The 57,671-nt window shown below is 39.4% G+C and carries 59 protein-coding genes, 1 tRNA gene and 3 riboswitches (2 of these 63 running past the window's edge); of the genes, 33 read left to right on the forward strand and 27 right to left on the reverse strand.

Annotation, left to right across the window (positions count from 1 at the left end; genetic code table 11):
- The 8 genes from AC6UD4_RS01150 to AC6UD4_RS01185 all read right to left on the reverse strand — a co-directional run.
- Positions 1–180 carry the beginning of an ABC transporter permease gene (locus tag AC6UD4_RS01150; RefSeq protein WP_500693468.1) on the reverse strand. 702 nt of this gene lie to the left of the window's left edge, so the window shows 180 of its 882 coding nt (coding positions 1–180); its start codon is at positions 178–180; its stop codon lies off the left edge, out of view.
- Positions 180–1,388, reverse strand: a complete 1,209-nt coding sequence (locus AC6UD4_RS01155) for a quaternary amine ABC transporter ATP-binding protein (protein ID WP_500693469.1) — start codon at positions 1,386–1,388, stop codon at positions 180–182. Before AC6UD4_RS01155 ends, AC6UD4_RS01150 begins: the two co-directional genes overlap by 1 nt.
- 205 nt (positions 1,389–1,593) lie before the next feature.
- A complete protein-coding gene (locus AC6UD4_RS01160) occupies positions 1,594–2,298 on the reverse strand; it encodes a VIT1/CCC1 transporter family protein (RefSeq protein WP_500693470.1) in 705 nt (234 codons plus the stop codon).
- Between the two features lie 11 nt (positions 2,299–2,309).
- Positions 2,310–2,999, reverse strand: a complete 690-nt coding sequence (locus AC6UD4_RS01165) for a VIT1/CCC1 transporter family protein (RefSeq protein ID WP_500693471.1) — start codon at positions 2,997–2,999, stop codon at positions 2,310–2,312.
- 158 nt (positions 3,000–3,157) lie between these two features.
- Positions 3,158–3,682 (reverse strand): Fur family transcriptional regulator, encoded by a 525-nt coding sequence (locus AC6UD4_RS01170; RefSeq protein ID WP_500693472.1) that lies wholly within the window; start codon positions 3,680–3,682, stop codon positions 3,158–3,160.
- Positions 3,683–3,766: 84 nt separating this feature from the next.
- Complete coding sequence (locus tag AC6UD4_RS01175) at positions 3,767–4,264, reverse strand: GNAT family N-acetyltransferase (RefSeq protein ID WP_500693473.1); 498 nt, start codon at positions 4,262–4,264, stop codon at positions 3,767–3,769.
- Positions 4,251–6,629, reverse strand: a complete 2,379-nt coding sequence (locus tag AC6UD4_RS01180; protein WP_500693608.1) for a helicase C-terminal domain-containing protein — start codon at positions 6,627–6,629, stop codon at positions 4,251–4,253. Before AC6UD4_RS01180 ends, AC6UD4_RS01175 begins: the two co-directional genes overlap by 14 nt.
- Before the next feature lie 47 nt (positions 6,630–6,676).
- A complete protein-coding gene (locus tag AC6UD4_RS01185; protein ID WP_500693474.1) occupies positions 6,677–7,021 on the reverse strand; it encodes a hypothetical protein in 345 nt (114 codons plus the stop codon).
- Between the two features lie 165 nt (positions 7,022–7,186).
- On the opposite strand from AC6UD4_RS01185, the gene AC6UD4_RS01190 reads away from it, so the two are divergent.
- Positions 7,187–8,344: a hypothetical protein gene (locus tag AC6UD4_RS01190; protein WP_500693475.1), complete on the forward strand. Its 1,158-nt coding sequence runs from the start codon at positions 7,187–7,189 to the stop codon at positions 8,342–8,344.
- A 32-nt stretch (positions 8,345–8,376) separates the two neighbouring features.
- Here AC6UD4_RS01190 and AC6UD4_RS01195 read toward each other — a convergent pair whose 3' ends face one another.
- The 3 genes from AC6UD4_RS01195 to AC6UD4_RS01205 all read right to left on the reverse strand — a co-directional run bounded on the left by AC6UD4_RS01195 (position 8,377) and on the right by AC6UD4_RS01205 (position 10,643).
- Entirely contained in the window at positions 8,377–8,574 is a 198-nt protein-coding gene (locus AC6UD4_RS01195; RefSeq protein WP_500693476.1) for an LBP_cg2779 family protein, read from the reverse strand.
- A 70-nt stretch (positions 8,575–8,644) separates the two neighbouring features.
- Positions 8,645–9,289, reverse strand: coding sequence for an energy-coupling factor transporter transmembrane component T family protein (locus AC6UD4_RS01200; protein ID WP_500693477.1), 645 nt, complete (start codon positions 9,287–9,289; stop codon positions 8,645–8,647).
- Positions 9,279–10,643 (reverse strand): ATP-binding cassette domain-containing protein, encoded by a 1,365-nt coding sequence (locus tag AC6UD4_RS01205; RefSeq protein WP_500693478.1) that lies wholly within the window; start codon positions 10,641–10,643, stop codon positions 9,279–9,281. The genes AC6UD4_RS01200 and AC6UD4_RS01205 overlap by 11 nt, the downstream gene beginning before the upstream one ends.
- A 63-nt stretch (positions 10,644–10,706) precedes the next feature.
- Positions 10,707–10,796: riboswitch (TPP riboswitch) on the reverse strand.
- A gap of 83 nt (positions 10,797–10,879) precedes the next feature.
- Here AC6UD4_RS01205 and AC6UD4_RS01210 point away from each other — a divergent pair.
- From AC6UD4_RS01210 to thiM, 9 genes are all read left to right on the forward strand, one after another.
- Positions 10,880–11,500, forward strand: a complete 621-nt coding sequence (locus AC6UD4_RS01210) for an LVIS_2131 family protein (RefSeq protein ID WP_500693479.1) — start codon at positions 10,880–10,882, stop codon at positions 11,498–11,500.
- A 57-nt stretch (positions 11,501–11,557) separates the two neighbouring features.
- Positions 11,558–11,884, forward strand: coding sequence for a hypothetical protein (locus tag AC6UD4_RS01215; protein ID WP_500693480.1), 327 nt, complete (start codon positions 11,558–11,560; stop codon positions 11,882–11,884).
- A gap of 46 nt (positions 11,885–11,930) precedes the next feature.
- A tRNA-Arg gene (locus AC6UD4_RS01220) sits at positions 11,931–12,002 on the forward strand.
- Positions 12,003–12,226: 224 nt separating this feature from the next.
- A complete protein-coding gene (locus tag AC6UD4_RS01225; protein ID WP_500693481.1) occupies positions 12,227–12,895 on the forward strand; it encodes an SDR family NAD(P)-dependent oxidoreductase in 669 nt (222 codons plus the stop codon).
- A gap of 15 nt (positions 12,896–12,910) precedes the next feature.
- Complete coding sequence (locus tag AC6UD4_RS01230; protein WP_500693482.1) at positions 12,911–13,474, forward strand: cysteine hydrolase family protein; 564 nt, start codon at positions 12,911–12,913, stop codon at positions 13,472–13,474.
- 45 nt (positions 13,475–13,519) lie between these two features.
- Positions 13,520–13,610: riboswitch (TPP riboswitch) on the forward strand.
- 66 nt (positions 13,611–13,676) lie between these two features.
- Entirely contained in the window at positions 13,677–14,315 is a 639-nt protein-coding gene (locus AC6UD4_RS01235; protein ID WP_500693609.1) for a TenA family protein, read from the forward strand.
- Between the two features lie 19 nt (positions 14,316–14,334).
- Entirely contained in the window at positions 14,335–15,141 is an 807-nt protein-coding gene (gene thiD, locus AC6UD4_RS01240) for a bifunctional hydroxymethylpyrimidine kinase/phosphomethylpyrimidine kinase (protein WP_500693483.1), read from the forward strand.
- A gap of 5 nt (positions 15,142–15,146) precedes the next feature.
- Positions 15,147–15,785: a thiamine phosphate synthase gene (gene thiE, locus AC6UD4_RS01245; protein WP_500693484.1), complete on the forward strand. Its 639-nt coding sequence runs from the start codon at positions 15,147–15,149 to the stop codon at positions 15,783–15,785.
- Positions 15,786–15,789: 4 nt separating this feature from the next.
- The gene (thiM, locus tag AC6UD4_RS01250; RefSeq protein ID WP_500693485.1) at positions 15,790–16,581 is read left to right on the forward strand and encodes a hydroxyethylthiazole kinase; all 792 of its coding nucleotides are present in this window, start codon (positions 15,790–15,792) and stop codon (positions 16,579–16,581) included.
- A gap of 51 nt (positions 16,582–16,632) precedes the next feature.
- On the opposite strand, the gene AC6UD4_RS01255 is transcribed toward thiM, so the two are convergent.
- The 8 genes from AC6UD4_RS01255 to AC6UD4_RS01290 all read right to left on the reverse strand — a co-directional run bounded on the left by AC6UD4_RS01255 (position 16,633) and on the right by AC6UD4_RS01290 (position 23,488).
- The gene (locus tag AC6UD4_RS01255; protein ID WP_500693486.1) at positions 16,633–17,400 is read right to left on the reverse strand and encodes a flavodoxin family protein; all 768 of its coding nucleotides are present in this window, start codon (positions 17,398–17,400) and stop codon (positions 16,633–16,635) included.
- A 102-nt stretch (positions 17,401–17,502) separates the two neighbouring features.
- Positions 17,503–18,687: an O-antigen ligase family protein gene (locus tag AC6UD4_RS01260; RefSeq protein ID WP_500693487.1), complete on the reverse strand. Its 1,185-nt coding sequence runs from the start codon at positions 18,685–18,687 to the stop codon at positions 17,503–17,505.
- A gap of 16 nt (positions 18,688–18,703) precedes the next feature.
- A complete protein-coding gene (locus tag AC6UD4_RS01265) occupies positions 18,704–19,507 on the reverse strand; it encodes an alpha/beta fold hydrolase (protein WP_500693488.1) in 804 nt (267 codons plus the stop codon).
- A gap of 162 nt (positions 19,508–19,669) precedes the next feature.
- The gene (locus tag AC6UD4_RS01270) at positions 19,670–20,137 is read right to left on the reverse strand and encodes a universal stress protein (protein ID WP_500693489.1); all 468 of its coding nucleotides are present in this window, start codon (positions 20,135–20,137) and stop codon (positions 19,670–19,672) included.
- A 16-nt stretch (positions 20,138–20,153) separates the two neighbouring features.
- Positions 20,154–20,663 (reverse strand): YbhB/YbcL family Raf kinase inhibitor-like protein, encoded by a 510-nt coding sequence (locus AC6UD4_RS01275; RefSeq protein WP_500693490.1) that lies wholly within the window; start codon positions 20,661–20,663, stop codon positions 20,154–20,156.
- Between the two features lie 74 nt (positions 20,664–20,737).
- On the reverse strand, positions 20,738–21,268 hold the full coding sequence (locus tag AC6UD4_RS01280; RefSeq protein ID WP_500693491.1) for a hypothetical protein: 531 nt from the start codon (positions 21,266–21,268) through the stop codon (positions 20,738–20,740).
- Positions 21,269–21,348: 80 nt separating this feature from the next.
- The gene (locus AC6UD4_RS01285) at positions 21,349–22,995 is read right to left on the reverse strand and encodes an APC family permease (RefSeq protein WP_500693492.1); all 1,647 of its coding nucleotides are present in this window, start codon (positions 22,993–22,995) and stop codon (positions 21,349–21,351) included.
- Between the two features lie 112 nt (positions 22,996–23,107).
- Positions 23,108–23,488 carry a VOC family protein gene (locus tag AC6UD4_RS01290; RefSeq protein ID WP_500693493.1) on the reverse strand — a complete coding sequence of 127 codons (381 nt, stop codon included), beginning with the start codon at positions 23,486–23,488 and terminating at the stop codon, positions 23,108–23,110.
- Positions 23,489–23,606: 118 nt separating this feature from the next.
- Between AC6UD4_RS01290 and AC6UD4_RS01295 the strand changes: the two genes are divergently transcribed.
- Positions 23,607–25,154 (forward strand): ABC-F family ATP-binding cassette domain-containing protein, encoded by a 1,548-nt coding sequence (locus AC6UD4_RS01295; RefSeq protein WP_500693494.1) that lies wholly within the window; start codon positions 23,607–23,609, stop codon positions 25,152–25,154.
- A 35-nt stretch (positions 25,155–25,189) separates the two neighbouring features.
- Here the strand turns inward: AC6UD4_RS01295 and AC6UD4_RS01300 are convergent, their stop codons facing one another.
- Entirely contained in the window at positions 25,190–26,104 is a 915-nt protein-coding gene (locus tag AC6UD4_RS01300) for a proline-specific peptidase family protein (RefSeq protein WP_500693495.1), read from the reverse strand.
- Between the two features lie 161 nt (positions 26,105–26,265).
- Between AC6UD4_RS01300 and AC6UD4_RS01305 the strand changes: the two genes are divergently transcribed.
- From AC6UD4_RS01305 to AC6UD4_RS01335, 7 genes are all read left to right on the forward strand, one after another.
- Positions 26,266–27,873: an ArnT family glycosyltransferase gene (locus AC6UD4_RS01305; RefSeq protein WP_500693496.1), complete on the forward strand. Its 1,608-nt coding sequence runs from the start codon at positions 26,266–26,268 to the stop codon at positions 27,871–27,873.
- 114 nt (positions 27,874–27,987) lie between these two features.
- Complete coding sequence (locus tag AC6UD4_RS01310) at positions 27,988–29,655, forward strand: glycosyltransferase family 39 protein (RefSeq protein ID WP_500693497.1); 1,668 nt, start codon at positions 27,988–27,990, stop codon at positions 29,653–29,655.
- A 59-nt stretch (positions 29,656–29,714) separates the two neighbouring features.
- Entirely contained in the window at positions 29,715–30,854 is a 1,140-nt protein-coding gene (locus AC6UD4_RS01315; protein ID WP_500693498.1) for a cation:proton antiporter, read from the forward strand.
- Between the two features lie 49 nt (positions 30,855–30,903).
- The gene (locus AC6UD4_RS01320; protein WP_500693499.1) at positions 30,904–31,326 is read left to right on the forward strand and encodes a bis(5'-nucleosyl)-tetraphosphatase; all 423 of its coding nucleotides are present in this window, start codon (positions 30,904–30,906) and stop codon (positions 31,324–31,326) included.
- The gene (locus AC6UD4_RS01325; RefSeq protein ID WP_500693500.1) at positions 31,316–31,885 is read left to right on the forward strand and encodes a guanylate kinase; all 570 of its coding nucleotides are present in this window, start codon (positions 31,316–31,318) and stop codon (positions 31,883–31,885) included. The genes AC6UD4_RS01320 and AC6UD4_RS01325 overlap by 11 nt, the downstream gene beginning before the upstream one ends.
- A 91-nt stretch (positions 31,886–31,976) precedes the next feature.
- Complete coding sequence (locus tag AC6UD4_RS01330) at positions 31,977–32,525, forward strand: hypothetical protein (protein WP_500693501.1); 549 nt, start codon at positions 31,977–31,979, stop codon at positions 32,523–32,525.
- Entirely contained in the window at positions 32,525–33,343 is an 819-nt protein-coding gene (locus tag AC6UD4_RS01335) for a DUF6681 family protein (RefSeq protein WP_500693502.1), read from the forward strand. Before AC6UD4_RS01330 ends, AC6UD4_RS01335 begins: the two co-directional genes overlap by 1 nt.
- A 20-nt stretch (positions 33,344–33,363) precedes the next feature.
- Here AC6UD4_RS01335 and AC6UD4_RS01340 read toward each other — a convergent pair whose 3' ends face one another.
- The 4 genes from AC6UD4_RS01340 to AC6UD4_RS01355 form a co-directional block, all read right to left on the reverse strand.
- A complete protein-coding gene (locus tag AC6UD4_RS01340) occupies positions 33,364–34,710 on the reverse strand; it encodes an APC family permease (protein ID WP_500693503.1) in 1,347 nt (448 codons plus the stop codon).
- A 270-nt stretch (positions 34,711–34,980) separates the two neighbouring features.
- Entirely contained in the window at positions 34,981–36,243 is a 1,263-nt protein-coding gene (gene hflX / locus AC6UD4_RS01345; RefSeq protein ID WP_500693504.1) for a GTPase HflX, read from the reverse strand.
- A 10-nt stretch (positions 36,244–36,253) separates the two neighbouring features.
- Entirely contained in the window at positions 36,254–36,910 is a 657-nt protein-coding gene (locus AC6UD4_RS01350; RefSeq protein WP_500693505.1) for a histidine phosphatase family protein, read from the reverse strand.
- Between the two features lie 185 nt (positions 36,911–37,095).
- Positions 37,096–38,961: a cation:proton antiporter domain-containing protein gene (locus tag AC6UD4_RS01355; protein WP_500693506.1), complete on the reverse strand. Its 1,866-nt coding sequence runs from the start codon at positions 38,959–38,961 to the stop codon at positions 37,096–37,098.
- A 90-nt stretch (positions 38,962–39,051) separates the two neighbouring features.
- On the opposite strand from AC6UD4_RS01355, the gene helD reads away from it, so the two are divergent.
- The 9 genes from helD to AC6UD4_RS01400 all read left to right on the forward strand — a co-directional run bounded on the left by helD (position 39,052) and on the right by AC6UD4_RS01400 (position 49,132).
- Positions 39,052–41,352 carry an RNA polymerase recycling motor HelD gene (gene helD / locus AC6UD4_RS01360; protein WP_500693507.1) on the forward strand — a complete coding sequence of 767 codons (2,301 nt, stop codon included), beginning with the start codon at positions 39,052–39,054 and terminating at the stop codon, positions 41,350–41,352.
- 10 nt (positions 41,353–41,362) lie between these two features.
- Positions 41,363–42,277, forward strand: coding sequence for a type I pantothenate kinase (coaA, locus tag AC6UD4_RS01365; RefSeq protein WP_500693508.1), 915 nt, complete (start codon positions 41,363–41,365; stop codon positions 42,275–42,277).
- Positions 42,278–42,411: 134 nt separating this feature from the next.
- Positions 42,412–42,864: a CopY/TcrY family copper transport repressor gene (locus AC6UD4_RS01370; protein WP_500693610.1), complete on the forward strand. Its 453-nt coding sequence runs from the start codon at positions 42,412–42,414 to the stop codon at positions 42,862–42,864.
- Between the two features lie 14 nt (positions 42,865–42,878).
- Positions 42,879–45,062 (forward strand): heavy metal translocating P-type ATPase, encoded by a 2,184-nt coding sequence (locus AC6UD4_RS01375; RefSeq protein ID WP_500693509.1) that lies wholly within the window; start codon positions 42,879–42,881, stop codon positions 45,060–45,062.
- A 106-nt stretch (positions 45,063–45,168) separates the two neighbouring features.
- Complete coding sequence (locus AC6UD4_RS01380; protein ID WP_500693510.1) at positions 45,169–46,356, forward strand: MFS transporter; 1,188 nt, start codon at positions 45,169–45,171, stop codon at positions 46,354–46,356.
- Positions 46,357–46,410: 54 nt separating this feature from the next.
- Positions 46,411–47,295 carry an RluA family pseudouridine synthase gene (locus AC6UD4_RS01385; RefSeq protein ID WP_500693511.1) on the forward strand — a complete coding sequence of 295 codons (885 nt, stop codon included), beginning with the start codon at positions 46,411–46,413 and terminating at the stop codon, positions 47,293–47,295.
- 57 nt (positions 47,296–47,352) lie between these two features.
- Entirely contained in the window at positions 47,353–47,754 is a 402-nt protein-coding gene (locus AC6UD4_RS01390) for a hypothetical protein (protein ID WP_500693512.1), read from the forward strand.
- Between the two features lie 21 nt (positions 47,755–47,775).
- Positions 47,776–48,216: a nucleoside 2-deoxyribosyltransferase gene (locus AC6UD4_RS01395; RefSeq protein ID WP_500693513.1), complete on the forward strand. Its 441-nt coding sequence runs from the start codon at positions 47,776–47,778 to the stop codon at positions 48,214–48,216.
- 22 nt (positions 48,217–48,238) lie between these two features.
- A complete protein-coding gene (locus AC6UD4_RS01400) occupies positions 48,239–49,132 on the forward strand; it encodes a cation diffusion facilitator family transporter (protein WP_500693514.1) in 894 nt (297 codons plus the stop codon).
- Between the two features lie 57 nt (positions 49,133–49,189).
- On the opposite strand, the gene AC6UD4_RS01405 is transcribed toward AC6UD4_RS01400, so the two are convergent.
- Positions 49,190–49,540 carry a hypothetical protein gene (locus AC6UD4_RS01405; RefSeq protein WP_500693515.1) on the reverse strand — a complete coding sequence of 117 codons (351 nt, stop codon included), beginning with the start codon at positions 49,538–49,540 and terminating at the stop codon, positions 49,190–49,192.
- A gap of 152 nt (positions 49,541–49,692) precedes the next feature.
- On the opposite strand from AC6UD4_RS01405, the gene AC6UD4_RS01410 reads away from it, so the two are divergent.
- Positions 49,693–50,478 carry a threonine/serine exporter family protein gene (locus tag AC6UD4_RS01410; RefSeq protein ID WP_500693516.1) on the forward strand — a complete coding sequence of 262 codons (786 nt, stop codon included), beginning with the start codon at positions 49,693–49,695 and terminating at the stop codon, positions 50,476–50,478.
- Positions 50,479–50,486: 8 nt separating this feature from the next.
- Positions 50,487–50,942: a threonine/serine exporter family protein gene (locus AC6UD4_RS01415; protein ID WP_500693517.1), complete on the forward strand. Its 456-nt coding sequence runs from the start codon at positions 50,487–50,489 to the stop codon at positions 50,940–50,942.
- 41 nt (positions 50,943–50,983) lie between these two features.
- On the opposite strand, the gene dapF is transcribed toward AC6UD4_RS01415, so the two are convergent.
- Together dapF and AC6UD4_RS01425 are read right to left on the reverse strand one after the other, a co-directional pair.
- Positions 50,984–51,961: a diaminopimelate epimerase gene (gene dapF / locus AC6UD4_RS01420; protein WP_500693518.1), complete on the reverse strand. Its 978-nt coding sequence runs from the start codon at positions 51,959–51,961 to the stop codon at positions 50,984–50,986.
- 11 nt (positions 51,962–51,972) lie between these two features.
- A complete protein-coding gene (locus AC6UD4_RS01425; protein WP_500693519.1) occupies positions 51,973–53,343 on the reverse strand; it encodes an aspartate kinase in 1,371 nt (456 codons plus the stop codon).
- 147 nt (positions 53,344–53,490) lie between these two features.
- Positions 53,491–53,664, forward strand: a riboswitch (Lysine riboswitch).
- Between the two features lie 98 nt (positions 53,665–53,762).
- On the opposite strand from AC6UD4_RS01425, the gene lysA reads away from it, so the two are divergent.
- The 4 genes in view from lysA to dapA are tightly spaced (at most 14 nt apart) and all read left to right on the forward strand, a layout consistent with a single transcriptional unit that may run on beyond the window.
- Positions 53,763–55,073 (forward strand): diaminopimelate decarboxylase, encoded by a 1,311-nt coding sequence (gene lysA, locus AC6UD4_RS01430; RefSeq protein ID WP_500693520.1) that lies wholly within the window; start codon positions 53,763–53,765, stop codon positions 55,071–55,073.
- 3 nt (positions 55,074–55,076) lie between these two features.
- Positions 55,077–55,784, forward strand: coding sequence for a 2,3,4,5-tetrahydropyridine-2,6-dicarboxylate N-acetyltransferase (gene dapD, locus AC6UD4_RS01435; protein WP_500693521.1), 708 nt, complete (start codon positions 55,077–55,079; stop codon positions 55,782–55,784).
- Entirely contained in the window at positions 55,784–56,968 is a 1,185-nt protein-coding gene (locus tag AC6UD4_RS01440) for an N-acetyldiaminopimelate deacetylase (protein ID WP_500693522.1), read from the forward strand. The genes dapD and AC6UD4_RS01440 overlap by 1 nt, the downstream gene beginning before the upstream one ends.
- A gap of 14 nt (positions 56,969–56,982) precedes the next feature.
- Positions 56,983–57,671 carry the 5' portion of a 4-hydroxy-tetrahydrodipicolinate synthase gene (gene dapA, locus AC6UD4_RS01445; RefSeq protein WP_500693523.1) on the forward strand. Its footprint extends 208 nt past the window's final position, so only the first 689 of its 897 coding nucleotides appear in the window; the start codon lies at positions 56,983–56,985; the stop codon falls past the right edge of the window.

Consider the following 57,671-nt stretch of genomic DNA (forward strand, 5'->3'; position numbering starts at 1 on the left):
AATAAACAACCAAATTGGGATAATGTCAAAAACCCATTGGATTCCGTTCATAACGGTATTTAAGAAAAGCGTAATTGCATTAAAGAAACCAGCAAATCCAGTTAACCAAGCAAAAAAGTCATTGACCCACTTGGCAATGGGAATTGCACCAATGCTAGCGATAGATAACAAACTATTCATTAGTTATCTCCTCCTTTCTTCGTAGCCATGGCATCAAGAACGGCACTTCTCAAAATAATACCCTTCAGATGTTTTTCGTCATCAACCACCGCGTATGGGATTGGTGATTTAGAGATGGCATTGAACAAGTCACCGATTGGTGTACTTGGAGCAGTAGTTGGAATATTTGTTTTTAATGCGATGTGAAGATCTTTTTCGTGTTTATCAATCATTTCGTTGACGTCATCAGCGTCGACAATTCCAACGAAGTGGTCTTGTGAATCAACAACAAAGATACTTGAGATTTGGTCTTCCTTCATCCGACGAAGGGCTAACTTAGGACCGTCTTTTTCGATATTAACGGTATTTGGCTTAACCATGACGTTGTATGCGGTAAGAATCTTAGAACGATCAACGTTTTCGATGAATTTCTTAACGTAATCATTTTTAGGATGATCAAGTAAGTCTTCTGGTGTATCAACTTGAATGACGTCGCCATCGTGCATCATCATGATCCGATCACCAACTCTTAGTGCTTCATTTAGGTCATGACTGATAAAGATAATGGTTTTATGCAACTTCCGTTGTAGTTCCAATAATTCATTCTGCATTTCCCGCCGATTCAATGGGTCAAGAGCTGAGAAAGCTTCGTCCATCAAGAGAATATCAGGATCATTAGTGATGGCACGTGCTAAACCAACTCGTTGTTGCATTCCACCAGATAGTTCAGTTGGATAACTATCGTCGTATCCGTGAAGACCCACCATCTCTAGTGATTCGTGGGCCTTTTTTTCACGTTCTTCTTTGTCAACGTCTTGAACTTCAAGTCCAAAAGCAGCATTTTCAAGGATGGTACGGTTAGGAAGTAAGCCAAAACCTTGAAATACCATACTCATTTTTTTACGACGAAGGTTAAGTAATTGTTTCTTATCAAACTTCATGATGTCTTCTCCATCTAAGTAGATGGATCCAGAAGTAGGGTCAATCAAGCGATTAAACATTCTTAACATGGTTGACTTACCCGAACCAGATAGTCCCATGATAACGAAAATTTCGTTGTTTTTAATTGAGAAGTTAGCATTATCAACTCCAACTGTACTACCAGTTTCTTCAAGAATTTGAGCCTTATCTTCTCCCTTAGATAAAAGTTCTTGTGCTTTTTTAATATGAGGACCAAAGATTTTAGTGATGTGATCAACTTTGATTTTTTCATTATTATTTTGAGCCACAGAACTCCTCCTTTCGATTAACACTGACAATTAAAGTAAAAATATCTACATTAACCAACTTAACAAGTACAACCGTATATGTCAACTTTTCTACCATTTATAAAGCGCGGCACACCGGTTTTTACGGGTTCTATGTCCTTACTCTGATGTAGGTTCTCGTAATGTAATTTTATTTTAAAATTAATGTTAAAAGATGAGAAATGTGTTAGAAGAATTGTCCGATCCCATAGTGAATGATCATGGTAATGATTCCCACGATGACGTTTCTAATTACCGCAATCTTCACCAGACCATTCCCAAGTTCGGCACTTAAGAATCCGGTGATAGCTACAGCAATGATGACAGCGATGATAGTTCCAGGCCACTGAAGTCCGACGGGAAGCAGCGTCATGGCAAGTAGTGGGAGAATTCCACCAAGTGCAGCAGAACACAGCGACGAGAAAGCGGCACTCCACGGACTTAGATATTTCCCTAACTGAAGGTCATATTTGACGCTCACTACCGTTTCAAGCGGTTTTTTTGATAATAAATCCTTTGCAATTTTAGTTGCCGTTTCTTTACTAACCCCACGGCTCATGTAAAATTGAACGACACTTGCCATTTCATCATCGAAATTGGTTTTTAAAAGCTTGCTTTCGGTTTTAACGGCCGCTTCCTCAGTGTCACGTTGGGAACTTACTGAAGCATATTCTCCTCCTGCCATTGAAAAGGCACAGGCAAGCAGATCCGATAGTCCGGCAATGAAAATAGTGAGGGGATTCGTAGTAGCTACAGCAACTGAAAAAAGGACTCCAACGACAGTGAGAATTCCATCATTTGATCCAAGAACGCCGGCACGGAGATTGTTCAATTTCTCATCCATGGTATTGTCGTTATTATCTTTTAGTTGTTTCTTTAAATGAAGACGCATCTGCTTACCTCCTAAAATGCTAATCCGACTAAACGACCAACAAGGTAGGCAACGGTCATGGTTACTAACCCCGAAATGACGTTTCGTATCAGTGACTTAGTCCGGTTAGCGTTTCCAAGAATGGCAGCAACGTATCCGGTGATTGAAAGTGCCAAGACGATGGCAATGTAGGTCCCAAGCACGCGATATTGCGCTGGTGCAACGAAAATAGTTACCAGGGGAAGAATTGATCCAGTTGGAAACGAGATCATTGATGCGATGGCAGCGGCATAAGGATTAGTGAAATCATTTCGATCAAATGAATATTTTTCACGAACCGCGGTAGTGAGGGGATCCTTTTGCATCATTTCGGAAGTTGCTCTTTCAGCCAGGGCGTTTGCCATTCCGGTTTTAAGGTACTTATTTTTAACGTAGTTAAACTCGTCATCATAATGATTTTTAAGGCCTTGTTTAACAAGATCAATTGCCTGACGTTGTGAATCTTTCTGGGTGTTAACCGAGACGTATTCTCCCATCGTCATGGATACCGTTCCGGCAAGCATTCCCGCTAAACCTGAAATTAGAATTGCCCAATTACTAGTTGATGCACCAGCGACCCCGAGGACAATTCCAGCAACCGATAGGATCCCATCATTGGCACCCATAACACTAGCCCGCAAAACGTTGATTTTCTGGGCAAGCGATGTTTTCATTTTTGACATAACTGACTCCTCCAGTTTATAATGATTATAATCTAGCTCAACTACTATTTTACCGCAATAACTTGACATAGTAAACACGAAAGAGAAATTAGGCATAAAAAAAGCACCATGAACAAATGTCATGGTGATCGATTTTTGAAATAAAATTAGTTTTTTAATTAGTCCTTTGATGAAGTTTTGGACATTTCAACAACTTTTTGGTTGTTGCTCTTGTTTTGACTCTGTTGGTCCCTTTCCTTTGCTTGACATTCTTTACAAATTCCATGAACTTCAACGTTTGAAACTGATGGATCAAATCCAACCTGTTTGGTTGCGTCCTGTAAGTCTTTATCAATTTGTTTGAACTTTGGATCATCAATATCAATAATTTTTCCACAGGTATCACAAATGGCGTGAAAATGGGGATGACTGTAAAAGTCATAGCGATATCCACCATCTGGATTTGGCAATTCAATCACGATTCTAAGCTTTTTAAATAAACGTAAGTTATTGTAAACAGTTGCCATACTTAGGTTGGGAAAGGTTTCTTCCAAAAAATGGAAGATGGTCTCAACTGAAGGATGGTTATTGTGATCGATAAGGTACTTTAAAATAATTTGTCGTTGCGGGGTAATTCGGACATTGTTACTTTTAAGAATGTCCATGGCTTTCCCATACGCTTCTTTCTTCTCTTTTTCATTCATAAATATGCACTCCCATACATTATAATGTTACTCTTTTATTTCAATAATCATTCTAGTAGCTTATGGAACACAATTCAACTGAAATCACTGAAATAATTGAAATCTAGCGGATTTCGGGGATCGGCCTACTTGAGAGAAACCTAATCTTTTTATTATACCTATAAGATTATGCTGATTATTATTTAATAGAATAGAGATATTTGGCTGTTTTAATTCTTGAAAAGTAAACTTGATCATGTGATTTAATAATTCGGAAATTAGATCCGGAGCAATTCCGACCTCAAAGATAAAATTAAATTGGGGTTGGTTATTTTCTAAATTACTAATGGCAAAGATTCCGAGTAGAGTGTGAGTTTTTTTGTCCAACACGCCCCAAATCAGAGCCTGAGATTTCATGATTTTACGCATGTCAAGATTAACTAGATCAGCTGTTCTAGTGGGGTTATACTCACCATCCAGGCGAACATTGGCAATTGTGCGACCATTTAAGAGTGAGGTTATTTCGCCAAGATTCATGGTAGTCAGCCAATCCATTTCAAGGTAAGCGGTAAAAATTGGGTGGTAACTTTCAAGTTTCGTCATGGTTTTTCTCCTTTATATTATTCCAAAATTGTTTGATGTCATGCTCGAGTTCATGAGGGTTGTGAGCAATCTGATAATTTTTCCATTGTTGAGGATAAAGGTTTGTGTACCTTTTCTGGGTAAATCTTTGATCCATTAATACAACGATTCCCTGATCATGTTTACCACGGATGAGACGTCCGGCAGCCTGAAAAACGTTGTTTAAGCCCGGTAGTTGATAAGCATATTCAAATCCGTGACCATTTTCTGCATCAAAGTAGTCCCGAATCAGGTTGGTTTCTGGGTTAAGTCCCGGAAGTCCAACCCCGACAATCCCAACTCCAATTAATTTATCACCGACCAGGTCAATTCCCTCCGAAAAGATGCCACCAAGAAGGGCAAATCCGACAACAGGATGGTCGTTTGGTTGATTGAATTGATTGATAAAGCTGGAACGCGCTGCTTCATTCATGCCAGCTTCTTGTTTGATTGTTTTAACCGTGGGGTGTTGTCTGTTAAATTCATCGTAGATTTTTTCTAGGTACACTCCTGATGGAACAAAGATCAGGTAGTTGCCGGCTTTCCCGCTGATCATTTTGTTGATGGTATCAACAATCTTAGAGATGCTTTGGTCACGTTTTTGAAATGTAGTATTGATGTAAGAAGTGATGATGATATTCTGGTTTGCTTTTGGAAATGGGGAGGGCAGTTGATACTTCAAACTATTTTCTTTGTTACCGAGAACCTTGGCATAGTAGTTCATCGGTGAAAGGGTGGCCGAAAACAACACTGCTCCGCCACCAAGGTTAAGGGTCTCGGCTAGATTGTGACTTGGATCCATACAGAAGAGACGAACAGTCGTATTCTTACCATTGATGAGGATTCTCGTTTTGTAATTTGGACCATAGTACTCGTTGATTTTGAGGTATCCCGTACACTGAAAGAAAAAATCAAGCACCAAGTCCAGGTCATCACCGTCGTCTTGTTTTGCGATCCATTTCCGGAGGACCTTGACTACGTTAGTGACTGCTTTTGTAAATTTATCCAGTGGATCATCGAGTGCGACTTCGAATTGATGATCTTCCTTTAATGGTTTGGCAATTGCGTTAAATTGACGTTTGAGTGATCGTAACTTGGTTAAGACCTTTGCGTTTTGTTCCTTGTTCTTTGATAGAAGCTTGATAACTTTTTCTAATGGTTCAGATGATAGTTCGGTTGAGTACATGTCACGGGAACGATCGACTAGGTTATGGGCCTCATCAATCAGGTAAAAATTCTGATAATCTTGCACTTCAAAGAAGCGTTGAAGATGGACCTGGGGATCAAATAAGTAATTGTAGTCACCGATGATAACGTCACAAAAAAGGCTGATATCAAGCGAGAATTCAAAGGGATCAAGTGTGTATTTTTTAGCGTACTTTTCCACCACGTCACGCGTGATCTGGTTATTATTTTTTAAAATGTCTTTTAGGGCTGGCTTTAAGCGATCATAGTAGCCAAGCATATAGGGATTATCCTCTGGTGATTTGTCACGTTCATCATCAAACGTAATCTTGTCCTTAGCGGTAAGGGTAATGCTTCGAAGTCGTAATCCGTGATTACTCATGAGATTAATGGCGTCTTCAGCAACTCGTCGAGTACTTTGTTTGGCCGTTAAGTAAAACACTTTTGAGATGAGGTCGTTTCCCATGGCTTTGATGGTGGGAAAGAGGGTTGAAATGGTTTTACCGGTTCCAGTTGGAGCTTCTGCAAACAGGTGGCGGTTAGAAGCGACGGTTTTATATACCGCAGCTGCCAGTTCATGTTGACCCTTTCGATACGTTTGGAAGGGAAATTGAACTTTTTTGGCGGTGATTCTTTTTTCTTCATTTAACTGGTCTTTAAGTTCAAGCCATTCCCCAAATTCGTGAATTAAGTTGTCAAAGAAACGTTTGGAATCTTCGTATGTAATGGAACGTTCCTTTTGTGTAATTTCTTCTTCAGGGGTCTGGACGTACGTCAGTCGCATGGTGACCGACTTAATGGAGGGATTTTTTGTCATCAGCAAGTAGGCATATGCCTTTACTTGTCCCCAGTAAAGAATCATTTTGTTTTCTGGAATATCGTTAAACTCAATGTCAGAGGTTTTGATTTCTTCGATTGTGGCTGATTTATCACTCATGATGACACCATCGGCACGACCATGAACCAGAAAATCAGTCTGATTAACCTGGACTTCTTTTTCTAGGTAGTACTCCTTTTCATAATTACTAGGACGATTTTTTTGAATTTTCCGGTGGATTTTAGTGCCAGCTTGAGCCGTGTTCAGACTACTAAGACTACTATTTAGATCTCCGCTTCGAAGTAAAAATTCAACGAGATCTCTGACTCCAACTTTGTTCACTATGTCCACCTCCTTTTTTCAATAAAAAAACAACTTCAAACGAAGTTGTTTTATTCTTCACGCCAACGATTGAACTCGTTTGCATGAGACCCTAAGTAATTCATTGCCTCTTTGGTTAACCGATCAACCTCAGTTTTTGTTTGATCTGGCATTACGTGATAGAAATTACAAACATATCCTTCAGCAATGTCTTCGTATTGTTCTCTTCGTCCGTAGCCAGCATCGTTAAATAATTTATCTAATCCTTTGACGTCGTTTTTACCGGCTTCATAGACTTGCTGAGCTAGATTAGTTTTGTTTTCACCTAACATTGTAGCGGCATATTTTATGATAAAATCATTCATATCAATGATGATGTTTTGGCGTTGTTTACGTTCTATTTTCTTCTTCGACATATTTTCACCTCACTATTAGTTTAAAGCATTCGCCCAATAAATGAAAATAGAAAGTGAAAGCTTAAAAAGAACGCAAAATTTATGTTATGATAAGCGCACTAAACTTGGTCGAATCCATACATGTGATAAGATTAAACTGATGTTATTAGAGAAGCGGGTGATTGTTTGGATAATTCAGTTAATCAAGTTGTTAAGGACTTGAAGTATTCGATGAATAACAATTTATTGGTAAATTTGACCCAGCAAAATACAACGGTCTTCTATACCGGCGTGGTCGTTGCCCTTGATGCTGCCGGTGCAATTTTGATCACGTACGATGATTACGGGCTTGCTAACGGACTGGTCTATGTTGTTTACGGAGATATCGATGATATTGACTTTCAAAGTGAGGACCTCACCAAGATGGAGGGACGTATCCGTATGTCTCGTCAATTAAAACTGAACGGAACTAAGCAGGAAGTAATGAAGCTTAATTCCAAAAATGATCTGTTGACTCAGATTTTGGGCAATTCTTTTGTTGACCAACAAGCGGTGATGGTGGTAACTCAAGACGGCAATTCCGTTGAAGGGTTCATTAATTCACTGTCGGACTTTGAATTTTCACTTTCCGTTGTTGATAAATTCGACAACGAAAATGTGACCCATAAGACCATCATTAAACCGTTGGTTCGTTCGGTTGAGTTTCTTGGAACCGAGTTAAAGTTATTAACGGATTCTAAGTCAGTTTTATTTGCCAAACACATTGCCCCGAAAGTCATCGACGGACAATTAGCCATTGAAGCCAACTTGTACTCGGCCATGGAAACAGGGAGAAGAATTGTGATGATACCGAAGATTCATTCTGATTTGTTTTTCATTGGTCAGGTGAAAGCGGTTAATTCTGATTCCGTTATGTTTTCGTTGGTTGATATGATGGGACGATTTGGTGGATATGAACTCATTAAGATTGATGAGATTGATAAATTAGTGATTAAAAGTGATTATTTGCGGCTAATTAATCACTTCGTGTCCATCAACTCGGCTAACGGGGTCTTCGTTCAACCCGTGTTAAATAATGATCGAAGTTTTGATTCGACGATTAATCTATTTGAAGCCACGATTCAAATGGCCATCAAATTTCAACGGGTGGTTAGAATAAAAATGAATGACGGCCAATCTTACCTCGGATTTCCCGTGAAGTACGAGCGGGGTCAGATAACCGTTCAAATCGTTGACAAAGCGAAATTATTCGTTGTGAATAATCAACTCATTAATCTTGGAGATATTGACGAGATTGCTTTTGGTTACCTTGACTCATATCTAATTGAGCAACAAATCGGATAAAAAAACGATGGCTCTTATAAAAGTCATCGTTTTTATTTGTTATGAACAATAAACTGCTTAATTATTTTTACTTCATCCTGAGTAGGCTGAATTTGCATACTCTTGATGGCATGAAATCTCTCCACCGTCATGTGTAGGTCAACGGCCATTTGGTTGTCAGGGATGTCATGTTTTTCTTGGAATTTAATTAGATCGGTTGCTACCTGACTAAATTCTTCTCCAATTTTCATTTTGCTTCCTCCTCTACTTCGCTTACTTGACTCTATTATACATTAATTTATTTATTTGAGACAAAGAATACTAGAGCAGAAGCAGAACTACTTGAAGTAAAATGACGTTAAAAACAAAGACGAGCCAGTCCACCTTTGTGATTTTAATGGTCTGATAAAAAGTTCGTGGCTGACCTTCGACAAAACCATGTGATTCCATTCCTTGAGCTAAGTTTTCCGACCAGCGAATTGCTGATAAAATGGCTTTAAAGTATAGGGTCGGTGACCACCAGTGTAATTTAACTCCCCGCATCAAACTAGCAGTTTTAATCTTGTTAACTTCGGTTTGAATTTCTGGTAGAAGGTTGAAAGCCGCCATGGCCCCATAAACAAATTTACTTGGGAGGCGGAGGTTTTGCTCTAACGAATTAACCAGTTCGTATAATTTAGTGGTTAACGTGAAGGCCGCTCCATAGACGATGTAAACGTAGATCCGAGTAAATAATAGGATTCCCGCGTGCGTGCTTTTAGCGTATAAAATCTGGGAGATCAGTAACCCAACCGCAGGAATGAAGGCAATCAGAAGGATCCATAACAGATGCTTGAAGTTTACGTGTTTCACTATGAGATAGGCGAGTCCACAGACGATTAGCACACTGTTACCAACGATACTGGTAGTGAAAGAAACTTCTAGGGCAATGATCAATACCAGAACGAATTTTAGACTAGGATTCATGAACATCCTCCTTGTAAGTTAATCGATGATTGGCAAGTTCAATAAAGAAATCAGCATTTTCGACGAGGTCGGTTCGTTGATGGGAAGCAAAAATAATGGTTTTCCCGTTCTTAGCCTCATTCTCAAGGATCCGTGAAATAATGACGGTTGATTTTTGGTCAAGACCAGCGAATGGTTCGTCAAGCATGAGGATGGGCGCATCCCGAATCAACATAATCACGATCTGGAGCTTTTTCTTTTGCCCACCACTTAGTGAATAGACAACCCGATTCAAGAGATTATCAAGATGTAGGGCCTTTAAGAGGTCGTTAATTCGGTCATCAGTCCATTGTTTGGTGATGGCATTTTTCTTGGCTAGAGTCAGTTCGTCTTTAAGCGTGATGGTTAAAAATTGGTCTTCTGAATTTTGGAAAATTAAGTTTTCGGACTTCATGAGAGAGGGAAGTGAAGACTTTTTAATGTTATGATTCATAATTTTGACGACCCCGTTGTACGAATGGAGGCGAGACAGCGCCTTAAAGAAGGTGGACTTTCCGCTTCCATTCTTCCCATTTAGGTAAGTGATTCCGGGATACAGGTCAATGTTTTCTGGTTCAATTAGATTTTGATTACCGTTCGTCATGGAAAAATTTAATAAATTAATCACGGGATCGTTATTTGACATAATCTTGTAGTGGATCTCTTCTTTAGGGTCGTTTGCAAGTTCATCTTTAATCTGATCAGCTGGAACCGCTTGAACGGAGCCAGCTTGGACGTTAAAGAAATGATCAGCCACGTCGAGATAGTCAGAAAGGTTGTGATCGGAGATAATGATGGTCCGATTACTTTTTTTCTTTAACTGGATTAGACGTTCGATGATGTCTTTTTTGCTATCAACATCAACGTTACTAAATGGTTCGTCCAGTAAAAGGACGGGACGTTTCATCGCAACTGTCACGGCTAAGGCAACTTTTTGCTTTTCGCCACCCGACAAGGTGGTAATGGCCCGATTTTTAAGTTCATTAATACCACAAAACTTTAAAGCAGAGTCAATCCGGTTGGGCATTTTAACAGGGTCAACGTGAAGGTTGCCAAGGGCAAAAATGAGTTCTTCTTTGACGGTCTTCATCGCAAACTGATGGTTTGGATCCTGAAATAACATGGCTGGTTTTTCATCCATGTCAATTTTTCCGGTTAGTTGCCCTTTGCTATATTTTGGATACAATTGAGCAATTAGTTTTAAGAGGGTGGTTTTACCACTACCAGTGGGACCAAACAGGAGATTGATGCTATTTGGTTCGAAATTTAAATTGACCTGATTTAGAATTTTATCCTGTTCAGGATATGAAAATGATAGATTTTTAATTGTTATCATTGATTATTCTCCATAAAAAAAGACGTTTCAAGCGCGAGTGCGAGAACGTCCAGCTGATGTATCTAAGCTTAATCTTATATTCCCTGCGCTGGCATTGTCCAAGTCAGGTTCAACGGGTATGATCTCAGCCACTCGGCACCCCTATGTTTAATTAAACTTAGTATATCAAAGATGGCATAAAAATCAATTTTCAATTAGAATAGGGAAGATAGGAAAATGAAGCGGAGGATACTTTCATGAATTCATGGTGGAATCTTATAGGTGTAGTTGCATGGATAGTTGTGTTAATCGTGTTGATCTTTATGATTAAAAATATTCGATCACGACGAATTAAGATGATTATCGAGGATAAAAAAACTTTTGAATGGCGTAATTTTTTGATATCAGTTGGAGAAATTGTTTTTTTTGTTTTGCTGCTGACTTTGATGGTATATACGACTTTCTTCAGAAATATTACTAAAACCAATAATCGAAACGTGATTACGACGTCTCAAGTCGAACCATTGATTATTCAAAGTGATAAGAATGGCTCCTACTACGTAAAGGTTGAAGGTAATAGAGGACCGATCCAGCAGTATTCGTTCTGGCTAAAGAACATTAAGTATCAACTACCAAGTACGAATGCTCAGGTAGTTACTACGCGTGGAAATGCTGAAGTCACTGGCCGTAGTTACAAGTTGAAGCATAAAAACATCAAGTTAAATGACGAGCATTTTCAAAATGCATGGGCCAAGGTGGTTACCCTGAGATACAAAGGAAACTTTTGGAACGGTTTGGGGATGCATGCTGGTAAGGATGCTAACCAATTCATCTTAATCAGAGTTCCAAATAAGACGTTTGTGCAAAAAGAAAAATAATTAATTGACCACCGATAAGTACGTATCGGTGGTTTTGTTTAAATTGAGGTGTTTAAAATGAGTGAAAAAATTCCAGAGACACTGGATGAAATTAAAAATTTGTTAAACGAACTAAAAAAAGATGGTAAAACGATTACACTGGATGAGCTGATCCTTGATAACATCGGGGAATTAGCTCAAGCCTATCTGGACGCAGCGGAAGAAGGCCATTATGACTCTGTAAAAGTAGTTGATGCTAAAACAATTGAATTTGTTAACATCACTGGGAGAACGGTTGGAAAATACGTTTCTAAAGGACAAAGTTTAATTGACGACTTTAAGGATAATTCGCTAAAGTTAGAGTTGGACCTTGAAGCAAGCGCAAATAAGGTCGCAAATGAATAATTTACTTGCAATTTACTGTGTTTATCGATAGCATAGTATTTGTTAAGCGCCCTTAGTGTAATGGATAGCACATGAGATTTCGGTCCTCATGATCCGAGTTCGACTCTCGGGGGGCGCATATATTATTTGCCGGTTATTTTCAAAATACCTATAGAAAGCAAATGTAAGGGCTGACAAAATTATTAAAACTGGTATACTTAGTTAACGGAGATTAAGTCGCAAAGGAGCCTCACTACTTTTGGTAGTGGGGCTCCTTTTGTGCTTAAATAACAAAACATAAAAAATGCTCGTCTGTCAGAATGGTGGTAAAATTTTCTTGAATCAACTTTAGGAGGGAATTTTATGAGTGAAAGTGTAGTAATTTTTGGAGTTGGAAAAGGATTTGGCTTTTCAATTGCCAAAAAGTTTGGTGAAGCTGGCAAGACACCGATTATGGTGGCTAGAGATGCTGATCAGTTAAAGCAATTTGTTAAAGATTTGAATCAAGAAGGGATTAAAGCTGATTTTATTGCTGCTGATGTTACCGATCCAGCGCAGGTAACAAACGTGTTTAGTAAGATTAAAATGGCATACGGGATTCCTCAAACCATGGTTTATAACGTGGGTGATAAGACTCTAGATACACCATTCTCATTACCATTAGACCAGATTAAGAAAATGTACAATACCAACGTTTTTGGTGCCATTACGACAACCCGCCAATTCGTTGGCCTTTCAGACGATCAAAAGGAAAACCGGAACATTCTAATTACTGGCGGTGGAGCTGCTTTTCATCCTACCAAGGGGAATGTCACTTTAGCAGCCACTAAGGCGGCCTTAAGTGATTATGCCTTTTCACTTCATGATGCGGTTCAAGATGATAATATTTACGTTGGCTTGATTACCATTCAGGGGTTGTCTGGTAGTAGTGAAGAGATGCAACCTGATAATGTTGCCAAAGTATACGTGAAAGCCGCTGAAGATCGTTCTGAAAAAGAAATTAAATATCCGGAGAAGCCGTCAGATTTTTAAGAAAGAAGATTAAAAATGGCTGATAAAGAAAAAAGTGCGCTTTTAATCATTGATTACACCAATGATTTTGTTGATGATCAAGGGTCTTTGACCGCCGGGAAGCCAGCTCAAGATCTCGACCAGTCAATTAGCGACTTGGCTGAAAAATTCAAAAATGATGGTCAATTTGTTATTTTTCCCACTGATGTTCATAAAAAGGATGATCCATACAGTCCTGAAACAAAGTTGTATCCAACTCACAACGTACGGGGAACTTGGGGTCGTCAGTTGTATGGAAACGTCGGAAAGTGGTTTGATAAGAACCAAAAGTTAGATAACGTTTGGCAAATGGATAAAACCAGGTACAGTGCGTTTGCTGGCACTGATCTAGATCTTAGATTGAGAGAACGAAACGTTAAGACTCTCCATCTCGTGGGTGTTTGCACCGACATTTGTGTGTTGCACACCGCAATTGCTGGATATAACCTTGCTTACAACTTGGTTATTCATAAAAGTGGGGTAGCAACCTTTTCTAATTTGGGTCAGAAGTTTGCGATGAATCACTTTAAGACCGTCTTGGGTGCCGAAGTAGTTGATTAGGATTGTCATGCCAAATTTTAAGGAATATAATAAAATTAATTGAATAGCTGTATGAGGGGGTGCCAAGTGGCTGAGACTATACCCATTGAACTTGAACTGGTTAATACCTGCGAAAGGAATCGTGCGATCTTTAATTAAGAATATAATTGAAGGCTCCTCATTATTATGAGGAGCCTTTTTGTGTAGGAGATGTTAGTAGTTGATGACAAATAAATTCACCGATGAATTGATAAGTAATGCGACAACAATAATGAATCAAATCATGCATTGTGATTATGTTAGAGGAATTAAAAGCGGTAAAGTACCAGAAGAGGCGCTAATTAACTACGTTCAACAGGACGAAATGTATCTAGACGGTTACGTTAAACAGTTTCAACAAATTCAAACTGAAACAAGTGATGTTAATTTGAAAAAATTTTTAGCAGGTTGCGTTGCCGGAATTAAAAACGAAAGCACACCTCACGAGGTCATGTTAAAAGTTGCAAAAGTGACTGATGATGAGCTTCCAGATGACCGCATGTTCAACGTTACCAAGGATTACGTTGAAAGTATGCGTGAAGCCGTGAGCACTAAGTCGATTCTAGTTGGATTGAGTGCACTTGCGTCGTGTATTTGGACTTACTATGTAGCTGCTACTGAACTAAATAAAACTAGCCTTGTTAATAATCCATTTAGTGACTGGATCAAATTCTACGCTGATGCAGATGAGGTAAAGCAAATTTTTGCTTTTATTAATCTCCAGGCAGAAATTCATCCAAACGAAAGGGCCACCGCAAATCAAGTTTTTCAGAATAGTTGTCATTATGAATTGGATTTTTGGAACAAAATGTATAACGCTTAGAACTTTTTAGGAGGGAACTATGAGTAGTGAAATAAATCAATATCCAGAAGCACTAACAATTGCTGGGACTGATTCTGGTGGTGGAGCAGGGATGGAAGCTGATATTAAAACGATGCAGGCCTGTCAGGTTTTTAGCACCAACGTGGTAGTGGGAGTGACGGCACAAAACACCATTGGTGTTCAAGATACGTATCCACTTCCGAAAAAGATTATTGATGAGCAGTTTGCTTCCGTTTGCGATGATTTTGATATTAAAGCAACTAAGACCGGAGCTTTGTTTGACGAAGAACACGTTCATTTAGTGGCAGATAACATTAAAAAGTACAAGTTAGGTCAAATTGTTGTTGATCCTGTTATGGTAGCCAAGGGAGGGTCAGTGCTACTTGAAGCCGGCGCCATTAAAACCTTGATTAACGAACTGATCCCATTGGCCGATTTAGTAACACCAAACTTACCTGAAGCGGAAAAGATTACGAATCAGTCCATTGCATCTGATGAAGCAATCAAAAGGACAGCACGAAAAATTCAAATTGCTGGTGCTAAAAACGTCATGATTAAAGGCGGACATGGTACGGATAAGATCGTAAAGGACTATGTTCTTTTACAAGATGGATCTGATTTTTGGTTGACTGCCGAGCGGGTGAATACGGTTCGGACTCATGGCACGGGAGACACGCTTTCTTCAGCAATTGTCGCGGCTTTAGCGCGTGGTGAAAGTATGGAAACTGCCATTCGCTTTGGGAAAGATTATCTGGATAAAATTATCAGGGAACCATTAATTATTGGTCATGGACACGGGCCCCTAAATCATGGAATGTGGGAGTAATAAATATGCAATTTAACAAAAAAATGCTGCAAATATACCTGGTGGCGGGTACCCAAAATTTTGCTGGTTCTGAAACTGAATTTTTGGATCACATTGACCAAGCTTTAGATGCTGGTGTTACAGCTTTTCAGTACCGTGAAAAGGGTGTAGGTTCACTTACGGGTTTGAAAAGGATTGAGATGGGAAAGAAACTTCGTCATTTAACCACTAAACATCATACTCCACTAATTGTGGACGATGACGTGGATTTGGCTAATCAGATTAATGCGGACGGGATCCACGTTGGTCAAAGTGATGAGAGCGTGCAAAAGGTGATTCATGATAATCCAGAAATGATAGTTGGATTGTCGATCAGTACCAAAGAAGAGTTAAAACGTAGTGAACCTCTCACTGGCATTGATTATTTAGGAATTGGACCAATTTTTCCGACCACTAGTAAAGCGGATGCCGAGTCACCGATTGGCGTTTCTGGTTTAGTTCAACTACAACGACAGGTCTCTTTACCGGTAGTTGCGATTGGTGGAATTAATGCAAGTAACTGTCAGTCAATTTATCAGGTTTCAAACGCTGGAATTGCGGTAATATCAGCAATTATGGACAGCACTAACGTTGAAAAGACAATTAGCAAACTAGAGAGGAAATGATAGTATGACGTCGATTTTAGAAGAAATTAGAAGGGAAAATCCCGTTGTTTTGGACATTCCTAACATGGTGACCCCACAGAAAGTAGCGGATGCAATTAGTTATGTTGGTGGCTCACCAATTATGTGTGACTCTTCAAATGAGGGTCATGACTTGGTGGCAATTGCTAACAGTTTGGTCCTAAACCTGGGGACGATGAACGATGATAGTATTAAATTAGATATAATTGCTGGTCAAGCGGCTAATAACCGTCGTTTACCGGTGGTGGTTGATCCAGTTGCTGTGAGTGCCTCAGAATTAAGAACGGAAGTTTTTAAGAAGATTAGTAGTGAAATTAATATTGATGTCTTGCGTGGCAACGTTGGTGAGATTGCCTTTATTGCCGGAATTGACTGGGGCAGTCGTGGAATTGATGCTGCTGACGGTAATGGTGATCGCGTTCAGGTTGCTAAAATGGCTGCTAAACAATTTCATTCCACGGTTGTCATTTCAGGAGTTGACGACGTAATTTCGAATGGGGAGGAAACGTATGTGGTCCACAACGGCAGTCATGAATTAGCAATCAACGTTGGATCTGGAGATGTTTTAGATGGTGTCATTGGCGTGGTTGCCGCTCACCATCAAAGTGTTCATGAAATTGCACTAGGGACGGCTATGGTTGGCATTGCTGGTGAACTAGCGGAGCAAAAATATCCGGATGAGCCGGCGTCATTTGAAGTCGAATTCTTCAATAATTTGTACCGACTGGATGACCATCATCTTTCCGATACAATTAAAATTGAAAAAAGCGATGATTAGAATAAAAGCGACCAATTGTTAACAATTGGTCGCTTTTATTTAGTTTTAAGTTTAACGACGACGATGTCTTAAGAACGTAAAGAAGTGAAGCAAGATTGCTAGAAGAACATAGAAAATAACCACAAATGCTACGTAGAAGAGCCAAAATTCTCCGTTAAATTTCAGTCCAAAAACTAATCCTTCAATTAACATTGTCACTAGTGACATTACTGCAATCATACAAAATAATTCGATATAACGTTTCAAAGTACTATCATCCTTTCGTGGCTTGTTGGCAATCTTTTGTCCCCACCGTTTACACAGTTCAATTTTTTTAGGGTCAGGAATTCCCTTACTTCCCCAGGTATGTGTTCCAATAACCTCTCCAAGTTTGATTAGACCAGCTGCGGTCATGATCTTATCAATGGTCCGAAAGGTTTGATCGGTAATGCCGGTAAAGAAGTTTTGAAATGAGGAGAGAAAGCAAGTAGTCAGACTTAGGTAGTGTTTGTTTTTAAACTTACCGGGCAAGGTATCACCAATACTGTTCATTTTAACCATTCGATGACGCATGCAATCGAATAGATTTTTGGTAACTCCTGATAAATCAGCAAAGTACGTCGGGGATGCAATGATCCAGACGTCCGCTTCTTCCATTTTCTTTTCAATCATGTCAAGCGTTGGATTGGGGTTTTTGAGATTATCTGGTTTGATGTCATAATCTTGCAGAAATAATGTCTCAACCTGCGCATCCTTTGGAAGACCTGAAATAACTGCGTTAAGGTACTTAGCAGTCAAGCCATCCTTACTTTGTGATCCTAAAAATGCTAGATAACGCAAATTTATGACCTCCTTTGAAATTAATTAATTCTTTCTATTTCATGTTATATTTTTGTGAAACTAATATCAATTAAAAAACCCATCATTAATGATGGGTTTTGATTATGTGGTTTTAACGTGTCTCCCAATTGCCTGCTGATGAAGATGATCTGGCTGGATTACTCGTGCAAAAGCGTAAATAAACGGTGCAAACATGTAAGCATTAGTAAGTTGGGTTTCAATGATGCCTTGAACAGCAAGGGCAATTAAAATCACACAAAGGAAATAGTTATCGTCCTGTTTAGCCTTGTAAGCACTAGCAAGAAATAATGCCAGTATCAACATTAAACCAATGAAACCGGTACTTAATAAGATGAACAAGAACGTGTTATCGACCCACAAGTTTGATCGGGCACCCAACAGGGGCATATTTTGTCCAATTAGCTTTGGCGAATAGAAATATTGAATGACGGTTAACTGTTGTCCGGGACGACCGGAAAGGGCACGATTCAACACGTTGAATAATGGCAGTGATGAACCCCAAGCGACCATGCCGATTCCTACTACGAAAGTCAATGAAACCAGGATCCAAGTGATTTTTAGTAGTAGGTGAGTGATTTTGGGAACAAAGCTCAAAGCGAATCCAAGTACTAGGATAGCTCCAGCAACCATAAATCCGCGTGAACCAGTCAGGTAGGCAATGATTAAGTAACTAACGAAAATAAAGGCATATACGAGGTACGTCAGTTTTTTTCGACTGTGTTGTATTAGCAAGAGGGCCGAACAGCAAATGCTTAAGATGAAACCACTTAAGACGTTTGGATGAGTGAATCCAATTGCATATCTAGTGGATGAGCCTCTGGTAAAGGAAATGGCATTTTGTGGTGGAAACACGTGTAAAATCAAAAAGGCTAAAATCACGAATAGAACAACGAGCTTAGTTGCAAGGTCGATGGTTGCGAACGCATCTTGATTTAGTAAGTCAGCGTTGGCCATGAATAAGAACAATAAAAATAGGGTACTGGTAATCACATTTAAATGAAAAAGATATGACAAGATAAAGATGATTGCCATGATTATGATAATTGTCCACTGTTTAGGGTTATGTCTCCTGGTAAGTAATAGTACGATTTGGATTCCAATGACAACTAACGTGATTACCCCTGCGATTTGCCATTGCAAGAAACTTTTAGCGGAATATACGTTATTAAATTGACTGTTCAAAAGGATTACTGATGATGCCAGAAAAATAACGTAACTCAGCACGTACACGAGCTGATATAAATGATTTTTATTGGTTAAAGCCATTAATTAAATTCTCCAATTATTGGGTCATCTTATCGGTGAAGAAGTATTCTGCGATGATCTTAACGATGGATGGGTTCTCGTGCAGCATTGTGTGCTGAGCTTGAGAACTGTTTCCGTGATATACGTAGAGCTTGTAACTTTTGACGTAGCCAGTCACAAGATTCTTCATTGGGATTTCACTTTTCATTGTAACTTCGCCATCCGTTCCAGAATGGTTCATATCCCCAACTAGATTAAGAATCTGAAGGTCTTTTGGGAGGTTCTTTACGTCGGGATCGTTTGGAGCATAGTTCGTTGCAAGCGAGATAAATTTTTTAACCTTTGGAACGTTTTTAAGATTGGGATAATGAGCTAGGTAATAGTAAATAATGTTTCCACCAGACGAATGCCCAATCATGTTAACTGAACGAACGTTGTACTTCTTGTACAGATAGCGCATTACGTTTGGCATTTGGGTTGATTGAAAATAGGGATGATGATTGTCCTGAAAGACAATTTGTACGGTCGGATTATCAGCACCAAACTTATGGAATTGTTTAGTGGTTTTAACGGTACCATCCTTTTTCACATACAGTTGTAAGGTTTTGGTTGCTAGGTGGTAACGATTTAGGGTGTCAACCATGTAACCAGTCGTGATGTTATTTCCACCTAGTCCGGGAATGAACACAGTAGCGGTATCGCTTTGATTAACGTCTAATTTACTGAGAAAACTACCATGGTTATGCCAATAATAATAACCGCCACCGGCGAAGATGGCGATCACGATGATGATAAAGAGGGCAATGAATGATTTGGTGTGTTTTCTTTTTTTGATGTGCATTGCAAACATTCCTTTTAATTATTTTAAATTTGTACACTAACATCTAACATCATATAACAATTAACGTGATTCAGCTAGATGGTTGAAATGAATTGATCTTTAAAAGGCAATAAAAAATAGCCAAGCGCAAGGGCTTAGCTATTTTGTTTAAATAAGTCTTAACTATTTGATTGGGGTATTCTCCATGTTGGTTCTAACAATAATCACATCACAGGCGGCATGTGAGTTAACGTATCCGGCAACTGAACCCTCAAGCATGCGGTACAAGCGACCCTTACCAGTCGCTCCCATCATAATTAGATCGGTTTGATGGTCCTTGGGAAATTCGTAAGTAATTACTTCTCTAGGACTTCCAAACCGAGCATGGATATGAATATCGTCAATGCCAGTTTGGTCCTTGACTTTCTTAACTAAATCCTTTAAATAGTTAAGTTCTTCATTAACGATTTGGGTGATAACACTGCCATCAACAACTCCTAGGCTGTATCCATAATTAGTGGTGTTAATCACGTTTAAGACGTCAATTCGGCCTTTATTTCTTTGTGCTACCGCTGCCGCCTTGTATAAAGCAGCCTCTGCTTCTTTTGATCCATCAACTGGTACTAGAATGTGTTTGTATCCATTTAGCATTATGAAAGCCTCCGTTTTAGTTTTTCACTGGTAAAATTTGTTCGGCACTGGCAAGGACGTGTCCTGCCATTTTTTTCTTTAGTTCATTAAGCCAAAAGCCGTTGGTTAAATCTAGTTTTTGATCCAAGGCGTAAACATACAACTGATAATCGTGTGGTTTATCGGGAGGAGTAGGACCAATGTAGTGTTGATTTAATTTTGAATCAGTAACGTGTACTAGTCCACCAGCTAAACTATTTTTCCCCAAAGTCATGTTAATTGATTGATCTTGGCTAGCATTTTCTGGTATTTCAGATATATTTGGATCAATGTTAGCAGCCACCCAATGAATGTAAGTAAAACCACAAACTGGGATTGAATCATCGTCGAGTAGGATAACTACTAGTGACTTTGCGTTTTTTGGGATATCAGAGATTTTGATCGGGAATGAAATGATTGGATTACCATCTAACATTTCATCTGGGTCAGCGTGTTTAGTATACTTATCAGGTAAAAATCCATTTTGAAGTGGAGTATTAATTTTCATAATAGTGCCTCCTATACACTTCATTATACCAAATTCATTTGAATATAAAAAAATAAGGAACTATAAATAGTTCCTTATTTAACAAATTGCAAGGTGTAAAAGCCCTGACCATTCCGCTCAATTGTAAAGTTAGAGTAACCAGCTGCTAACCAACTGCTTTGAGTAGCGTGTGCATAGTTTTTAGCGTCTTGAACCGAGTCAAATGATTTTGGTGTAGCAAACATCGAACTAGAATCACTCGTTGAATTATTTCCATTGGAATTATTTCCGTTTGATGATTGTGACCCACTTTGATTTGTTGGTGCTTGTTGGTTCCTGTTTACTGACGCTTCCTTGTTGGTCGTAGCTTGTTCCGCCTTATTAAAGTGTTTTGCTTTCTTTTCTGATTGAATAGCTCTGCTACTCTGTTGACTTGTGGAGGATCCATTCATCCGATTCCCACTGCCGCTTGTCAGAAAGTGAATTCCAAAGACTAGCAGGATCACAATCACTACTAGACCTAGAACCCATGGCCAAGCCTTAAAGTTTTTCTTTTGGTGCTTTGGACCATTTGCGGCATTAAAGTCATAACGTTCGTATCTCGAATCTGGATCTTGACTATTCATAAGAATCCCTCCATCCATTTCAAGAAAAACAAGATGCATACGCATTATAACAAAATCCTTATGATTTTGCATTAACTTAACTAATGGTTGACCTGATCATCATCGACCTGTTCATTGACGCTTTTAGCATTGAGCATGTTGCCAGTGCGCTGATAACTAAAGACACCCCAGTAAAAGAACAGTAGTGCAACTACAATAATTACGATAAAATCATATGGGTAATGAATCCAGTTTTGACCACCGAATGGTGCGGATCCGATATACGAAAACGCTGACATAAAGATTAAATAGGCGACCATCCAAGCTCCTCCACGAAACTTGGTCAGGGTATTTTTCCAGCCGTTCTTGTTTTCGTAGAAGAAGTAAAACGGCAGCCCCAGCATAATAACAAGGATAACTTCAATAGTAGTAGGCCACATTGCCCAATAAATTGCCAAACTAGCAAGAACAAAGGCAAGTGGTGCCATAATTCCAGCAAAACTAATTTTGACTGGACGTTTGAAGTGAGGAGCGTGGAGACGTAATGATCCAAGGGTAACTGGACCAGTCAAATATGCAATTAAGGTTGACGTTGAGATAACACTGGCTAAAACAGCCCAGTTTCTGAACACTGATACCAAGATACAACTGACAATCCAGTTTACGATCATTGCGATTCTAGGAGTTCCCCATTTTTGGTTAATCTTACCTAAAAACTTTGGCATATGACCATTTTCGGTCATTGCTGCTAGTGTCCGACTAGTTGAAGCAACAAATGATACTCCGGTCCCAAAGGGTGAAACAAAGGCATCTAAATAGAGTAGAATTACTAGCCAGTTCAAGTTCAACATAATGGCTAAATCAGCAAATGGTGAACTGAAATTAAGACCATGCCAACCGTATTTGGCTAAGGTTGACGGGTCAATAACACCAACGAAAGTGAACTGTAACATAACGTAAATGATGATACTGATTAAAAGTGAAATAACGATTCCCCGCCAGATGTTTTTCTTAGGATTGGTAATCTCATCACCAACGTTTATAACCGTTTGAAAAGCATTATAAGAGAAGATGATTCCAGATACGGTGGTAGCCGCAAAGATTGGAGCCGTTCCGTATGGGAAAAATCCACCAGTTTGAACGTTGTTAAAGTTTCCGGGATGAAAACCAGAAGCAAGTAGCATAATAATGGTAAGAACTGGAACTACAATTTTAAAAATTGAAGTCAAAGTAGTGAAACGAGTCAGTAAGTTGACTGACCAGTAGTTTAACAAGGTGAACACTAAGATGAAGAGAAAAACGACGAATAACCCTTCGGTAGTAACCGTGCCATTGGCGTAAAACCCGTGAGTCCAGTTGGCCCATGACCAGGGCCATGAACTCATGTATTGAACGGCAGCGACCGCTTCAATTGGAAGCAGCGTTACAAGTGAGACCCAGTTAGACCATGATGAGATGAATCCTAGAAGAGGGCCGTGGGTATACTGGGCATACTTACTCATCCCTCCACTTTCTGGGAACATGGTTCCTAATTCAATGTAATTAAACGCAATTGCACCAATCACAACGGCACCGATGATCCACGAAATAATGGCAGCTGGACCAGCGGTTTTAGCACCCTCCCAGGCACCGAATAACCATCCTGAACCAATGATGGAGCTTAGTGCCAGCATCGTGACACTGAAAAGGCTCATTTTTGGTTTAGTAACATTTTGATTTGAATTGTCCTTCGAATTTTCTTTTTTCATAAGTATCCTTTCTTTTTGCGTATTCGACGAATATAACAAAAATGATTATGGTTGTAAAATTGAAAAACACTATTTGATGGGGATTTTAGCCGGGTTGTATTCCCTTTCATTCCTATCGTTGATACTCTCTAATTTCAATCAAATTTTTATCTGGATCATTGATAAATAGTGAATTCATTTTACCGTTATGTCCCTGACTTTCGATCGGTCCTGCAACTACTTCAATAAAGTAGTTGGCTAAATGTGACTGGATTGAGTCAAGTGGATCCCTTGCAACCACGCTGAAACTGGTAGAACCAGGAGTTGGATTTTCTGGTTTAACATTATCTTCCTTGTTTGTGACACAAACGAGTCGTTGGTGACCCAGCTGAAATTCAATTCTAGAATCAGTTTCGATCACAACTGGTAAGTCTAAAACCTCATGGTAAAAGCGCATCGATTTCTCGATGTCGTTTACCAATAGGGTGATGTGATCAATATCTTTGATTTTCATAGGCACTCCTCTTTTTTAAAAATGTACATACAATTATACCACTCAAATTCACCTGATTGACGTTGATTGCGATTCGGTGTTACGGTATAAGTTATGAAATAATGGAGGGAATTATATAATGGCGTTATTAAGTGTATCTAATCTAAGTATGAGTTTTGCCGACAAAGACCTGTACTCGGATGCTACATTTCAGCTAAATAAAGGTGAGCACATGGGAATTGTGGGCCAAAATGGGGTTGGAAAATCAACTTTGATTAAGATTTTGACCAATAAGCAATTGCCCTTATCTGGTGACATCAAATGGCAAAAGGGGACCAAAGTTGGTTACCTAGATCAGTACGTTAATATTCCAAAGGGAATGACACTGATTGATTTTTTGCATACTGCCTTTTCAGACCTCTACAACATGAATCAGCATATGAGCGATTTGTACGTAAAATATGCCGACAATATGGACGAAAAGTTACTTGAACAAGCGGGAAGAATCCAAGAACAACTTGAATCTCGTAATTTTTATGATATTGATACTGAAGTCGAGCAGGTGATTAATGGATTGGGTCTTGACGACATTGGAAGAGACCAAACCATTTCTGAAATGAGTGGGGGACAACGCTCTAAGATTATTTTAGCGAAATTAATTTTGGAACATCCCGATGTAATTTTGCTTGATGAACCTACTAACTATCTGGATACGGCTCACATTAATTGGTTGGAAGATTATTTAAATAGTTTTGATGGGGCAGCGATGATCATTTCCCATGACTACGACTTTCTAGAAAAAGTAACGAATTGTATCGTGAACGTTGCGTTTGGGAAGGTCACTAAGTACCGTGGTGACTTCAAGTCCGCCATGAGACAAAAAGACGAAAAAGAAATGACCCAGCAGCGGGAGTACGAGAAACAACAAGAAGAGATCTCCAAGGCCAAAACTTTTATTCAGAAAAACAAGGCCGGAAGTCATTCCAATATGGCTAAATCACGGGAAAAGATGTTAAAACGAATGGATGTGATTGAGCCACCTTCAAGTAACATTCAAGCTTCTTTTGACTTTCCGTATGCTGATACTGGATCCCAGAACGCACTAGTGGTTGACCAACTGTCAGTTGGTTACGATCAACCGTTACTTAAGCCAGTTACCTTTTCCGTTAATACTGATCAGAAAGTTGGGCTTCAGGGCTTTAATGGGGTTGGGAAGTCAACCTTAATTAAATCAATCCTCGGACAAATTCCGGCAAAGGGGGGAAAGGCTAACTTTTCTCCATCCGCGAAGGTTAACTATTTCAGTCAAGACTTGATCTGGCCGAATAGTAAGATGACACCCCTGCAAATCATTCAGGATAAGTATCCCAAGTTGACACAGAAGGAGATTCGTTCCCAGCTGGGTCGCTGTGGACTCGACGCTGCTAACGCCATGAAACCAATTGGTGAGCTTTCTGGTGGAGAACAAACTAAGGTCAAATTGGCTTTGATGGAATTTGTAAAAAGCAATTTCTTAATCATGGATGAACCGACTAATCACCTAGACGATGAGACTAAAAATGCTTTAAAACGGGCAATTATTAAATTTCCTGGGAATGCCATCATTGTTAGTCATGAAGCCAGTTTTTATGATGGATTGGTTGACAAGACCATTGATGTTGAAAAATTAAGTTTAAACCAAAAATAAAAAGGCACTTCATTTTGAAGTGTCTTTTCGTTTGCTTATTTTTGGTTGAAAGTTCCATTTTCAACTTGTCTAATGAAGTTGGCCAAATGGTCGTAGTAGACGGGGGCATTATCAATCATGTGGTGATGACCACCGTTTGGGGTTGAAACGAATTGAGCGTTTGGAATCATTTTAGCCATTCGTTTTCCGGTTTCCATTGGCATGGTTTCGTGTTCACCAAAAGTGACCAGTGTTGGAACTTTGATGTCCTTTAAATAATCAGTAAAGTTCCAGTCTTTTAACTTTCCAGTGATGACAAATTCGTTATCACCCTGAAAGGCGTTATAGATCGGTTTGCTCATGGTATCAATGACGTGGGCAATTGCAGGGGGTTGCTTTCGATCCACATATTCACGGTTTAAGAGTTCGACCAGTTCCTGATACTTATCGTTATCGTAATCGTTATTTGCTTCGCATTTTTTCATGTACGCTAATTGTTCGGGGGTGAGCGCTTTTTCTCTAATTTGAGCTAAATGGTCAGTATAGTCCCCGATCCGATCAACCATTGAAGAAATAATGGCACCTTTCAGGTGATCACCATATTTAGCGGCGTACATCTGAACTAAAGCACCACCCCAAGATTGACCAATCAAATAAAATTTATCGATTCCGAGTTTTTGTCTAACCTCTTCAACCTCGTCAAGGAAGTAGTCGTAGGTTAAAACCTTGTTAGCTACCTTCGGATCATCAAAATCGGGAGTGTCGGAGTACCACGAACCTAATTGATCGTACATGTGAACTTGGACGTTTAGTCCTTGTTTTTTCAGTTGTTTCGCAGTGTTTTCCCAGTATTCATGTGTTCCACCCGGGCCACCATGAAGGGCGAGAAGATGAATGTCTCCGGTCCCTTGAGTGTTAGTCCATAGGTGGTAACCATTATCTAATGTAATGATTTTAGTTCCTTGTTTCATAACATTCACCTACCTAATTAGTTTAATTATTATGATAACACTTTAAAATGGTAAAAAAAGTGTGGAAGAATCAACGTACCCGTGTGATACACGTTCAAACGTGTACATAACAATTATTCTAGGATATAATGGGAACGGTTTAAAAAGGAGTAGGATCGGAAATGGAGTTCCGTATAAAACGTTTCATTAAAAATGTAAACGTTTGTTATTTTTGGGCTTTTGTGGTCGTAGCCTTAATCTTTATTGGGATGTTTAGTTACGCATCGCCACTTTATTATTTTGATTATTCGCCCGACGTTAACTGTTTCTTTACGGTCGGCAAGGGTATGATGCACGGACTAGTTCCGTACAAGGATGTTTTTGAGCAAAAGGGGCCATACGTTTATCTGCTTTATGGGCTCGCTTATTTAATCAGTCACTATTCGATTATTGGAATTACCATAGCAGAAATAATTGCATTAGCAACCTCGTTATTTTTGGTTTTTAAAACCGCTCATTTATACGTTAGTAAACCAACTGCTTCAATTTTGGCACTTATAACGCCCTTTTTCTTAATGTTTCAAGAGTATTTTACCTATGGTGGCCTGGCGGAAGAATTCGTGTTTCCGATGATTTTATCGGCCATTTATTTAACTTTTAAAGCATGCCACAATCATTTTGCGATTAGTAACGTGAACTGGTTAGTTCAGGGATTCCTAGTTGGGGTGGTTTTTTTATCTAAATACACGCTGTTGGGCACTTGGATTGCTTTTTACATTATTTTTGCGCTGGTTTATTTGTATCATAAAAAGTTTAGTAGTCTTTTTAAGTTGATCTTTTCAAGTGGCGTTGGTTTTTTGGCCGCGATAGTACCCTGGGGAATTTATTTTCTCGTTACTAACTCGTTTAAAGCCTTTTACGACGTTTATTTTGTTTCCAACATGACGGTTTATAGCACCTCAGCTAATGGTGGAATTTTCACGAAGATTGCTGGCTCACTAGCCATTTTTAGTGAATTTTTAATTGATAAACCGCAACTCTTTGTTTTGGGTGCAATTCCGTTAATTCTTTTTGTCGTCTTTAATCATGGGGCGGAAAAGAATATTTTTTTGTGTATGATGTTTGTGAGTGCTTTTTTTGCTGTTTACAGCTATACCCCAGATACCCTATACGTCTATTACCAATTAGCGTTTATGCCGTACGTTCTTGTAACGTTGGTCGTTTTAATTGCTAAAGGACTAAATTATAAGCAAATTACATTGCCTAGTAAGCGACTTGTTTCGACGTTTATTTTGATGACGCTTTTAGTCCTGTTCTTTACCATGGGGGTTAACGGTAATTTTCAAAAATCAAAATTATTTCCGAATAACAATCAGGAAACGCTGGATCCTAGTGATCCGCAGACCGCGCAAAAGAAGTTTGGCAAAATTATTAGAAAAGAGAGTAAGGGAACTCCAACCCTTCTCAACTACGGATATCTTGATCTTGGCATGTACACGGTCTCAGGAGCACTTCCCACGCAGTATTATTTCCAGATCAACAATATCTCGTATGATAAGAACCCTAAAATGGTCGAGTCACAAAATAAAGTTGTTAAAAAGAAGGCGGTTGAATGGATTGTCGTAAAGACCAATCAAGCTGATTCAATCAAAACATACTTTGGCAGACACGATTCTACTAGACCAGCATCCAAAACCCTGTTAGAGAATTATCGGGTCGTATCCACTCATGAACAAAAGGCTCCCAATAATCGGAAGTCAGTATATTGGTTACTAAAAAGAAAAGCATAATCTTAAAATAAGGTTATGAAGTCTGGCGTCTCCGCGTTTGAGTGGAGGAATGTGGTATAATTGCTTTTATTATTGAGTGTGAGCTTAAATTCTTAATGATTGGAAGAACAATGTATGTTAAAAAAACTAAAAACTAAACCTTATTTATTTGGTTTAACGTTTGTAGTAATGAGTATTATCATAATTCTACTTTTGTCATTTGCTTCACCGTTCTATTATTTTGATACCTCACCCGACAGTAATAATTTTTTCACTGTCGGTAAAGCAATGTTTCACGGAATCATTCCATATAAGGATGTTTTTGAGCAAAAAGGGCCATTTGTTTATTTGCTTTACGGACTAGCCTCACTGATCACAAAACGATCGCTTGTTGGGATGGTACCGTTTGAGATTATTGCGATGATTATTATTATGACCATGGCTTACAAGATTGCTAGATTATACTTGTCACAAAATTGGTCATTTGTAATTTCATTGTTCATGCCAGTTTTTTCCGTGCTTCAGCCATTTTATGACTATGGTGGTTCGGTTGAATTCTTCGTGTTCCCGGCCGTTTTATATTTGATTTATGTTGCTTTAAAGGCTTGTCAAAATGATTTTGATATCAAATGGTGGGAATGGATGATTCAGGGATTCATGGTCGGAGTGGTCTTCTTTTCGAAGTACACTTTACTTGGTCCATGGATTGGATTTTATGTCTTTATGTTTATCTTCTACGTTTACCATCGTCGCTTTAAAGAAATGTGGCGATTGATTTTCTTTAGTGGACTCAGCTTCTTAATCGCACTTATTCCATGGTTGATTTATTTCTTAGTAACAGGGAGTTTTAAGTCCTTTATCCACGTTTACTTTACCATTAACATGACTGTTTACGGTTCATCGGGAATTGTACCAACTAAGATTCTAATGGCAACTGGATTCTTTATGAAGTTTCTGACGCAGTATCCGATCACGGTGGTCTTTGGTCTCTTGGGCTTAATCTATGTTTTATTTGACCATGAAATCTTTAAAGATGGAATTTCAAAGTCGCTTTTCTTGTTCATGATGATTGTAAATGCGATTGTAGCAGTTTACGGTCACACCTTTGGTAAAATCTATCAGTACTATCAATTAGCTTATTTCCCATTTATCATGGTGACAACTATCTTTGTACTGGTGTTTTTTATCAGACACTTTGAATCTAACAGAAAGCTCGCTCTCCCTTGGACGTTTGTTTTCGTAACGCTATGTATGGCCTTAACCTTTGTCCTTGGATCAAACAATAACTTTATTTACTCGAAGTTGCATCCCCAAAACTTATACGTTACTCTTAATCCTAAGAAAGGTGAGTACCAACAGCCTGCTCAAGTTTCGTTTGGAAAGATTATTAGAGACGAAAGTAAGGGAACACCGACCCTTTTAACTTACAGTCGTTTAGAAAATGGTTTTTACACCAGTTCTGGTGCATATCCAACTCATTACTTCTTCGAACGTAATAATATTCCTAGCCGCGCTTATCCTAAAATGATGAGATCAGCTAACAAGGTGGTTCGAAAGAAACAAGTTCAATGGTTGGTAATTAGGGTTGATAATACAAGCAACAAGAGTAATGCTGAGTTGTACAAGTACATGAGCAGTGGTTCTAGAAAGGGTGGACGTGATGCGCTAATTAAGAATTATAAATTGCGTAGTAGTCATGCCCAAATGTTTGAGGAAAGACGAGCTACCTATTACATGTTTGAAGCTAGGTCCAAGCCTAACCCCAATGCAAAGAAAATGATAAAAGAACATAAGTTTTATTAAATTAGTGGAGTTTGTCAAATTGGCAAACTCTGCTTTTTTTGAGGGATAACGGAGGTTATATGGAATATTTAGCAACAATTGGATTGATTTTACTTTCAACGTTGATTTTAGGAGTTTTAAGTCAAAGGATTGGGATGCCAGCGGTGGTAGGAGAGATTATGGCCGGCTTATTAATTGGACCCGCGGTTTTGCACCTAGTCAGTTTAAATCACTTGGTTTCGGTTGGATCCGAAATTGGGGTCATCTTTTTGATGTTTATTGCGGGATTAGAATGTGATTTCGAGTTGGTCAAGAAGTACTTAAAGCCGGCCGTTAGCGTTGCTATCTGTGGGGTCATTTTACCGGTGGTCGCTTTTACCTTTTATGGTCAACTACTAGGCCAAGGAATTGAAAGAGCGCTCTTTTGGGGAGTGATCTTTTCGGCTACTTCAGTATCCATTAGTGTCGAAGTGCTTCAGGAGTTTGGCAAGTTGAAATCGGTCGCGGGAGCAACCATTTTAGGGGCCGCGGTAGTTGACGATGTGATTTCAATTATTTTGTTGAGTGTTTTTTCCAGTGTGTTTGGGACGGAATCAGGATCTAAAAATTTGTTTGTCCTGTTTACGTTTCAAATCTTGTTTTTTGGATTGATTTTTGTTGTCATTAAATGGATTGCACCTTGGCTCATGCGGTTAGCCGACCTTCTTCCTGCCAATTCAGCCGTGTCGATTATGGGGATTAGCATTTGTTTGATCATGGCATATCTGGCAGAAGCGGCCAATCTGAGCACGGTGTTAGGGGCTTTCTTTGCTGGAATTGCAATTGGACGTACGCCGCTTCATGATCAGGTGATTCAAAGTGCTAATCGAATTGGTTATTCCTTCTTTATTCCAATCTTTTTTGCCGCAATTGGGATGGAGATGAGTTTTAAGGGGCTCTCTAGCACGTGGTTGATTGTTGTAGTAATGACGATCTTAGCGGTTCTTACCAAATGGATTGGGTGTGGAATTGGAGCGAAATTAACTGGATTGACCCTAAAAGATGCCAACGTAGTGGGTGCCGGAATGGTATCAAGAGGTGAAATGGCTCTCATTGTCGCTCAGATTGGACTAGCTAGTCATCTGCTTGCTTCTGAACTGTACTCCGAAATTATTATGGTAATTGTACTTTCGACGATTCTTTCACCAATTATGCTTAAGTTCAGTATTAAATCAGTGTAGTTTTTGATTTTTTGGTACAATGAAAGAAACAAATAAATGGGGCATTTTTATGATTAATGAAATTGACGGTGGAACGATTGTTTTTCAACTTAAGGAAAATCAACCACTATATTTACTTTTAAAAAGTGCAACTAGTGATTTTTGGGGATATCCCAAGGGGCACGTCGAGGGAAACGAGACATTACAACAGGCCGCTAAACGTGAATTAAGAGAAGAAACGGGAATTCATGGTGAGATTGATGATGGTTTTGATGTAAAGGTCGAGTATGACATGAAGAATGGCCACCACAAAGTAGTAACTTTCTTTGTGACGGAGGTTCCGGTTGGCACTTCGGTTACCAGACAGAAGGAAGAAATTAGTGAGGATCGTTGGTGCACTTACGAAGAAGCTTTGAAGTTAGTCACATACGATAACTTACTTCCACCACTTAAAAAGGCCAATGAATACATTGAGGACCACTATGTCAAATAAACGATTTGTAATTGTGATTACTGGAGCCGCTGGCACCGGTAAGACCACCATCTCGGATTATTTAATGAAAAAGTATGGAATTCCTAAGGTGATTACCCATACGACCAGAGCACCACGGGATCAAGAGCAAGATGGAGTAGATTATTATTTTGAATCACCGACAAGTTTTAAAAAACTTCATCTTTTAGAATCAGTAAGATATTCGGGGCACTGTTATGGATCATCATACGAAGGGTTAGATCGTGCTTTTTTAAAGTCTCCCATTGTTTCAATTGTGTTAGACACGAAAGGTGCCATTACGTATAAGGATCGATTAGGAGTAGAAGCGGTTGTCATTTTTTTGAAAGTTAAAGATCCGGCTGAGCTTAAAAAGCGCATGATTGATCGCGGGGATACTTTGGCTCAGATTCAAGTTCGCATGGAAAGTAAAGAAGACGCGCGTGATTTAAAGCTTCCAGCTGCTTTAAAAAATCGGTCCATTGTGATTGATAATGAGAAGTGGAGTCAAACTAAGAATCAGATTGATCAAATTGTACTAAATTTAAAAAGACAACTTTAAAGAAATCTTTTATCGACTGGAATAAATTCTTTACTTTTAAGTGCAATAATTAAGTTTCACAAAAGAGAATATACGTTGAGAGGATGATTAAATGTCAAATCGAGTACCACCATTTCTTACTCCATTTGCCATTATTTCAATTTGTTTAGCGTTAGGAGCCACCAATATTGTTGTTAATAAAGCAACCAATACCCACGAAGGTGCTAAAGTCACTACCCATCAAAGCCAGAAACGTTCTATTTTTGACTTTAAGAAGAATGATGATAACAATAAGGGTACTAAGAACCAGAACTCGAATTCTAATGACGATAATAGTAAAAATGAATCCAATAGTTCTGGGACTAAACAAGATAATATGAATAATAACAATAACGATGGCAATAGTAAGTCACCAAATAATGAACAAGGTAAAACAACTTCTGGTGGACAGGAGCAAAATAATTCGACCAGCACGAATGGAAATAATTCGGAGACTGGTAATAACAATCAAAAGACAACTGATAATAACGGTGGAAATGCCGAAAAATCAAGTCAGAATACCGGGAATAACGGCAATTCTAATAATGATACGGGGACTACTTCTAACAATACTCAGAATAATACCCAAGCCAATACGACTAATCCTGGGGGTGAACATTAATGTTTAGTTTTCTAGATATTATTAATCATTATCTTGGATATATAACGATTGAAACAAACACTAAAAGCCGAATTTACGTAATTTTAGGGATTCTAGGCGACTTTTACCTTTTGTACGTTGCCTACCGTTTTGTTGTAAATGGCTTTATGATTAGGGGGGTTCTGGTCTTCTTAGTTGTCTTGATTTTAGCGTACTTCTTGTACCTAAACATCATGTATTACTTTACTAAAAAACGGGCGAAGTTTGATGTTACCCCGGTCATTAATAAGGTCTTGCACATTCAGCCCAAGGAAACTGATCAGCAAACCGAGGCTCGTAGTGGAAGTCGTCGTTATCGTAATATTCCCGCCAACGGTTTATTTGATGAAAGAAAAACGATGCCAGCTAAATTGGAATCGACAATTAGTGAGCGCCATAACGTTCATCATTTAGCCGATACCATGATTACCAAAAAAGTTGCAAGTGATGACTACAATGGATTAGGCGATCGGGCGCTTCTTTCCGAAATTAAAGCTAATCCTAAGCATCGCGTCTACGCTTTGGGTGATGGAGTGTTAATCCCTTACTTTGATTTAAGAGAAGAAAACGGAAAGTATGAAGTCTATGCCGGAATGAATCAGGTTAATTGTGAACCCGTTGGCCACATTGTTAAGGCTGGTTTTGAAGATATTCAAAAAATCGATAAGAATAAAGTCAAGTTGTATCTAGCTGAAGCTTTTTTGGTTGGAGGAAAATACAAGACTTCTGGTCGAGCCGGCTTAATTGATGGAGCTGACGACTATGCGGTTCAGATTAAAATTGCATATCAGAAAAAATAAGAGATCTCATTTGAGATCTCTTATTTTTTAACCTTATTTCTTTTGAGAATAACTTCAAAGTAATAGATTGGAATCCCGAGTGCAACGATTCCCAGTGAGCAAACGACCCCAATGAAGTCTGATCCAATTTCTGAACAGATTACGAAAAGGGATGCCAAAATAGCTAAGATTGGTGTGAATGGATATAGTGGAACTGAGAAGACTCGCTTTCGGTCGGGGTGACGTTTTCTAAGGATGAAAACCCCGAAGAACGCCATCACGTAAAAACAATAGACAGTAAAGATACATAGTTCTGAGAGTCGGTCGGCATCAAAGAAACAGATCATGATGATTACGATTACTAGAACAGCAGCAATTGATACCACTGGCGTTCTGGTCTTTGGATTGAGGTAAGCTAACTGCTTAGAGAACGGAAGTTGATTTTCTTTCGCCATGGCATACATGATACGGGGAAAGGTCATGATTTTTCCGTTCATGCACCCGATGATTGAGATGATGATACCAATACTTAAAATCTTCCCACCGATCATTCCAAAATCTTTGTTAGCCATGTATGGAATGGCATTTGTTCCAAGATCATGAATTTTCTCGGGACCAATGCTTTTTAAAACACCGTATGAAACTAGCATATAAATGGCAATGACAATTAAAATTCCGAAGGTGATAGCACGTGGTAGCATCTTTTTAGGGTTTTTGATTTCTCCACCAAGGTTAGCAACTAGGATCCACCCGTCAAAGGCAAATAGAGTGGCTAACATGGCAACTCCAAAACCACCAACTGAGGAGTGGACGTCACTAACACTTTGAGTAAAAGCATTAGCGTGACCAAAGAAAAGTCCGAAGATAATAAGCGCTGCGACTGGGACGAGCTTACAAATTGTGGTAATAATTGAAAAAGCAGCTCCAAATCGATTGGGAAAGGTATTTAATAGACCAACCGCAACAACTGCAATGATAGCTATCGGAATGTTCCATTCTGATGAAATATGGAAAAAGTCACCTAATAGGATGGCAAGATAAGCTCCAAGTGAAGCGATCATTGCGGGACCATAAACAATAATCTGCATCCATCCAGATAAAAAGCCCCAAAACTTGTTATAAATGACTTCCATGTATGCATATAGTCCACCGGTTTCTGGAATTTGCGAGGCAATCTCGGCAATTGAAAGTCCCGCGGCTAAAGTCAGAAGTCCCCCGGCTAGCCAAGCCAGCATGGCACCATTTGCTGATCCTGCATCGTTTAGAACGGCAGCTTGTCTAACAAATATTCCAACTCCGATGATGGTTCCAACTACAAGTGAGAGTGCGGACCAAATTCCTAAAGAACGGTTTAACTTTACATTGGACTCTTCTTTTGGTTTCTTCATATAAAATTCCTCCCTTTGAGAATAAAAAAAGTCCCTGACAACTAAATGTCAGGGACGCAAATTTGCGCGGTTCCACCCAAAATTCTCTGAAATTTTCAGAGCGCTTTTTGTTGTGTATTAATGTGTTTTAAGAGGTGGTTAAATAAAGATTAGTCAGCCAACTTCCAGAATAACGTCGGCTTCTCTTGGGCGGTTTCTTTAAATATTGTTCTCTTAAATTAGTATAGGACCATTTAACCGCGATCCATATTAAATGTCAATGTAATTTTATTAATTAACTTCGTATTTTTGGTATTTTTTGGCCGATGTTTCAGGAAGTTCAACTTTCAACCTCGTTCCCTGATCGGTGTAGTCAGTCTGATAAACCGTTTCGTTTTCATTTAGGTCCGAAACTACTTGGCCACTACTGAAAGGGATGAGGTACGTCTTTTTGACGTAATCTTTAAACAAGTTTTGAGAAATTATGTCAATTAATAAATTAATTGAATCAGGGTCAAGAGCTGACATGATGATGTTATTGCCTTCACGAACAGGATAATTTTCTCCACTCTTATCAGCCTTATTAAAGACCTTAATCATGTTAATGTCGGGGACCCCGATTTCTCTTAGAGTTTTTTCAGTAGTTTGCATCATTAGTTCTTGATTTGGGTCAGAGTAGTCAACTACCTGTACCAAGAGATCAGCGTTGCTTGCCTCTTTTAAAGTTGATTTAAAGGCTTGAATTAGTTGATGCGGAAGTTGACTGACAAAACCAACCGTGTCGGTTGCAAGAAAACGTTTATGGTTTGGTAGCTCAATCTTTCGCACGCTGGTGTCCAAGGTGGCAAATAGCATGTTTTTAACGGTAACTTCTTTCTCCTCGTTTTCACCAAATCGTTTTACCAGTTGATTCATAATCGTGGATTTGCCTGCGTTGGTGTAACCAACAAGAGCAATGGTTTTCAAATCGTTTTGTTTGCGCTTTTTACTTTGAGTGTCGTATGATTTGTCAATTTCCTTTAATTCGTGACGAACGTGCGTGATTTGATGTTGAATGGTTCGACGATTCAATTCAATTTGGGTTTCACCAGCACCACGGTTAGCTAGTCCGCCACCAGCAGACTGTTGGTCTAATCGTTGACTAGCACTAGTACGAAGCCTCGGGAGTTGATAGTTTAGTTTGGCCAATTGGACCTGTAACTTGGCTTCACGGGAATGAGCTCGATTGGCGAAGATTTCCAAAATTAGCCCAGTTCGGTCAATGATTTTAGCATTGGTTAATTTTTCAAGGTTTCGAATTTGACTAGGACTGAGTTCATCGTTTGCCACAATGATATCTGTCCCAGACGTTTTGACGAGTTGTTCTAGAAATTCAACCTTACCTTTGCCGAAGTAGGTTGCTGGATCAGGGTGATCCAACTTTTGGGTCACGGTTTCAACGCTATGCATGTTGTTCGCGGTGACTAAGTTGTTAAGTTCCTCCATTGAGTACTGAAAATTAGCATCATTTAAATCTAAACCAATTGTAATTACATCAGTAAAGTTGTCGATCATTTATACTCCTTTAGACTGGATCTGAAATGTTGTTATAGTATTTGATAATATAATCGCCATCTTTATAATCAACTTTAGTGACGCTGCCATTCTGAATGGGTTCACTAATATCGATGTCACTAAAACGACTAACAATACTTCGAATGAGAGTTCCATGAGCGGTAATGAGAATATCATCACCATCTTCAGCGTTGTTAACGATTTCGTCCAGCCCAGTTTGAACTCGTTTCCAAAACTGTGAATCATTTTCGGCATCCCCGTATGGATCAGCGTCAGCAATCATGTCGCGGGTCTTTTCCATCGTATAAGTGGCGATCATTTGACTGTATGAATCAGCGCCAGACGGCCCCCCAATGATGTGCCAAACTTGTCCCATGTCATTGCCCTCAAAGTATCCAAAATTCTCTTCTCTGAGGTTTTCCATTTCGATCGGTTCAACTAGTCCTGATGGATTTTCCTTTAGGATTAGTTCGGCGGTGTCACGGGCCCTTTTGGTATCACTACTATATGCCTTGTTGAAATCAACCTTATTAAGGTGTTTTCCAGCATCGATTGCATCGGTGATTCCCTTATCGGTTAAAGCTGAGTCTGCCCATCCCTGTAAACGATGGTAACGATTCAAATATGTTTGGCCGTGTCTGACAAAATATAAATTGATTGAAGTCATTTTTATTTCCCCCTGATTCACTAGTTGCTTAATTCTAGCATATTTTAACGTCCAAGATAAACGGGACGGGTGGAATTGGTATAATTTAGTAATCATTTGAAATAATCATTATATTGTTTTGCGTAAATCATCATGAACCAGATAAAAAATCCACTGACATCATCTTAGTCAGTGGATTAATTAATTTAATTTTGTGATGCTTCCGGGTTAAAATCACTTCTGATTTGAATTCCAGTTCCCTTTTGGGCTGAGAAAATAATTTGATCACCTAATCTTAGGATCGTCTCACCGGTCGGGTGAAGTAGTTTATGGTCGCGAAAGATTTCGTTAATGGTAATGTCACTACTAAAGGGAAGGTCTTTGACTGCTATGTTAGCCAAACTCGGATTAGTTAGTTTAACTTCATGGAGAACTGATTCGTTAGATTCAATCATCTTAAATGTTGACGGGACCTCAATCAACTCTCTTAGCATGGCAATGTTGACGGCAAGGTTGTTATATATCTCAACTCCTAGAGAAAGGAGTTCATCTTGATGCTTATCAAGGACATCGCGATTTTCAAAACGAGCGATAACCCGTTTGACACCGTACTTTTTAGCTGACTTGGCCAACTCGTAACTTTTCTCTGAATCAAAGTAGGCCATGACGACGATATCGCAGTCAAAATAGCCGTTGTCAATTAAAAATCTTGGGTCAAGCTTAGAAACAAGATGAACGTTAGCCTGACTGTTATAGGAGCGGTAGTGCTCCTGATTATCAGTGTATACGTTAACGTCGTACCACCCAGTTGAAAGTTGTTGAGCGACTGGGATGGTAGTTAAGTTAACCCCAAAGAAATTAACCTTAATCTTAGGATAGGTTTCTGGTTCGACCTTAAAGGCCTTGTTAAAGACCAGTGGGCCAATGATACAGGTAATAATTGCTGCAAGCAAAAATGCCCCCGACTGTTGAGATGTGATCACTTTCATCCCCTTAGCAACTTGGAGAATTGCAAGAACCATGGTGATGGTTGCACTCGGAAGGGCCATTCCAGCCAGTGAGTTTTGCTTATTGAAACGTAACCTAAAGATGGGATAAAGTCCCAACTTCGCGATGATGTAACTAGCAAAGAAAACAGGGATTAGAACCAAAGTCGCTGGGTTTGACAGCAACTCTTTGACATTCAAACCAACACCACTCATGATAAAGAAGACTGGAATGAAGAGCCCATATCCGATTGAATCCAATCGATCTTTCGTGGTTTCGGATGGTTGTAGTAATTTATAGACCATTCCACCGATGAATGCCCCTAAGATGTCCTCTGATCCAACAAAGACGGCAATCGTTGATAGTAAAACAATGATGAAGAAAGCTAGCCGAATGTCAATCTGAGTGGTTGATTTATTGATTTGGTCTGAAACCTTGAAGAAACGTTTAAACCACCACAATAAAAAACCTGCTACCACAAATAGAATCAGGATGAGCCATAGTGACTTACTGTCGGAACCAAATACCGATGCGTAGATCGTCAGGGCAAAGATCGGTAAAACTTCACCAAGGGCAGCAATTAACAGGATGGTTTGGCCAAAGGCGCTTCCAGTGACGTCTTTTTCCTTTAAGGCTGCGATGACCACGCCAAGTGAAATGGTAGCAAACAAGATTGAAGCTAACCAGAAGTCACTGAATAGTCCAGTTAGTTTACAGAAGTATCCTAGGATTAATGCTAGAATGATAACCGTTGCATACCCCATAAAGGCTAGTTGAACGGATGAAAATCGTGGAGCAGTTTTGCTTGATTTTTTTTCTAGTTCACTGGGATTTTTGTTTTTGGGTTTAAATAAGGAAAAATCGATTTCCATTCCACTCAAAAACAGTAGGACGATCACACCAATCTTGGAAAGAATGGATAAAATGTTTGAGTCGGAAACGATGTTGAATAAACTGGGTCCTAATATGATTCCAACTAAAATTTCAACGACTGCGGTTGGCAGCATTGAAATGTGGAATCGTGCCATCACTAATGGAGTTATTAGGGCCGCAAGTAGAACAATTACTAATGAGATTGAATCCATATTACGATCACCTTGGTTTATATATTTTGTTCAGTTGAGTTAATATGTTAGAATATTTAATCAAGTTTAGCAAGCAGGAGGGATTATCCGTTGGAAAATTCAATTAAAGATGAAGAACAGAAACACCTTGATTTTGTTGAAAGCAAAATTGAAATGGCAGAGGTCGATGCTGCTAAAAAAATTAAAAAAGCGAAGGGTGACCAATCGGAAATCCAAAAGAACTTTTTTAACGATGTTCGTTTAAAGACAAGTACATATAGTGGACAGATGGAGACGGGTGTCTCGGTTAGACAGCAACAGCAATTACTTTCGGAACGTGAGAATCGCTGGAAGAACGCCGCAAGGGATCTTGATACGCTAAAACGGTTGGATCAAAATCCCTACTTTGCTCGAATTGATTTTCACGAAGAAGGCGAGAAACACACTGAAACCATTTACATTGGCCTAGCGTCATTTACCGATAATCCTGACGATTATCTGGTGTACGACTGGCGGGCACCTATTTCCAGTATTTATTATGATAGTGGAATTGGTGAAATGACGTATGATTCACCGGCTGGTCCCCAAAAGGTTGACGTCAAGTTAAAGCGACAGATTGAGATCAAGAACGGTAAGATTGAAACCATCTTTGATACAGACGAAGCCCTTGGAGACAACTTACTTCTAGAAAATCTCAGTCATCAGTCTGATACCAAAATGAAGAGCATCGTTACCACGATTCAAAAAGAGCAGAACCAGATCATTCGTGATACTGATTCTGATTTGCTTTTTGTTCAGGGAGCGGCCGGGTCAGGAAAAACGGCTGCTGTTTTGCAACGAATTGCATACTTACTTTATCGTTATCGTGGTAATTTGAATTCTGGACAGGTAATCTTATTTTCCCCCAACCAACTTTTTAATGACTACATCAATGAGGTCTTACCCCAGTTAGGGGAACAAAATATGGTTCAGATGACGTACTACCAATACACCAACCGACGAGTTCCCCACTTGGAGGTTGAAACCATTGGTGAACGTTTTGTCGAAACTCATGAAAAACACCAACAAAAGGTGGTTGACTTCAAAAACAGCTTGGATTTCTTTGATCTAGTTGGAAAGTACGCCCACCATTTAAATAAGGAAAACTTTCAGTTTAAAGACATTAAATTTGAAGATAATGTCTTTATTTCTAAGGAAGATATTAGCGAAATTTACTACAGTTTTAACGAAAACTATAACTTACGGAATCGTTTGGAAGCTACCAAGGAAGAACTGAATAAGATTTTAAATCGTCACATTGGGAGTGAGATGAAAAAGAAGTGGGTCGAAGAAACCATTGAAGGACTTGACCAGCAACAACTTCAGGCAATTTACGCTAAATATGGCGAAAGTATGGATAATCCCGATAAGGAATATAACTTTTTGGCTAAAAAGATTGTCCAAAACGCTTTTAGAAACGTTAGAAAGGCCATTACTCGCGGTCGATTTGTTAGTATCAATCGTCAGTTCGTTAATCTAATCAGAAACGTTCCTAGAATTACCGACTTGAGCAAGTATGGAATTGATGAACAGGAATGGAATGACGGGGTTGAAAAATCAATTGAGCGATTAAAGAATGGCAAAATTAGTGATGCTGATATTTCAATTTATCTTTACTTGTATGATTTAATATCTGGAAAACGTCCTGATATCCACATGCGTTATTTGTTTGCCGATGAAGTTCAAGACTATACTCCATTTCAGTTGGCTTACCTCAAGTTTAATTTTCCAAGGGCGAAGTTTACTTTACTAGGAGACCTCAACCAAGCGATCTTCACCCATGAGAGTAGCAATAGCCTTTTGCGGGAAATGAAGACGATGTTTGATCCCGAGAAGACCAGGGTCATCGAACTTAATAAGTCTTATCGTTCAACTGAACAAATCACTGATTTTACCAAGCATCTGATCCCAGATGGCAGTAAGATCCAGTCGTTTGCTAGAAGTGGTGAACTTCCTAAAATTAACGTTGTCAAAGATTTTAATAAGGGAATAAACGTTTTAAAGAATACGATTCAGGTAAATTATCAGGCGAGTGATACCACGGCCGTCATTGCTAAATCGTTAGATGAGTGTCGACGAGTTCATGATGAGCTAAAAAAAGATGGGATTAAATCCACGTTGATTCAAACCGAAAATCAGCGGTTGGTCAAGGGTGTTATTGTTGTTCCGGCCTATCTAGCTAAGGGACTTGAGTTTGACGCCGTTGTAATGTGGAATGGTTCTAAAGAAGAATATCCAACGGAGCGTGATGACCAGTTAGTGTACACAATTTGTAGTCGTGCTATGCACCGCCTGGACGTGATTTCAGTTGGGGAGTTATCACCAACGTTTAAGGACGTCCCAAAAGATGAGTATGATTTAGTAACCAAGTAGGTGAGTTTTGTTGAAGGATTTCTATGAATTTAGTAAAAATGAATGGAAACAGTTTTATCCAAATGAATCTGCTCCAATTACACAGGCTAATTTGGAAAGATTAAAGGCCTTTAATGATCAGATCTCACTTGACGATGTTTCTGATATTTACATGCCATTGGTACGCTTATTAGAACTGGCTTCTAAGCATTACCAAGATTGGGAGCTTACTGAAAGTGATTTTCTAAAACGTAAAACGCCTAAAATTCCATTTATCATCGGAATTTCGGGAAGTGTAGCTGTGGGGAAATCAACCGCAGCGCGTTTGCTTCAATACCTTTTTACCGATTTATTGCCAGAAATGAAAACGCAACTAATCACGACTGATGGTTTTTTGTATCCAACGAAAGTCTTAAAAGAAAAGGGCATTCTTGATCGTAAAGGGTTTCCTGAAAGCTATGACATGGAATCATTGATTCAGTTTTTGGTTAAGATTAAAGCCGGCGTGAAAGAAGTAAAAGCACCAGTTTACTCTCATCAAACGTATGACATTATTCCTCATCGTTATGATGTCATCACTAATCCCGACATTTTAATCATTGAAGGAATTAACACGCTTCAAATTCCTGATCATCAAAAACTCTATATTGGTGATTTTACTGATTTTTCGATCTATATCGATGCTAATCCAGATCTGATTGAGACTTGGTACCTTAATCGTTTTAAGAAGTTAATGAAAACGGCTTTTCAGGATCCAACTAATTATTACTATAAGTACGCAAAAGAGGAGCCAGAACAGGCGGTTAAAATGGCGGGAAACGTTTGGAAAACCGTCAATTTACCGAACTTAAAGGAGTACATTTTACCAACACGTGAAAGAGCCAACCTTATTATTCATAAAGGTGTAGGGCACATCGTTGATAAAGTTTATCTTAGGAAATATTAAAATAAAAATCGCTCGATCGTTATAATTCAATGATTGAGCGATTTTTTATTGATAAATAGATTAAATGGTTGCAAAGTTTACAGATGTAGATTATGATTAACATTGAATTTACAGATGTAAACCATGAATTGGAGGTGAATTATTTGGATCAAACCAAAAAAATTGAAGAAATTACGCCCGCTGAATGGCAAATTATGCGGTTGATTTGGACGATGGGAGATAGTTCATCACGAAAAATAATTGATACGATTGCGAAAAAACGTGATTGGAAAGAGTCAACGATTAAAACGTTACTTAGTCGATTGGTTAAGAAGGGATTGTTGACTCGGTTTAAAAAAGGACGCTATTTCGTTTATTCGCCCACTGTTAACGAACAGAATGCGATGAATCTAAGTGCTGAAGAACTTTTTGAACAAATGTGCGACATGCGTAAGGGCCAGACCATTATGGATTTGATTAACCAAAGTAAGATTAGTAAGAGTGATATTCACAAGTTGGGTGAAGTTTTGAGACAAAAGCTAAAAACCGCCCCCGATAAAGTGGATTGTAACTGTTTACCAGGCGATATGAGTATGGATTGTCAATAGAGAGGAGCTTTTTAATGAAGGATATGGACAATGGAAAACATGATTCAATGGGGAAAATGAATATGAATCATGATAACCATAATATGAAAAATATGAACCCCAAAGACAGTGATAATAGTCAAATGAACATGAAGGGTAATTCTAAAATGAAAATGGACCATGGTTCGATGAAAATGGATCATGGATCTATGAACATGGGAAACGGTTCAATGGATATGGGTGGCGGCCACATGATGAACATGGGAAACTTCAAACGGCGCTTTTGGATTTCATTGATTATTACGATTCCCATCTTATTACTTTCTCCGTTTATGGGGATGAAGTTGCCGTTTCAGATTACTTTTCCGGGGTCTGATTGGATTGTAATGATTCTTTCAACCATTCTGTTCTTTTATGGTGGTCAACCATTCTTTAGTGGAGCCAAAAATGAGTTGAAAAGTCATGCTCCAGCAATGATGACGTTGATTACACTAGGTATTTCAGCTTCGTACTTTTATAGTTTGTATGCTTTTATTATGAATACCTTCATTAATCCAAACGGTCATGTGATGAATTTCTTCTGGGAACTAGCAAGCTTGATTGTCATTATGCTACTAGGTCACTGGATTGAAATGGATGCGGTCATGAATGCTGGCGATGCGCTTAAAAAGATGGCTGCACTACTTCCAAGCACAGCCCATTTGGTTGAATCTAACGGAGAAACTAAGGATATTCAACTAGACCAGTTAAAAGCCGGCGACATTGTTTTGGTTCAACCGGGTGAAAAAGTTCCAGCTGACGGCGTGGTTGATTCTGGAACTAGTGCTGTAAACGAAGCCTTAGTAACTGGTGAGTCGAAGGCAGTGACTAAGAAAAAGGGAAGTAAAGTAATTGGTGGATCCGTCAACGGTGATGGTAGTATGCAAGTCAAAGTTACCGCCACTGCTAAAGATGGATACCTAGCTCAAGTTATTAAAATGGTGCAAGCCGCTCAAAAGGAAAAATCAAAAGCGGAGACGTTAGCTGACAAGGTTTCGCGCTGGTTGTTCTATGGCGCCCTGATCATTGGAATTTTAGCATTGGTCGTTTGGACGATTTTAAGCGGATTAAGTTATGGACTGCAACGAATGATTACGGTCCTGGTTATCGCATGTCCCCACGCTTTAGGTTTAGCCATCCCACTAGTCGTAGCTAGAAGTACCTCAATTGCCGCTCAGAATGGACTGTTAATCAGAAATCGTCAGTCAATTGAAGAGGTTAAACGTTTGGATTACGTCTTTATGGATAAGACTGGGACTCTGACTGAAGGAGTCTTTCAAGTCAATGATGTAATCTCTGATTCCGATATGAGTAACGAAGAACTTCTGACTAAATTTGCTGATCTTGAAGCTAATTCTAGTCATCCTCTAGCAGCTGGAATCCTAGCCAAGGCTAAAAAGGAGCAAGTTTCCGTCGTCCCAGCCAAGAACGTCCAAGCCATTCAGGGAGTTGGACTAACGGGACAAATTGACGGAAAAGAGTATAAGATTGTGACAGCTAAGTATCTGACTGATAATCACATGGACTACGATCATAAACAATTTGATAATCTTGCTAGTCAAGGTAATTCGATTAGTTACTTGGTAAGTGATGATAAGGTGCTTGGGGTGATTGCCCAAGGAGATGTTCTTCGTCCTAAGTCAATTGACTTAATTAAGGCACTTAGAAGAATGAACATTACCCCCGTAATGCTCACTGGTGATAATGACTTGGCTGCTAAGCGAGTTGCTCATCAATTGGGTGATATTGATTATCGGTCCGAACTACTTCCACAAAATAAGGAAGAAATCATCAAAGAGTATCAGAATAAGGGTAATGATGTCATGATGGTTGGTGACGGTATCAACGATGCTCCGAGTTTATCACGTGCTAACATTGGAGTGGCCATCGGTGCTGGAACCGACATTGCCATCGAATCGGCTGACGTTGTACTGGTTAGAAGTGATCCAGAAGATATCATTGACTTCTTAGACCTTGCCAGAGCAACTAACCGGAAAATGGTTGAGAACCTCTGGTGGGGAGCTGGCTACAATATCATTGCAATGCCACTTGCTGCTGGGATCTTAGCTCCAATTGGAATTATCCTTTCGCCAGCCGTTGGGGCCTTGATTATGTCAGCTTCAACCATCATTGTGGCTGTGAATGCTTTCACCCTTCATATGGGAAAGATTAAAGAATAAACAATTAATTAGTCGATTAAGCAAGAGTGGCTTTCATTTGCCACTCTTTTTTTGTATAATCGATCCATTAAGTAATAAATTAAGTAACAAGGGATGGTGGGTGTTCATGGATCAACAAAAGAAAAAGTATTCCCCAATGATGAAGTTTTCGTTGTTGGCGGTTTCGTTAGTTTTAGCGTCATCACTGTCAGTTTCAGCGGAAGTACCACAATGGCAGCGTGCATTTCCAGGGCATTCATATTCAAGTATTGAGTTAATTGCCACCATGCCAGCTTTAGCAGTGATCATCTTCCTGCTTGGAAGTAGTTGGATTGCTAAAAAGATTGGTGCCAAAAGAACCGTTATACTCGGGTTGCTGGTCAGCGGAATCGCTGGAGTGATTCCCATTTTTGTTACTAATTATTATGTAATGCTTATTTCACGATTTGCTTTTGGAATTGGACTTGGTTTGTTGAATGGACTGGCCGTTAGTCTGATTGGAACCTTCTTTAAGGGAAAAGAAAAGAATCAACTGATGGGAGTTAGAAGTGGATTTGAGATGTTGGGTAATGCCATTTCAGCGTACGTTGCTGGTGCATTACTAGTTGATTTTGGTTGGCATAGTGCTTTTCTAATTTATACCTTGGCATTTCCGGTTGCCATCTTGTTTTTCTTCTTTGTTCCGTCACCACCAAAAGTGGAACATTATCAAGCGGAACGAAAAAACAAATACTTTCCAAAGATTAATACTGATGTTCTTTTCTGGACCATGCTACTTGCTGGATATCAAATTACGTATGTGGGTGCCACCGTTCGAATTGCTGAATTTATTGAAGGAACCGGGATTGGTTCCACGCAACAGTCAGCGGTTGTTATCAGTATTGCCCCAATCTTTGGTTTAGTTGGTGGTATAGTCTTCAGTATGGCACTGATGAAGTTGAAGAAATATTTATTGCCTGTCGGAATTATTGCTAGTGGATTTTGTCAGCTATGGATTGGGTTATCACACTCGTTCTTTAGTGCGGCGCTTGGCTTTTTCCTAGTAACTTTTCTTGATGCGATTGTGGTTTCCTACATTTTAAACATTGCAACTGAAATTTCATCCAAAGGAACTTTGAACTTAACCACTTCAATCTTGTTGATTGGTAGTAATTGTGGAATCTTTTTAGCGCCGATTGCTTTAGGTGGGATTGATTCGGTATTTAGTTCCAATAAGCCCGCATTAACCTTTGTAGTTTGTGGAATTATTCTACTAGCTATGGGAGCCGTTGGTGTATGGGATATTAAATTTTTACGCAGAAAAATATTTAATTAGGGCAGTGCATTTGATGCATCGCCTTATTTATTTTGGTCAAAGGAGCAAAAAACCATGAAAGTTAATTTTAAAAGTTCTCATACTAGTCCCATATCGCTCAAGGCCTTTTTGAGTCAACATGGGATTAGTCATCGGATGTATGCAGACTTAAAGCGAGCGAAAAATGCTTTTAAGATTAATGCTAAGGCCGTCAAGCCATCGGTTAACGTTGCTTTTGATGATGTCGTCTCTGTTTTTCTCCCAAATGAATTATCTGATCCACGAATTGCGGTTAGTTTTGAACCAATTAATGTAATTTACGAAGATGAGAATTGGCTAGTGGTTAATAAAGAAGCTGGGTTAACGTCGGTTCCAGGCCCAAGCAACCAATCCGATACACTGGTGAATCGGATTAAAGGCCATTTAATAAACGAAGAGGCCGCAAATTTACGACCGCACATTATTACACGTTTGGATCGGTTTACTAGTGGAGTGGTCTTAGTTGCTAAAAATCGTTTGGCAAATAGTTATGCCAATGAAGAGCTGAATCGTCATGAAATTGATAAGCGATACCTAGCAATCGTTTCTGGCAAAATGACACAAAAGCACGGAATCATTGACCAGCCAATTGGGCGAATTGGTGATAACTTTGCGAGACAAGTGACTACGTCGGGAAAGGCCGCACAGACGGAATACTGGGTTAAAAAAGACTTAAGTGATGCATCACTATTAGAAATTAAACTTCACACTGGGCGTACCCATCAGATTCGGGTTCACATGACATCGATTGGTCACCGGCTGCTTGGTGATGAACTTTATCATGGTCCACTTGATCGGGGAATTAAACGCCAGGCGTTACATGCTTTTACGCTTTTTTTCTTTGATCCGTTTCAAGGACGGCAGTTAAATTTTGAAGCCAAGTTGCCTGATGATATGGAAAAGGTAATTTCCAAAAATTAGTATGTAAATTTTTTAAAATTTGCTACAATAAAGTTAGTAAAGTAAGGAGAATGTTCCGTGGAAGATAACATCCAGTTAGGTGAAAAATCCTTTGATAAAATGATGTTTGTACTTAATAAGCCGGTGAATGAGAAGAATCACCTTGACTATAAGTTCAAAGATTATGAGATGCAGCAAATTGCTGACGACATTTGGGCAATGCCTGCTTACATGAAAAAAGACGATGATTTTACCATTTTCTTCATTGTCACCAGGGTTAATAGTGGCGAGATTGTGGTAGCAATGGCAACTGGTCAGTCTGGTAAAAAAGGTCAGTTTGATCTGTCACGACCAGTTAATACGGGTGCCGGATTAAACGAATTATATAAACACGATCAGGACCAAGCGAAAGAAGCTCTTCACTTTTTGAATTTAATTTCAAAAGCTGGCGAGGGTGAATGGCGAATGGTAGAAGACTAAACAGAAAATAGGAGAGTTAACATGGCTCAAATTTATTTAGCAAGTCCATTTTTTAGTAACGAACAAATTCAAAGAATTGAAGTTGTTGAACACGCATTAGAGGCAAATCCAACGGTGACTGATTTTTATTCGCCACGTAAACATCAGGACGCTGAAAATGAGCAGTTTACCCTTCCATGGGCGAACGAGATCTATCATCGTGACATGGAAAATCTAGAAGCAGCTAAAGCAGTGGTGGCTGTGGTTGATTTTGGTGGTAGTAATGTTGATAGTGGGACAGCCTATGAGATTGGTGCAGGCGTTCAAATGGGAAAGCCTGTTGTGGTTTTTCAGCAGAAGGATGAACCACTTAACCTAATGATCTCGGAAAGTTTGCATGCTTACCTGAAAAATGGCGAGCAACTCCAGGCTTATGATTTTACTAAGATGCCAGAGAGTCACTATACAGGGAACATTTTTTAAGTCGAATTAAAGGAGAAAGATTATGAATAATGATCAATTATCTGGAATGAGATTTTTCGAAGTAACGGTATTAAATGCAGTCATTACGATTCTTGAATTTTTGGGTGGGATCTTTTCGGGAAGTTTGTCACTTCTTTCGGACGCCTTCCATAATTTGGGGGATTCCATTTCAATTGTATTGAGCTATATTGCTCATCGAATAAGCAAAAAACAACAAACCAAACAGAACACTTATGGCTTTAAACGAGCTGAAATTATTTCGGCGTTCTTGAATTCATTGTTTTTGATTTTAATTTCGCTTTTTTTGATTATTGAAGCTGTTAAGCGAATTTCACATCCAGAAACAATTAATGGGCCAGTAATGCTGGTGGTTGCAGTTGTCGGAACTGTGGCCAACTTCTTTTCTGCTTTTTTGTTAAATAAAGGCGCTAAGCACAACTTGAACATGAGAGCCACCTACCTCCACTTGTTGAGTGATTCGTTGTCATCGCTTGGAATTATCATTGGTGGAATCTTAATTGCTTTCTTGAATTGGACAATTGTGGATCCAATTGTGACCATCCTAGTGGCACTTTACATTATGTGGGAGAGTTGGCCCATCATTAGGAAAACGGTGGGGATTTTGATGGAAAGTGCACCCAAACTGAATTACGCTGCCATTAAAAAAGATCTATTAAAAATTGATGGGGTGACTGGTGTTCACCACGTGCATGCGATGATGGTGGATGAAAACAGCATCGTTTTTTCGGCTCACGTTAATATGAAAAATATGCCCTTAGATCAGGTCCAATTAATTTACGATAAGATTAATAAATTATTGAAGAGTAAGTATCACATTGACCATGTCACGATTCAACCAGAAGTTGACCGGGGAAGACATGATGATTTATTTTACGATAACGGCAAAGACATATAAAAAAACAGTTTCTTTCTACTAGAGAAAGAAACTGTTTTTTTGTGATTTTAAAGTGATCTATAAAGTGCTGTCTGGATCTAATTTATTGGTTTCGTTAACATACCATTCTGACCAATCAGTGGTGGGGTTACCGTTTTCAAAGTAAGTCTGACTTAATTTACTTAAAAGGATTGCGAAATCACCATAGTCAAGTTCAATGATGTCAGCGACAACGTCTCGTGGACTATTATTACTCAGAGTGACGATTTCACGGTTTAAATCAGCAATTACACCAGATTCACCGTCAAAAGTACTCATAACTTCCAGGTTGTTGTTCCTAAATAGTTTGATGTAGAAAGGAACAAAATCGTTAACAACCTTTTTTTGTGCCTGCTCACTTAAATCACTAAACTTTACATTGTCACTCATATTTTTCCTCCTGTATGATACCGTTACAAATCTAATTTAATTATATCTGTCTGGATACCATTCGTAAAATAGTTTTTTGTAACGAAAACTCAATGAGATTTTTTACTTATATTTTGATATGCTAGAAATATTAAAGAAAAGGGGTGAGTCGCATGTTTGGGAAGAATCAACTGGATCCGGATTCGCGTTTTCGTAATTATAGTGATTTGGTCATTAAGACCTGTATGTTGGCGGGTAAAATCATGATTGAGAATGGGTCAGAAATGACACGAGTTAATGACACCATTAAGCGAATCGCACGAAATGCTGGGATGCCAAACTTGAAGACTTACATTACGATTACTGGAATTATGATTTCCGTTAATGATAATTCAGAAACTCAGATTACTGAAATTGATAAGCGGGCTTTTGACTTAAGAAAAATCACGGCTGTGAACGATTTATCGCGACGCTTTGCGGAACACAAGACAACGTTAGAGCAGTTCTATCAAGAATTGCAACACGTTAGTGATCTGGATACTTATTTTCCGTACTGGATGAAAATGTTAGCTGCTGCGGTCCTTTCAGGATCCATTGAAGTGGTTTTTCGTGGTGATTATTCGGTATTCTTTATTACTTGTCTGATTGGGATGTTAGGTTGGATTATTTTTGACTATTTGAATCGTATCGTGAAAGTTGAGTTTATAAACGAATTTACTGCGGCCATTTCAATTGGCATGTTAGCCATGCTAGCCCGAAAGTTGGGACTTGGAAGTGGTGTGGATAATATGATTATTGGGAGTGTGATGCCGCTTGTTCCTGGCGTCCAAATTACTAATGCGGTCCGAGATTTAATGTCTGGCAACCTTGTTAGTGGACCAGCTAGAGCAATGGAAGCCATTATGGGAGCTTGTGCTTTAGGATTTGGAGTGGCACTTGCTTTGAAGTGGTTTGGATAGGGGTGTTTATGATTGAAATTTTAGTGAAAATAATTGGAGTTTACGTTGCCACCCTTTGTTTTGCAATTTTGATCAACGTGCCACCGCGTGCTCTTAATCTAGGTGGATTGGTGGGGGTTGCCAGCTATTTAGTGTACCTAACCTACAATTCGATTTTTGGTGGTTACGTTGGTGGAAACGTCTTTGGAGCGTTTACGATTGGGATCTTGGGAATGCTGGCAGCTCGGTACAAAAAAATGCCAATCATCGTTTTTAACATTCCAGCGTTAGTTCCGCTTGTTCCCGGTGGACAGGCGTATGAAGTTATGAAATACATTGCAACGGGCAACACGCACTTAGCGTTTGTTTACTTAATGCAAGTCGCGATGATTGCAGGAGCGTTGGCAATTGGGTTCTTACTAGCTGAGTTGGCGATTCAACTGTTCTTTCACATCACCCATCTTTTGAAGGGAATCGTATCTTAATTGAAACTAAAAACCACATTGACAAGCGGCCAATGTGGTTTTTAGTTAGTTTGAAGCTGTTTGACAAAGTCTTGATAATCCTGCTCCTCACCGGTATCGGTGATTTGAATATTATCGAGGTTGGCATTTCTTAGGTCACTTTCACTAATATTTAACTCATTAGTAAAAGTCGCATTTCCAATCAAATGAAGATCGTAGTGAACCCCACTGCGTTTTATGTGAGTTTTTACCATCCCACCTGGATTATAAATATTGACGGTTTCGTCAAAGTCCGAATCATGAGTTAAGATTTCGTAAATTAGACTAGTGGCCGTCATTCCAGTCCCACAGGCATTTGTAAGACCTACACCCCGTTCGAAGGTTCGAACGAAAAGTTCATTTTGATCCATAACGTTAGCAAAACTAACGTTAACACCGTCCGTAAAGTACTTGTTTTTTCCATTTAGCATTTTGCCTAGCTTAACTAAATCGTCTGATTTAACTTGATCCATACTCATAAAGCTAATGAGGTGGGGATTAGGCACTGCGACCGCTGAATAATCTAATCCCGAAATGAAATCATTGACAGGCTGATCTAACAGTGGGGTTTTGATATTTTCAAGGGGCAGACTCTTAGCGTCAAATGAAATTGGTGAGATCTGGACACTAAAGGCGGGAACCCCAGGTGCAATGTCACTTTCTTTTGTCACATCTAGATCTGCATCGTTGGTTTCAACCTTAAAAGCATCCTGACCAAACTTTTGTGACAAGTACCGAGAAACGGTCCGAAGTCCGTTTCCACACATTGAAGCTTCACTACCATCGGCGTTAAAGACTCGCATTTTTCCCAGTGCATTGGGGTGGTTTGATGAATCAACCACCAGGACCCCATCAGCGCCGTTTAAAATGTGATTTTTGGGGTCTGAAATGGTTTGAGCAAGTTTTTTAAGTTCCGCGTCAGTTAGTTTTTGGTCTAATTCGGTTTGATCCAAAATAAAGAATTGATTTTCGGATCCGTGTACTTTAAGTAATTTAGTCATAATTTAGTCTCCTAATAAATTAGTCGGTTGTTGTCAAAGAAGTTTCTGTAAATTAGCTTGACGGCTTTATCTGAATCTTTAATGTCAGTTCCAAGCATCACGGAAATCTTGGAAGCTCCTTGATTAATCATATGAATGGAGATGCCATTGTCGGTTAGGGGCCGAATGATTTTTTCAATGGTGTGATTATCAGACTGCATTCCCTCGCCAACGATCATAATGATGGCATAGTCATTAATCCAACGAATTTGATCGGGATGAAGGGCATCTTTGATTTCTCTCGTGATTTCTTTGACGATATGGTCATTTAGTTGGGCCTTATCAAAGATAATGGTCAGGTCATCGATTCCAGAAGGCATGTGTTCGTACGACACGTTGTATTTGTACAGAATTTTGAGAATCTTAAGGGTAAAACCCACTTGTTTGTTAAGCAGGTAGCGATGAATGTACAGTGCTGAGAAGTGCTTGGCACTGGCTACCCCGGTAATTACGCGAGTTGGTTGAAATTTATTTTCAGGAACAATCAGGGTTCCGGGTAAATCAGGGGCTGATGTATTTTTCACGTTGATGGGAATTCCGACCTGAATCGCTGGAATGATGGCTTCATCATGAAAGACTGAGAAACCAGCATACGAGAGTTCTCTCATTTCTCTATAAGTCATTACGTCGATAGCTTTCGGGTTTTTAACCACCCGCGGGTCAACCGAATAGATCGCGTTGACATCGGTAAAGTTTTCGTATAGATCAGCTTGAAGCCCACGAGCTACGATTGAGCCGGTAATATCGGAACCACCCCTTGAAAAGGTAGCGATTTGATTATCATCATTGACCCCAAAAAATCCTGGAAAGATCATTTTTTCTTTAACGTCACGAAATCTTCTGATGTTTCCGTAGGTAACTGGATTGATTTGCGCATCGGCAACGTCGCCGGTGACTTTAAAACCAATTTCTTTTGGATCCATAAACCTTGCGGGAATTTTAAGTTGGTTTAGAATCATCGTCAACATTTGCGCGTTGAGGTATTCTCCCTGAGCTTTAAAGGTACTCATTAGATGAGCAGAATCCGGAAACGATTGATTAGGTAATTCTCTTAACTGTGAGACAATTTGGGTAATCTGTTTCGTCTGAACGTTAAATGATTCACCAATTTCTTGATAGCGATCAATAATTTGATTAAGAATGTCAGAAAAGTCTTCATGGTCAAGAACTTTGTTAGCATACTCGATTAATAAGTCGGTAACTTTCACGTCACCTTTGAAGCGAGTTCCGGGAGCAGAAACAACGACTGCCTTCCGATCTGGATCTGATTTGATGATATTAATTACCTTTTGAAATTGGGCTCCGTTAGCTAGTGAGCTCCCACCGAATTTGGTTACTTTCATGAATTATTCATCCTTAAGAATTTAATTAAATTGAATTGTAGCATTAATTTTTAATTTATCAATCTTGGAATCCAAAATATGTGAAATAGTTATTAATTTAGATGATATTAATTGACGAACAGGTCAAAATGGGTTATATTTTTAACAAATTTAAATAGAGGTTGCAGGTAACAAGATTAGCTAATGGAGATTTACTCGTCGAAGAAGTTAGTGAAAGGGTTGTTTGCCGAAGCACTCTGTCAGAGTAGTGGCACTGGTGCTGGGACGTGATTTAATAAATCGCGGACTGTCGCAGATATTCTGCGGGGAGCTATTCAAGAATATTTGATCAAATAATGTCAAATTAATTATTTTTAGATCTTTTTGTTCAACTCCTGAGCAAAAAGATCTTTTTTTATAAATTATTTAAGAGGTGCGAGATGAAGTCGGTTATTGATAAGCAAGATATAAGAAATCATGATTTGTACATTGGTGGGATCAAAGCCAGTGATTTAGCAAAAGAATATGGAACACCCCTAGAGGTTTATGACGTTAGTAAGATCAAGAGTCAAATTGAAAAATTTAAACGGGTTTTTGAGGACCGTAAAGTTAAATACTCGGTTAATTATGCTAGTAAGGCGTTTGCCACGGTTGGAATGTATCAAATTGTGAAGCAAGAGGGAGCTGGAATTGACGTAGTTTCCGGTGGTGAGTTGTACACTGCGCTTCAAGCTGATTTTCCGATGGCACGGGTCAGTTTTCACGGCAACAATAAATCAAAAGACGAACTAACGATGGCTGTCAAAAACGGAGTGGGAACGATTATGTTGGATAATTTCCATGAAATTGAGTTACTCCACGACGTGCTAGAAGAGCAAGATAAAAACATCGACGTGATGTTACGGATTACCCCTGGTATTTCAGCTCATACTCATGAGTACATCCAAACGGGTCAGGTCGACAGTAAGTTTGGATTCGATCTGGCATCAGGACAAGCTGATGAAGCTTTACAAAAGGTCCTTTCTGAGAAGCGAATGAATATGAAAGGGGTTCATGCTCACATTGGGTCTCAGATTTTTTCACCCGAAGGCTTTGTGGGAGCGGCCGATAAACTTGTTGATGTAATGAAGCACTGGCATGACAATTTTGATTACACGGCGAAGGTAATCAACGTTGGTGGTGGTTTTGGTATTCAATACACCGATGAAGAACATCCCGTCGCCCCAGAGGACTTCGTCTCAGCCATTGTGGATGAGATTAAACAAAAAACAACTGAGGCTGATTTACCAACTCCATCAATTTGGATTGAACCGGGACGTTCAATCGTCGGGTCAGCGGGTTATAGTTTGTACACGATTGGTTCCAGAAAAGATGTCCCCGGGATTAAGTCGTACGTTTCCGTTGATGGTGGGATGGGTGATAACATTCGGCCAGCTTTATATGAAGCAGACTATGAAGGCGCTCTTGCAGGCAATGTTGATGGAAAGCCGGTTGAAACCGTCCGAATTGCCGGGAAGTACTGTGAATCAGGTGATATCTTGATTAAGAATCAACCGCTCCCAAAGAGCAAACCGGGCGATGTTTTTGTAATCTTTAACACCGGGGCTTATGGCTACTCAATGGCTTCCAACTATAATCGAAATCCACGGCCAGCCGTTGTGTTTGTTGAAAATGGGAAAGCACAATTAGCGGTCCAACGAGAGAGTTATGCGGACCTGATCCACTTAGATAAGAAATTAAAGGAGAACTAGAAGATGGCACAATTAGATGCACAATCAATCATTAAATTTATTTCTAACTCAGACAAAAAGACCCCAGTCAAGGTTTATTTGAAAGGTAAGTTAGGAAAAATCAAATTTCCTAAGGGAATTGAGAATTTTACCACTAACAAAACTGGTGTCATTTTTGGCGACTGGGCTAACGTTTCTAAATTTCTTAAAAAGAATAAAAAATTAATCAGTAGTTATGAAATTGAAAGTGATGCACGAAATTCTGCCGTTCCATTACTTGATACCAAGAACCTAGACGCTCGGATCGAACCTGGTGCTATTATTCGTGATCAGGTCTCAATTGGAAAGCATGTTGTCATAATGATGGGAGCTTTAATCAACATTGGAGCTGAGATTGGTGATGATTCTATGATTGACATGGGGACCATCCTGGGTGGTCGTGCGATCGTTGGAAAGCATTGTCACATCGGTGCTGGTGCTGTTTTGGCCGGTGTGATTGAACCAGCTAGTGCTAAACCGGTTCGAATTGACGATAACGTCTTAGTTGGTGCTAATGCGGTTGTGATTGAAGGCGTTCATGTTGGTGAGGGTGCAGTGATTGCTGCTGGCTCAGTGGTTTTGCATGATGTTGAACCTAATACCATGGTAGCCGGGGTTCCTGCTAAAAAGATCAAGGACATCGACACTCAGACCAAGTCTAAGACTAAACTTGAAGACGACTTAAGGAAGTGATGAATGTGTCAGATAACCCGACCAAGTTGAGTGACGATGATCTCCTTGAAATTTATCGCCATCTTCACCAAATCCCAGAATTAGCAATGCATGAGTTTCAGACCCATGAATATCTAAAAGAAGTCATTGATAAGTTTAAAACGGACTATATGGAAGTTAATGTACCAGAAAAGTTACCAACTGCGATTTTGGTGCTGGTCCATGGAACTGATCCCAAGCGTACCATTGGATACCGAACGGATATTGATGCGTTACCAGTTAAGGAAAAAACGAATTTAACGTTTGTGTCAAAAAATGATGGTGTGATGCATGCGTGTGGTCATGATATCCACATGACGGTTGCGTTGAGTATCTTGAATTACTATGCTGCTCATCAGCCCCAAGATAATTTGTTAGTTTTTTTTCAACCAGCTGAAGAAAGTGAAAATGGCGGTAAGGTGGCATACGAGGATGGTATTTTTACCGGGAAGTGGCATCCAGATGAATTTTATGGTCTACATGACAACCCCCAGCTTCCTGTTGGGGCAATCGGTTGTCGGATGGGTACACTGTTCGCTGGGACAACCGAGGTCAACGTTGACCTGATCGGAAAAAGTGGTCATGCTGCTTATCCGCAGGATGCAAACGACATGATTGTGGCCGCCAGTCAGTTTATTAATCAGGTTCAGACGATTGTATCAAGGAGTGTTGATCCGATTGAAGGCGGGGTTGTTACCTTTGGAAAAATGGAAGCCGGTACCATTCGAAATGTGATCGCTGGTCATGCTCGAATTGAAGGAACGATTCGGGGTCTGACCCAGAAAATGATTGAGTTGATTGATAAGCGGTTAAAAGAAGTCGCTAATGGGATTTCAGTGAGTTACGACTGCCAGGTTAAACTCAACCTGAATCAGGGCGGTTATTTGCCAGTCGAGAATAATCCGAAGTTAACCAGTAATTTTATTGATTACATGGAAAAACAAAAAAACGTTGATTTTATTAACACGATGCCCGCAATGACGGGAGAAGATTTTGGTTATTTGTTGTCAAAAATCCCCGGAACAATGTTTTGGTTGGGAATTGGTGACCCAAAGTCTCAGCTTCATGAGGCGACGCTTACCCCCAATCCAAAGGCAATTGCGATTGGAAGTAGAGCCATTATCGGATTTTTGAATTATCGAATGCAACAAGGAACAAAAAAATAGGGGAGATCATAATCATGGTAGAAAAAGCAGATTTATTAACGGCCATCGTCACCCCGTTTGGCAATGACGGTGAGGTTGATATTACACGGCTTAAGAAGCTGATTAAACATTTGGTTGATACGGGGACCAATGGATTTGTGGTCGGCGGAACGACTGGTGAAACTCCGACATTATCTGAAGACGAAAAATTAAAACTGTACGGTGAATTTGGCAAGATTGTGGGCGATCAGTATCCGGTAATTGCAGGGACTGGCTCAAACAATACCCGACAAACGGCTGAGTTTAACCAGAAAGTGATGCAATTAGATGGGATTGATTATGGCTTGGTGGTTGTGCCTTATTACAACAAACCCGACCAACGGGGCATGAAGAAACACTTTAAGTACGTTGCCGATCATTCAGATAAACCAATCATCATCTATAACATTCCTGGACGAACGGGTGTGAACATGAATAAAGAAACGGTCGTGGAATTATCCGAATACAATAACATTGCTGGAGTTAAGCAGTGCGGCTCACTTCCTGATATGGAATACATCATTTCCAACACTCCAGATGATTTTCTGGTTTACAGTGGTGAAGATCCTCAAGCACTAGCAACTAAGATGCTTGGTGGTGATGGAGTGATTTCGGTTGCTTCCCATGTCTATGGTAAGCAATTAAGGGGAATGTACGATGATTTAGATCAGGGGGATTACAAAGC

The sequence above is a fragment of the Fructilactobacillus sp. X3R5C2 genome (assembly GCF_059901175.1).

Excerpts from the sequence above, each read along its gene's own strand:
- AC6UD4_RS01400 (WP_500693514.1), top strand. The coding sequence starts at position 48,239 with ATGAATAATGATCAATTATCTGGAATGAGATTTTTCGAAGTAACGGTA.
- AC6UD4_RS01425 (WP_500693519.1), bottom strand. The coding sequence starts at position 53,343 with ATGAAAGTAACCAAATTCGGTGGGAGCTCACTAGCTAACGGAGCCCAA.
- AC6UD4_RS01355 (WP_500693506.1), bottom strand. The coding sequence starts at position 38,961 with ATGGATTCAATCTCATTAGTAATTGTTCTACTTGCGGCCCTAATAACT.
- AC6UD4_RS01350 (WP_500693505.1), bottom strand. The coding sequence starts at position 36,910 with ATGACTTCAATCAATTTATATTTTGTCAGACACGGCCAAACATATTTG.
- AC6UD4_RS01225 (WP_500693481.1), top strand. The coding sequence starts at position 12,227 with ATGAGTGAAAGTGTAGTAATTTTTGGAGTTGGAAAAGGATTTGGCTTT.
- AC6UD4_RS01395 (WP_500693513.1), top strand. The coding sequence starts at position 47,776 with ATGGCTCAAATTTATTTAGCAAGTCCATTTTTTAGTAACGAACAAATT.
- AC6UD4_RS01230 (WP_500693482.1), top strand. The coding sequence starts at position 12,911 with ATGGCTGATAAAGAAAAAAGTGCGCTTTTAATCATTGATTACACCAAT.
- AC6UD4_RS01270 (WP_500693489.1), bottom strand. The coding sequence starts at position 20,137 with ATGCTAAATGGATACAAACACATTCTAGTACCAGTTGATGGATCAAAA.
- AC6UD4_RS01300 (WP_500693495.1), bottom strand. The coding sequence starts at position 26,104 with ATGAAACAAGGAACTAAAATCATTACATTAGATAATGGTTACCACCTA.
- AC6UD4_RS01205 (WP_500693478.1), bottom strand. The coding sequence starts at position 10,643 with ATGATAACAATTAAAAATCTATCATTTTCATATCCTGAACAGGATAAA.
- AC6UD4_RS01210 (WP_500693479.1), top strand. The coding sequence starts at position 10,880 with ATGAATTCATGGTGGAATCTTATAGGTGTAGTTGCATGGATAGTTGTG.
- AC6UD4_RS01170 (WP_500693472.1), bottom strand. The coding sequence starts at position 3,682 with ATGAATGAAAAAGAGAAGAAAGAAGCGTATGGGAAAGCCATGGACATT.
- AC6UD4_RS01200 (WP_500693477.1), bottom strand. The coding sequence starts at position 9,289 with ATGAATCCTAGTCTAAAATTCGTTCTGGTATTGATCATTGCCCTAGAA.
- AC6UD4_RS01310 (WP_500693497.1), top strand. The coding sequence starts at position 27,988 with ATGTTAAAAAAACTAAAAACTAAACCTTATTTATTTGGTTTAACGTTT.
- AC6UD4_RS01265 (WP_500693488.1), bottom strand. The coding sequence starts at position 19,507 with ATGCACATCAAAAAAAGAAAACACACCAAATCATTCATTGCCCTCTTT.
- AC6UD4_RS01410 (WP_500693516.1), top strand. The coding sequence starts at position 49,693 with ATGTTTGGGAAGAATCAACTGGATCCGGATTCGCGTTTTCGTAATTAT.
- AC6UD4_RS01160 (WP_500693470.1), bottom strand. The coding sequence starts at position 2,298 with ATGCGTCTTCATTTAAAGAAACAACTAAAAGATAATAACGACAATACC.
- AC6UD4_RS01185 (WP_500693474.1), bottom strand. The coding sequence starts at position 7,021 with ATGTCGAAGAAGAAAATAGAACGTAAACAACGCCAAAACATCATCATT.
- AC6UD4_RS01320 (WP_500693499.1), top strand. The coding sequence starts at position 30,904 with ATGATTAATGAAATTGACGGTGGAACGATTGTTTTTCAACTTAAGGAA.
- AC6UD4_RS01440 (WP_500693522.1), top strand. The coding sequence starts at position 55,784 with ATGAATGTGTCAGATAACCCGACCAAGTTGAGTGACGATGATCTCCTT.
- AC6UD4_RS01260 (WP_500693487.1), bottom strand. The coding sequence starts at position 18,687 with ATGGCTTTAACCAATAAAAATCATTTATATCAGCTCGTGTACGTGCTG.
- AC6UD4_RS01415 (WP_500693517.1), top strand. The coding sequence starts at position 50,487 with ATGATTGAAATTTTAGTGAAAATAATTGGAGTTTACGTTGCCACCCTT.
- AC6UD4_RS01340 (WP_500693503.1), bottom strand. The coding sequence starts at position 34,710 with ATGAAGAAACCAAAAGAAGAGTCCAATGTAAAGTTAAACCGTTCTTTA.
- AC6UD4_RS01325 (WP_500693500.1), top strand. The coding sequence starts at position 31,316 with ATGTCAAATAAACGATTTGTAATTGTGATTACTGGAGCCGCTGGCACC.
- AC6UD4_RS01385 (WP_500693511.1), top strand. The coding sequence starts at position 46,411 with ATGAAAGTTAATTTTAAAAGTTCTCATACTAGTCCCATATCGCTCAAG.
- AC6UD4_RS01305 (WP_500693496.1), top strand. The coding sequence starts at position 26,266 with ATGGAGTTCCGTATAAAACGTTTCATTAAAAATGTAAACGTTTGTTAT.
- AC6UD4_RS01195 (WP_500693476.1), bottom strand. The coding sequence starts at position 8,574 with ATGAAAATTGGAGAAGAATTTAGTCAGGTAGCAACCGATCTAATTAAA.
- AC6UD4_RS01405 (WP_500693515.1), bottom strand. The coding sequence starts at position 49,540 with ATGAGTGACAATGTAAAGTTTAGTGATTTAAGTGAGCAGGCACAAAAA.
- thiD (WP_500693483.1), top strand. The coding sequence starts at position 14,335 with ATGAGTAGTGAAATAAATCAATATCCAGAAGCACTAACAATTGCTGGG.
- thiE (WP_500693484.1), top strand. The coding sequence starts at position 15,147 with ATGCAATTTAACAAAAAAATGCTGCAAATATACCTGGTGGCGGGTACC.
- AC6UD4_RS01275 (WP_500693490.1), bottom strand. The coding sequence starts at position 20,663 with ATGAAAATTAATACTCCACTTCAAAATGGATTTTTACCTGATAAGTAT.
- AC6UD4_RS01235 (WP_500693609.1), top strand. The coding sequence starts at position 13,677 with ATGACAAATAAATTCACCGATGAATTGATAAGTAATGCGACAACAATA.
- thiM (WP_500693485.1), top strand. The coding sequence starts at position 15,790 with ATGACGTCGATTTTAGAAGAAATTAGAAGGGAAAATCCCGTTGTTTTG.
- AC6UD4_RS01315 (WP_500693498.1), top strand. The coding sequence starts at position 29,715 with ATGGAATATTTAGCAACAATTGGATTGATTTTACTTTCAACGTTGATT.
- AC6UD4_RS01280 (WP_500693491.1), bottom strand. The coding sequence starts at position 21,268 with ATGAATAGTCAAGATCCAGATTCGAGATACGAACGTTATGACTTTAAT.
- AC6UD4_RS01380 (WP_500693510.1), top strand. The coding sequence starts at position 45,169 with ATGGATCAACAAAAGAAAAAGTATTCCCCAATGATGAAGTTTTCGTTG.
- hflX (WP_500693504.1), bottom strand. The coding sequence starts at position 36,243 with ATGATCGACAACTTTACTGATGTAATTACAATTGGTTTAGATTTAAAT.
- dapF (WP_500693518.1), bottom strand. The coding sequence starts at position 51,961 with ATGACTAAATTACTTAAAGTACACGGATCCGAAAATCAATTCTTTATT.
- AC6UD4_RS01165 (WP_500693471.1), bottom strand. The coding sequence starts at position 2,999 with ATGTCAAAAATGAAAACATCGCTTGCCCAGAAAATCAACGTTTTGCGG.
- AC6UD4_RS01175 (WP_500693473.1), bottom strand. The coding sequence starts at position 4,264 with ATGACGAAACTTGAAAGTTACCACCCAATTTTTACCGCTTACCTTGAA.
- AC6UD4_RS01375 (WP_500693509.1), top strand. The coding sequence starts at position 42,879 with ATGAAGGATATGGACAATGGAAAACATGATTCAATGGGGAAAATGAAT.
- AC6UD4_RS01290 (WP_500693493.1), bottom strand. The coding sequence starts at position 23,488 with ATGAAAATCAAAGATATTGATCACATCACCCTATTGGTAAACGACATC.
- AC6UD4_RS01295 (WP_500693494.1), top strand. The coding sequence starts at position 23,607 with ATGGCGTTATTAAGTGTATCTAATCTAAGTATGAGTTTTGCCGACAAA.
- AC6UD4_RS01215 (WP_500693480.1), top strand. The coding sequence starts at position 11,558 with ATGAGTGAAAAAATTCCAGAGACACTGGATGAAATTAAAAATTTGTTA.
- AC6UD4_RS01330 (WP_500693501.1), top strand. The coding sequence starts at position 31,977 with ATGTCAAATCGAGTACCACCATTTCTTACTCCATTTGCCATTATTTCA.
- lysA (WP_500693520.1), top strand. The coding sequence starts at position 53,763 with ATGAAGTCGGTTATTGATAAGCAAGATATAAGAAATCATGATTTGTAC.
- AC6UD4_RS01335 (WP_500693502.1), top strand. The coding sequence starts at position 32,525 with ATGTTTAGTTTTCTAGATATTATTAATCATTATCTTGGATATATAACG.
- AC6UD4_RS01285 (WP_500693492.1), bottom strand. The coding sequence starts at position 22,995 with ATGAAAAAAGAAAATTCGAAGGACAATTCAAATCAAAATGTTACTAAA.
- dapD (WP_500693521.1), top strand. The coding sequence starts at position 55,077 with ATGGCACAATTAGATGCACAATCAATCATTAAATTTATTTCTAACTCA.